Source organism: Labrys sp. HAY1-8F (assembly GCF_056754975.1).
In genome coordinates this window covers 1,412,838-1,470,301 of sequence record NZ_JBPGWZ010000002.1, presented here as the reverse complement: position 1 = coordinate 1,470,301, position 57,464 = coordinate 1,412,838, and the positions used below count along the sequence as shown (strand labels likewise).

Here is a 57,464-nt window from a genome sequence, read left to right as displayed (position 1 = left end):
CGCGATACCGATGATGCCGAGCGGCAATTGATTGATGCGATCGGCATAATAAAGCGCCGCCACCGCACCGGCCGACAGCAGCGAAGCGATGATGGTGTCGGCGAAGATGGCGATTTGCGTACCCATCGAGCCGATGGTGGCCGGCCCCAGCGCCTTGAAGAAGGCTTTCACCGGCGCGTCGAGCCGTATCGGCTCCGGCGTGGCAAGGACATGAGCCCGGTGCGCTGCCCACAGCATGAAGCCGAGCTGCAGAACACCGGAGACGGTGAGGCCCCAGGCCGCGGCGTGGGCGGTGGTCGGAAACCAGTGATGCGCGAGGAGGGTGGCGATCATCGCCACATTGAGCAGGATTGGCGCTGCCGCGGCGGCTGTGAAGCGCCCGACGGCATTGAGCACGCCACCATAGAGCGTGGCGAGGGTGATCAGGATGAGATAGGGAAAGGTGATGCGGGTGAGCGTGACGGCGAGATCGAAGCGTTCGCCCTCGAAGCCCGGCGCATTCAAGCCGACGAATTGAGGTGTGAAGATCAGCACCAATCCCAGCAGAATCACCTGCGAGATCAACAATATCGAGACGATCCGCCCCTGGAACAGCCGCGCGGCGTCGTCGCCGTCCTGCTGGTGGACCCTGGTGTAGGCCGGCACGAAGGAGGCGTTGAAGGCCCCTTCGCCGAAGATGGCGCGGAAATTATTCGGCAGGCGGAAGGCGACGATGAAGGCCTCCGCCGCGGGGCCGCTTCCCATCAGGGCGGCCATCATGGCGTCCCGGACAAAACCGGTCACGCGCGACACCATGGTCCAGGCGCCGATGGAAAGAATGTTCTTCAGCAAGGAGAGGGCCTATCGTGACAACCGCTCCGCCCTATACGCGGCTTTGAACGACGAGAACAGGCACTATCGCCTTGAAAAGGTTGCTAGCGGGTGATGGCGGGATGGATTTTCGGTGGAGAAGCCACCGTGCGTGCCGAGTATGTTCCGAGATGGACGCTGGTTCGATCTCCCGCTTGTTTCGGCCTGACTTGTGATTCTCGCCAATTGCGTCAAAGTGCAAAGGGCCCTGAAAAGAAAGAGGCCGCAGCTTGCGCTGCGGCCCAAGTCTAGGGAGGAAACGCCCAAGGAGGGCTATCAAACGGGGAACAAGTTCCGCGCCGTTTGATGAAGATTAGTTTAGTGTGCGCCGCACAATAAACAATTGCTGAGTTTGCATGGCTGCTAAGCGAGCCATGCGTGGCGATGGCAGGTGTCCCGATACCCAATTTTTGGAAAGCCAAACGATATCAGATGATTACTGGATACTCCCTAGATTTGGCATTCAGACTTTGTGCCAAAAATAGGGCAGGGCTGATCGCCTGATGAGGAAGATTGGCAGCGAAATCTCCAAAAATACGAAAGGGCGGAGAAAACTCCGCCCTCGGATTCTCGACAGATCTACCGGAAGACGCCTTGCGACCCGATGGATTGCCGGGAAGCGCAGGACGATCTCTTCCAGGGGCGGAGCGTCAATCGATCCGATTGGCGCTCCGGAACTGCTTACTTCACCGCTGCTTCATAGAGCTCGGCGACATATTCCCAGTTCACCAGGCTGTCGACGAAGGCTTTGAGATAATCGGGGCGGCGGTTGCGGTAGTCGATGTAATAGGAATGTTCCCAGACGTCGACGCCGAGGATCGGGGTGGCGCCATGTACCAGCGGGCTCTCGCCGTTTGGTGTCTTGGCGATGACGACCTTGCCGTCCTTGACAGCGAGCCAGGCCCAGCCAGAGCCGAACTGGGTGACGCCGGCCTGGATGAACTCTTCCTTGGCCTTGTCCACCGAGCCGAGGCCGTCGACGATGGCCTTTTCGAGATTGCCCGGGATCGCACCGCCGCCATTCGGCTTCAGCCACTTCCAGAAGTGCAGATGGTTGTAGTGCTGGCCGGCATTGTTGAACAGGCCGGCATTCTTGCCGAAGGACCCCTTGACGATGTCCTCGAGGCTCTTGCCTTCCCACTCCGTGCCCTTGAGCAGGTTGTTGCCATTGTTCACATAGGCAAGGTGATGCTTGTCGTGATGGAACTCCAGCGTTTCGCGCGACATATAGGGCGCGAGGGCATCATAGGAGTAGGTCAGTTCGGGAAGCGTGAAGGACATGGTGTTCCTCATGAAGTGGCATGATGGCGACGGGCATGGCTACAAAACGCAGCCCGCCCCTCTTGTGTTCCCAACGGTTGCCACGAGATCAAAGACCTCGCAGTCATCCGGGCGGGAGCCGAATGAACGGGTGGCGGTCACAAGCCCGCCGCCCGCCGGAGCGGACGGAAAGGCCGATGCACCGTCGGCGGGCAAACTTAAGCGGGATGGTCCTGGAAGGGAACAGATTTGGTAGAATGATTGGCATGATTTTATGCAAGCCTGTTCGAGCCCGCCCGGCCGGACAAAACTGTGCCTGCCAGGCGGGCGTCAAGTCATGCCGCGCCCATCGTCTGCAGGGCGAAGGCCTGGACCAGAGCCACTTCCTTCAGCCGTTCGAAACGCCCGGAAGCCCCGCCATGGCCTGAATCCATGTTCACCTTGAAGATCACCGGATTGCCGTGCGGGTTCTTCTCTCGCAGCCTTGCCACCCATTTGGCCGGTTCCCAATAGGTCACGCGCGGATCGGTCAGGCCGGCGAGCGCCAGAATCGGCGGATAGGGGCGTGCGGTCACATTGTCGACCGGGCTGTAGGAGAGAATTGTGCGGAAAGCTGCCTCGTCTTCGATCGGATTGCCCCATTCGGGCCATTCCGGCGGGGTGAGGGGCAGGCTGTCGTCGAGCATGGTGGTAAGCACATCGACGAAGGGCACTTCCGCCACGATGGCGCCGAACAGATCGGGGGCGAGATTGGCGATCGCCCCCATCAGCATGCCGCCGGCAGAACCGCCATGAGCGACGATTCTCTTGCGGGCCGTAAAACCGCGCTCGGCCAGATAACTGCCGGCCGCGACGAAATCCTGGAAGGTGTTCGCCTTCTTCGCGAGCTTGCCCTCGCGATACCAGCGCCAGCCTTTCTCCGTGCCGCCGCGGATATGGGCGATGGCATAGACGAAGCCGCGGTCGACCAGCGACAGGGCATTGGTGGAAAACTGGGCTGGCATGGACAGGCCATAGGCGCCATAACCGTAGAGCAGGAGCGGTGCCGAGCCATCCAGCGCCGTTTCCTTGCGATAGAGCAGGCTGATCGGCACGCTTTCGCCATCCGCCGTCGGGGCGAAGACCCGGCGCGTGACATAAAGCTGGGGATCGTGCCCGGACGGAACCTCCTGCCGTTTGCGCAGGATGCGTTCGCGCGAGCGCATGTCGTAGTCATAGGTCTCGGCCGGCGTGGTCATCGAGGAATAGACGAAGCGGATCTGGTCGGTCGTAAATTCCATGCCGCCGTCGAGTGACAGGGAATAGGCTTCCTCGGCAAAATCGATGGCGTGTTCCTCGCCACTCGACAAGGACCGGATCACGATGCGAGGCAGGCCGTCCTCACGTTCGAGCCGAACCAGCCAATCTGCCAGCAGCACGATATCGAGAATATAGCGGCCCGGCTTATGCGGGATGAGGTCGCGCCAGAACGTCTGGGCCGAAGTCGCTTGCGCCGAAGTCATCTGATCCGGCTTCGCCAGAGGCGCGGTCATGATGCGAAAGTCCTCGGCGTCGTCGAGATTGGTCAGGATCAGCAGCTGGTCCGTCCCGCCGGGCAGGGGGCGATGCTCGATCTCATATTGGACGCCTTCCTGGCGCGCGGCGATCAGATGCACCGTGCCGTCGGCATCGTCGAGGCGGATGATCCGAACTTCCGAGGTTTCATGGTCGTGGATGTCGATGGTCGCCAGGCGGCGCGACTGGGTCTGCGACAGGCCGACGAACATGCCGGCATCGGCCTCTTCGTAGACCAGGCGGTCGGTGCCGGTCGGGGTTCCCAGACGATGCAGCCACACGCTGGAGGCACGATGGTTTTCGTCGAGCCGCACATAGTAGAAGCCAGATCCATCGGCGAGCCAGACAGCCTCACCCTCCGTATCGGGAGTATTGTCCGCCAGCATTACGTCTTTCGAAGTATCGAGCAGGCGTATCGTATGAAACTCCGAACCGTTCTCATCGCAACTCCAGGCAATCAGTCGGTGGTCGGGCGAGGGGGCAAAGCCGCCAAAGGCGAAGAAGCTCTTGCCCTTTGCCAGAGCGTCGCCGTCCAGCAGTATCGTTTCCTCGCCGCCGTCGCGTGAACGCCGGCAGAACAGGCGATGCTGTCCGCCCTGCCGAAAACGCGAATAGTAGTCGAACGGCCCGTCCGGCGAGGGTACCGAGGAATCGTCGGCCTTGATTCTCCCCTTGAGCTCTTCGAACAGCACGCTCCGCAAATGCTCGCCGCCCGCAAGCTGGGCGTCGGCATAGCGATTTTCCTCCTCGAGATGCGCCTTGATGTCGGCGGGCAGCGTCGAGCCGTCACGCAGCACTTCTTGCCAGTTGTCGGCCCGCAGCCAAGCATAGTCGTCCTGTAATGTAATACCGTGAACGATGCGCTTGCTTGGCCGTTTTTCGGCGATAGGCGGCAGAATAGGGGAAGAAATCGTCATCTCATGCCTTCTGGTCGGGCGTGAAATTCATGGAATGGCCATTGATGCAGTAGCGCAGGCCGGTGGGAGGCGGACCATCCGGGAAGACATGGCCGAGATGGGCATCACAAGCCGCGCAACGGATCTCGACGCGGCGCATGCCGTAGGATCTGTCCTCCAACTCGACTACCGCATTCGCATGCACGGGTTCGAAGTAACTCGGCCAGCCGCAGCCTGAGTCGAATTTGGTATCGGATCGGAACAATTCCTCGCCGCAGCAGACGCAGGAATAGGTGCCCTTTTCTTTGGAGTTCCAGAACGGCCCGGTAAAAGCACGCTCCGTGCCGCGCTCGCGGGTAATGTGGTATTGTTCTGGAGAAAGAAGCGTCCGCCATTCCGTGTCTGTTTTGTTAACTTTCTTGTTTGGCACAAGTGTCTCCCAATATTTTGCCGCAAAGGGATGCTATCGAAACGATAGACATACTTTGCGGCTGATTCGACGAGCCGAGCGTTTGAAGACTATTCAGTTCGTCGTAAATAGGGAGTGGGACGACAGTTCGCAATTCAGTGTCATGTTGAATTCGGAGGCAAGCTTGCAAATTTGCGTTTGCTGTTTGCCGGGATGGCAATTGTCGCAAGGGAAGTCGGTCTAACTCCGGAGCTTTCTCATCGGCGTCTGATTGGCGGCAGTCGCGGCGATGCTGCGTAATGCGTTGGTCATGTGCGCCTTTTTACAATTGCTGTCTGTGGTGATGCCAGAGGCGACCTATCCGGTTGTCAGTGCAGATCAGATAGTCCGATCGGGTGTTCCAGTACCCATTTGTGATAGGGGCGCGTCTTACGTAGGCGGTTGCATGTTTTCATGGCAGTAATCAGAAGCGGCGTAGTGCAAAATTCATGCTTGTCTTGCAAAAGATCTTGATTGATAAGATTTGAGAGTTTACATCAGTGCGCAATTCGAAATTCGCGATTCCAAAGTTGCGAAGCGGATGTATGGCCTGCACTGCTGTTAATGAATGGCGCGGCAGTGTAGCCGGTGGTGAACATTTAGTTAAATCAGACCAAAAAAAGAAAGTCGATTTACCATGAGCGACGGATCCAACAACACCAACTTCATCGAGCTAGCGGCGGATATCGTCTCGGCCTATGTGAGCAACAATTCGGTTGCTGCATCGGACCTGCCTGGCTTGATCAATGAGGTCCATGGTGCTCTTCAGCGTATCACCAGCGGCGTGCAGGAAGTGCCGGCCGAGGCTCCCAAGCCGGCTGTTCCGATCAAGAAGTCAGTGACGGCTGACTACATCATCTGCCTCGAGGACGGTAAGAAGTTCAAGTCCCTGAAGCGTCATCTGCGCACGCAGTACAATATCTCGCCGGAAGAATACCGCGAGAAGTGGGCTCTGCCGGCCGACTATCCGATGGTCGCCCCCAACTATGCTCAGGCCCGCTCCAACCTGGCCAAGCAGATGGGCCTGGGTCAGCAGCGTCGCCGCAAGGGACGGTAATTTCGCAACGGCGATGCCGGAACGACAACAAGAGCCGGATGCCACGCATCCGGCTCTTGTTGTTTGAAGTATCTACAGCATCGTCCCGAAAGCCGGCGTCCACTTTTTGGCACGATGCTCTAGCAAGATGTCCAATGCGGAAGCGGTCAGGTCGTGACCAGCACCTGCCGGGCATCGCTGCGAATGCGTTCGACGAATGATTTCAGCCCGTTGGAACGCTGCGGCGTGAGATGTTCCTGAAGCTGCAGGTCGCGGAAGATTTCGAGCGCGTCGATGGCCAGGATCTCCGAGGCCGTGTGGCCGGCATAGACGGCGACCAGGATTGCCAACAGGCCGCGCACGATAAAGGCGTCGCTGTCGCACTGAAAGGTTGCGCGCCCATCCTTCCAATGGGTGACGAGCCAGACTTGGCTGACACAACCCTGAACCTTGTTGGCCGCGGTCCGCGCCTCGTCCGGCAGGGGTTCGAGCGTCTTGCCGAGTTCGATCAGGTAGCGATAGCGATCTTCCCAATCGTCCAGGAGCCCGAAGTTTTCGATGATGGTGTCGATATTTTGGCTGCTCATCTCCTTCATATAGGGGAGATGCTGGAGAAGAAAAAGCCTTCTCAGGGAATGGCCGGGCGCGGTGGCGGCAGGGCGGTAAAGCGCTGAGCCGCTGGGGCCGGGGCGGTGGCGACGTCGTCGCTCGGGCCGGCCAGCAAGCCACCGAGCTGCCTGGCACCGGCCAGGCCGGCGGCGCATTGCTGGGGACTGGTGGCGCAATAGGACAATGCCGCGCTGACGGCCTTGTCGGCCAAGGTACTGGTCGACAGATTTACCGAGGCTTGCCTGTCGTGCGGGGCCGGCGACGCCGGCAGCAGCAGGGCCACCACGGCAAGCCAGAACATCATGCGCAGAATGAAGAACACGTCATGGGCTCCCGATCGATGGCTAATTCTAGCATGAGCACCATCGACACGAGCGTGACGGACCGCACGGGCGGCGGCAAAGTGAAGGGATGGTTAACGTGCGGACCGCCCTTGGTGAGGAATTGTTCACCATGTTTGGCACTTGGCCCGTCTGGAGGCCTTTCTAAGCACAGGAACGGCCTGGGAGGGCCGATCTCTTAGGGTTCGTTTAAAGGACGCGCTGCCATGGTCGATGGGTCATGTAGGGAGCGCGGCCACAGTGCCGTGCCGGGGCGTTGCGTCAGTTTGATTGGTTCATATCCGCCAAGGCATCCGTCGACCGTTTGGTCCACGGATCGGCGAAACACGATCCCTTGACAGCAGCCCGGCATGGTGCCTTCGTTGCCATGTTGTTGGGAGCGGCGCTGTTCGGCCTGACACTGGTGCCACCTTTCCTGGCTTTCTCGGGGGGCCCCAGCCTCGGCGTCGGTGGCGTCATGGTGCTGGTTGCCGCCTTGCTGGCCATCGTCTGGCGTCTGTCGGTCACCGGCCGTCTCGACGTCGCGGCGCTGCTGACCGTGCTTGCCGTGTGTGGCTTTGCCGGCGTGGTGGCCCGCCACAGCGGAGGCCATAGCGCGACCGCTTACGCCCTTCTTGCCATTGTGCCTGCCATTTCGCTGCTGACGGGCGCGCGCAATATCGTCATTCGTGCCATGGTGCTTGCCGGCCTGACGGCCATGGCAATAGCGCTGGCGGGAACCACGAACGCAGCGCCGCCGGCTCTTGCGGCCCGCTTCTTCGACGGATCGGGTGTCGTGCTCGCCCTTGCGGCCGTCGGTGGCATCGTGCTGATGGAATTACGGCTGCGGCGTTACGACCGCCAGCTCGTGAAGTCCGGCGAGGCCCGCTATACCTTGCTGGCCGAGAATATCAGTGACCTCGTGACCCGGCATGGCAAGCGCGGCCAGGTCGTCTATGCCTCGCCGGCATCCCAGGCCCTGTTTGGCGCCGAACCGTCCGAACTGCTCGGCCAGGGCCTGTTCGACTATGTGCATATTGCCGACCGTCCCGCCTATCTGTCGGCGCTCTCCAGCGCCGAGATGGACGGTCTGGGCTCGACGGTCGAATTCCGCCTGCGCCGCAAGGGGGAGGGCGCTCCGGTCTTCCTGTGGGTGGAGATGCGCTGCCGGCCGCTGGGCGAGGACGACGATCGCCAGACCGTTGCCGTCATGCAGGACATCACCGATCGCAAGGCCTATGAGCACCAGCTCATCGACGCCAAGATCGAGGCCGAGAAGGCCAACGCCGCCAAGAGCCGTTTCCTGGCCACGATGAGCCACGAGTTGCGCACGCCCCTCAACGCCATCATCGGCTTTTCGGAGCTGATGCTGAACGAGGAGATGATGAAGCTGTCGGCGGAGCGGCGGTATGAATATGCCGGTCTGATCCACGACAGCGGCCATCATCTGCTGTCGATGGTCAACGGCATTCTCGACATGTCGAAGATCGAGAGCGGCAGCTTCGAACTGGTGCCGGAATCCTTCCAGATCCGCGATCTCATCGAGAATTGCCGCAATATCCTGCTGCTGAAGGCGCAGGAACTCGGCATCTCCCTGGAGACGGCGATCGCGCCCGACATGCCGCCGATCATTGCCGACAAGCGCGCCTGCCGCCAGATCTACCTCAACCTGATGTCCAACGCGCTCAAGTTCACCAAGCGTGGCGGCCACGTCACCATCGGCGCGCGGCAGGAGAAATATGGCGTGGCTCTCTTCGTCGCCGATGACGGAGTGGGCGTGGCGCGCGAGGATGTGCCGCGGCTGGGCGAAGCTTTCTTCCAGTCGACCGCCGGCAAGCCATCCAAGGATTATGAACGTACTTATGAAGGCACGGGCCTCGGCCTCTCCGTCGTGAAGGGGCTCGCCCAGTTGCATGGCGGGGGCATGGAGGTCGACAGTCTGATCGGCCATGGCACCACCGTGACCGTGTCGCTGCCCTCCGATTGTGAAAGTGAGGCCTCCCGCCGCGCCTTCGCCAGTGGCGCCACCATTGAAACGCTGCCGGTACGTCCGGCGGCCCAAGATCATTTTGTTGAAGAAGAATTGGGGAAGAAGCGTGCGTGAAGCGTTAGCCCGTTCCGATCGCGATTTTCTGCTGTCGGATAAGGTCGAAGAGACCCCCTCGCGCTATGTCGGAGTCATGCGGGTGATCCTGCAGCGTCCGGCCGAGGTTGCGGGTTTGGTCGTCATGGGCGGCCTCGGCCTGGCGATCCTGGTCAATGCGCTGGCTCTGCAGAACGGCACGCATACGTCTCCCTTCATCGCCCAGCGTGGCTCAGCCGCGTCGGCGCCCTCCGTGCCGGTGCCGCCCCAGGCACCCGATGCAGGCGAGCGCAGTTCCGCCGATGCCGCGGCCCAGGATGCTGTCGCCGTGCTGCGCGACGTCCAGCTCGCGCTGGCGGAACGAGGACTCTATGACGGCTTGGCCGATGGCGTTCTCGGCCCCAAGACCACTGCGGCGATCCGCTCCTTCCAGCAGCATAACGGCATGCCGGTCGACGGCCAGTCCAGTCCTGCCCTGCTCACCAGGATCATCGCCAGTTCCAGCCCCTTGTTGACCACGGAGCCCGGGGCCCCCGAAGCCCCGCCGGCTCCGCCAGTGGATCAGATCGCCGCGCTCATCAATGGCGAGCCTGCGGCAACCCCTGGCCCCCAGCCCGACAAGCGCGTGCTGGGTGTGGAAAAGGCCCTGGCCAAGCAGGGTTACGGTCCTTTGAAGGTCGACGGTTTCATGGCCACTGATACGCGCAATGCCATTTCTCGTTTCGAGAAGGATCGCGGACTCCCCGTGACCGGCCAGATCTCGGCACGGCTGCTGCAGGAATTGGCCCGTTCCGGTACCAAGGTAGAATGAGCGCGCGCCTCAAATCCAGCCTGTTCGTCGCCGCCTATCTTCGCCGCGCCATGGTGGAAGGCGCCTTCGCCGCGCTGCGTCAGCGCGGTTCGGAGGAGGCCGGAGCGATCTTCGTCAAGATCGACCATCTCGACGGCACCGCAGTGCTTTACGGGCCGGCACCGCAATCGCTCATCACCGAGGACGACGGCGTGCGCCGCTTCGTCCGTCTCACCCAAGCAGGTGCGACGCCGCTGGATGTCGAGACCCGATTGCAGCGCGAGTTCCGCTTCGATCCGGATCTCTGGGTGATCGAAGCGGAAGATCGCCAGGGCCGGCATTTTCTCGACCTTGCCGAGGAAAGCTGAGGCAGGCCCGCCCGGATTACCATTCTGCAATGTATCAAAACGTGATTCCGCAACCGACGGCTTTGGGTGCATAGTCCGGCCGAACTGCCGGCGATGCCTTGCCGGACATCATGCCCAAAAGGCCTACGCCTATTTTGTTGGGCGCGTTTTGCCCGAAATGGGCCATTTGGCCTTAATATCACGTGCCGATGTGCAAAATCGCACATCGGAGTCACGCCGCAGTGACGGCGGGCGGTGTTTAGTGCGTACGTACACAGACTGTTAACTTTCCTTATCTGCTAATGCCGCAAAGCGAACGGAGTCTCGATTTCTGGTGCAATCTGCTGATAGGTCCCGCCATGAGCATCGTCCTGCCATTTCCCAAACACCCCCAAGCCCCGCGCCCACCGAGCGAGCACGAGGCACGCGAGCATAGTGCCGAAATCCTGTTCTTCACCGGTGTGCGCATCGAGCGCCACGTGGAAGACGATCGTCAGTCGCCCCAGCCTCGTCGGGGCACCGGTGGCGGAAAGCGCCATCGTAAGGCGTAAGTTCGAGCGACCATCTCGACCGAGCCGAGGGGACTTTCCTCGGGCTCGCCATCGCCGATGCGCTGGGCACCACACTGGAATTTTCAACCCGTGACAGCCAAACTCCCCTGACCGACATCGTCGGCGGTGGACCGTTCGCCCTTCCGGCAGGGGCCTGAACCGACGACACCTCCATGGCATTGTGTCTGGCGGCAAGTCTTCAGCAGCATAAACAACTCGATCCGCGGGACTGCATGAACCGTTTCGTCGATTGGTGGCGATACGGCCATCTGAGCGCGACCGGCGAATGCTTCGATATTGGCGGCGTGACCAGGTCCGCACTGGCTAGATATGAGGCCAACGGCAACCCATTCGCTGGCCCGACTGCCCCCGATACCGCCGGCAATGGTTCCTTGATGAGGCTTGTTCCCGTGATCATCGCGGCTCGCGGGGATCGGCAGCGAGCCTTGCGGGATGCAGCCGACCAGTCTCGCCTGACCCACGGTGCCAAGGAGGTGGTCGATGCCTGTGTCTATTTCGCGGATCTGCTCTTCGAGGCCCTGCACGGTGCCGAGCCGGCAATCATGCTGCGGCCGAGGCGCTTGCCGGATGGGCTTCCCGAGCGGCTGCGGCGTTGCGCCGGCACGGATTGGCGGCTGGTGGGACGCGATGAGATTTCCTCCACTGGCTATGTCATGCACACGCTCGAGGCTGCCTTGTGGGCCGTCAGTCAGTCGACCTGCTTCAGAGAGGCCGTCGTGCATGCGGTCAATCTGGAAGGCGATACCGATACGATCGGCGCCGTGACGGGCCAACTGGCCGGTGCTCTTCGGGGACGCAGCAACATCCCGCCTGCCTGGCAGCACAAGGTCTTGTGGGGCGACAGCATTATCGTGACTGCCCGTTCCCTCGCGCTCGACTGACAGAATGCTGGAAGGTCAGCGACAGCTTGCCGGCTCCAGTGCCCGTTCCACATCGGCCTGCTGCGTCGGTTCGGGGACGAGCGCGCGCACCACGATCAGACCCGTCGGTTGGGGCGCCTGAAGACGCAAGGCGACCGGTAGGTCAGGGCCTTGCTTGGCCCTGATCTCGGCAAGCTGAGCCAGCGTGAACAAGGTCATGTCGAGGGCGCCGTTTGCGCCCGCCCGGTCGGTCAGCGTGTAGAAATTGAGGCCTGCCGGCGTATAGAACGACACCGAGAGGAAGCCGGCATTCAGCGGCACATGCACATGAACTGGGCCATCGGCCAGGTCATAGCGGCAGAAGGCCGTCACGATAGCCGGATCCGGCAATGGCAACGGGGTCTTGTCGGGAGGCAGTACGACGAAACGTCCGAGCGGGGCGATCGCGCCTGCGCGTTGGAAGCCGGTCTGTCCGCTGAGGCGAGGCAAAGCGACGATCGTGGTCAGATGCACCACGACGCCGATGAGCAGCCCCGCAAGCGTCCATAACAGCCAGCGGATCACGTTTTGTCTCCAGTGGCGCAGTCGAGCCGCTCGATCGCTGGAACGGCAACGGCTCTCCCCGCGCCGAATTCGGTGGCGAGGCCCGTCGAGACGGGACTGTCGTAAAGACGAAGGACCAGGCTCATCGGACCGGGAGAACTGGGCAACCAGTTGCCGGGCTGGCTATCGGGCGCCACGGCGACGGTGACCTTGCCTTCTTCGCCGCGCAGGACAGCAGCGCTGGTGAAACCAGCCCGGTTGCTGGGATTGCGCGCGAGATTGTCGGATCGGTCATAGAGAGTAATGGTCCACCAGCGCGCTTGGGGCAGCATGGCCGCAAGGCGATAGCGGCAGGCCCCGTCAAGCGCCCGCCCCTCCGAATCTTCCCGCGCGGTGAAGGCAAGGCCTTCGCCGGGGCCGAGCGGCAGGTCCCCGCTGCGAGCGATGCGGGCCCGGTTGTAGCGATCTGCTCCGAGTGGGTCGGTCAGGGGCCATGCGGTCCAGGGACCGAGACGCATGGCGCCGAGCTGGAAATCGGACCCGGTTGCCCACCAGGTGAGGCCAAGGCCCAAGACGCCACCGAGGGCAAGGGCGTAGACCAGCCCTATGATCGTGCCAAAGCCCTTCATTCGATCGCCGACACCGGCGCTGGGCGGCGCATCTGGGCCGCCTGTTTGGCAGGGACGCGGTCGGCCTGCTCGATCAGGACGGCGACATCGCGCAAGATCTGTGTGGCGTTGCGGGTGAGAACCGGTGGCGCGGCGGGGGCCTCCTGAGTTGCGCCGGTGGCATCGGGCGCTGGCTGCTCCGCCTTGCTGGGTTGCTGCCCCGGCGGGAACGGGGCAACGCCGGGTATTTGCCTGATATCCACGCCTTGATGGGCCACGGCCATCACCTGCTGCCAGGTCATTGCGGGGAGCGAGCCACCGGTCATCTCATCCATGGGTTGGAAATTGTCATTGCCGAACCAGACTCCACCAATGAAATTGCCGGTAAAGCCCATGAACCAGGCGTCGCGGTAGGAATTGGTGGTGCCGGTTTTGCCGGCCACCTTGATGCCAGGCAACTGAGCCCGCTTGGCCGTGCCGTTTTCGACCACGCTGTTGAGCATGCCGTTCATGTCGGCGATCACTTTGGGATCGATCACCACCGGGTCCTCGCGGGTGGGATCGAACTTATGGAGAAGGTCGCCCTTGGCATTGCGGATCTCCAGCGCGGCATGGGGAGGCGCCTTGTGCCCGCCGGAGGAGAAAACGCCGTAGGCGCCGGTCATCTCCAGAAGGTTGACGGCCTCGACCCCGATGGGCAAGGCCCAGGACTCCTTGAGCTCCGTCTCGATGCCCATGGTTCGCGCCGTCTCGATGATCATGCGCCGGCCATCGGCGGCGCTCTTGCTGAGGGCCAGGGAGATCTTGACCGGGATGACGTTGATCGAGCGGGTGATGGCCTGCGTCAGCGTGATCGGGCCGGAAAATTTGTGGCCGAAATTCTGGGGACACCAGTTCCGTATGCAGACAGGCGAATCCACCACGATGGATTTGGGCGTGAAGCCGTTCATCAGGGCGGTGGCATAGACGAAAGGCTTGAAGGAGGAACCGGGCTGGCGCAACGCGTCCGTGGCGCGGTTGAACTGGCTCTGGCTGTAATCGCGCCCGCCCACCATCGCGCGCACGGCCCCGTCGGGCTCCATGATCACGATGGCGCCCTGGTGCACGTTATAGTCCTTGCCATATTGGCGCAGGTTCAATTCCAGGGCGTTTTCCGCGGCGGCCTGAATGGCGGGATCCAGCGCGGTGCGCACGACGAAGACGGATTCGCTGCCCAAAGCGCCGTCATCGGCGAGATCGGCGATTTCGCCATAGGCCCAATCGAGATAATAGTCGGGGGCCTTCTCGCGCGCCCGGTCGACCGGCGTCGCCGGATTGCGGCGGGCGCCGGAAACCTGGCCCTCGGTCATGAAGCCGGCATCCACGAGATTGGAGAGCACCTGATTGGCGCGCCCGCGGGCAGCCGCCAGATTGTTGGTCGGCGCGTATTTGGTCGGCGCCTTGAACAGGCCTGCTAGCATGGCGGCTTCCGCAAGGGAGACGTCGCGCACCGACTTGCCGAAATAATATTGCGCGGCCGCCTCGATGCCGAAAGCGCCGCCGCCCATATAGGCGCGGTCGAGATAGAGCTTGAGAATCTCGTCTTTGCTCAGATGCCCCTCGAGCCAGAGCGCCAGATAGGCCTCGCGGATCTTGCGCTCCAGCGTGCGCTGGTTGGACAGGAAGAGATTTTTGGCGAGCTGCTGGGTGATCGAGGAACCGCCCTGCACCACGCCGCTTGCCTGGCTGTTGACGGTGAGTGCGCGCATGGTGCCGATGACATCGATGCCGAAATGATCGTAGAAGCGCCGATCCTCGGTGGCGAGCACGGCCTTGATGACATAATCAGGCATATCGGCCAGTGCCACGCTGTCATTGCTGCGGATGCCACGCTGGCCGACGATGGTGCCGTAGCGATCCTCGAAAGTGACGGCGATGTCGGCGCGGCGCAGCCAGTCGTCGCCGATCTGGCGGATTGCCGGCTGCATCAGCATCAGGCCAAAAATCAGGCCGGCAGTGCCGAGGGTCAGCCCCTCGCAGCCGACTTCCACCAGCAGCCGGCGCCAGCCCGAAACCTGAAATCTGTTCGAGATGTCGGAGCCGCGCTCGATCCCGGCCCGCACTTTCTGCCACGACGCGTAGACGGCGTTGTCGAGCCACGAGTCCAGACGAAGGGCGGCGCGGCTCAGGCGCTTTCGAAAGGACGGCTCTGGCTTGCGTTCAGGCACGATGGAACCAACCGGTACGCGAAAGACGTCGGGACAGCCAGTCTAACCCCCGGTCGCCGATCCTGAAAGGCCTGCAATTTCACCGCCACGATTTTCCGCTGGCATGGCAAACAACATGGCCTGCAGAATTAATTTCTCATCGCTGTCGGAACCATCCGCGCTGCATCGTCCTTGGGGCAAGTCCGCAAAACCTGGCCCATCAAAACCTGGCCCATGAGGAGGGAAGACCATGACTGAGATCGCCCCGCACGGCATGAACGTCCTGTCACCGCATCTCATCTGTGACGGCGCCGCCGATGCCATCGAGTTCTACAAGAAAGCCTTCGGTGCCGAAGAGATGATCCGCCTGCCCGGACCAGACGGTAAGCTGATGCATGCCTCGATCAAGGTCTGCGGCTGCTCCGTCATGCTGGTCGATGAGAACAAGAATTATGGCATGCTCTCGCCCAAGACCCTCAACGGCTCGCCGGTGACCCTCCATCTCTTCGTCGCCGATGTCGATGCCTTCGTCGCCCGCGCGGTCGAAGCGGGGGCCGAGGTGGCGATGCCGGTGCAGGACATGTTCTGGGGCGACCGCTACGGCGTGATCAAGGATCCCTTCGGGCATCATTGGTCGATCGCTACCCATCAGCGCGATCTCACCGCCGCGGAAATCGAGGAGGGCATGCGCAAGATGGCCTGCTGAAGCGCCTTGCGCCTCCAGCAGCTATCCTCGAAGGGTGACTCGGGCCGGCTGTTAGGCTATGGCAACGGCGATGGAACAGCCTTCGAAGCCTTTCTGGAAAACCAAGCCGCTGGAGGCGCTCTCGCCAGAGGAGTGGGAGAGCCTTTGCGATGGCTGCGGCCGCTGCTGCCTGGTCAAGCTGGAGGAAGAGGAAACCGGCGACACCTATTTCACCGATGTCGCCTGTTTCATGCTCGAATGCCATAGCTGCCAATGTTCGGATTACGAGCATCGCAAGCGCCATGTTCCCGATTGTGTCACGCTGACGCCCGAACTGGTGCGCACCATCGATTGGCTGCCGCCGACCTGTGCCTATCGGCTGGTTGCCGATGGCGAGGATCTCTATTGGTGGCATCCGCTGGTTTCGGGCGACCCCGACACCGTGCACCAGGCCAAGGTCTCGGTTCGCGGCAAGGTCAAGGCCGACGACAAGCAGGTGGGCGAGGGCGAGTGGGAAGAGCATGTAGTGCGCTGGCCAGCGCGCGTACCCAAGGCCGCCCGTAGGCGCTGAAGCCGGTCCTGCAAGCCGTTTCGACGCCATAGAGCCAGACTCGTCGGGATGGAGCTCCTGCAGCCCTATCTTCCCGCGAAGGTGGCGGACCCCGTTCAAGCGAGCCGACATGCGTGGGATCTCACGGACGAGGGACTCTGCCGGCCCGGCGTAGGCAAACATGAGTGCGCGGAGATCCTGGGAATTGCCCCACTCGCGCAGCATTCCAGCAACACAGCACGATTATCTTGGCGTCATTCAACAGGAGTTGCGGGATGGAAACGCTTGTCGACATCGGCTCTGCTGCCGTTCTTATGATCTTGGCGGGCATGATCTTGCATGTTGCCCTATCCATGCCGGTTTGAGATCGCACGAATACTAAGTTTACTCTTTGGTAAACATGTTTTGCCGGGAAGCGGAGTTTGTGCGTTTTCGCACGGAACGAATGCGCGCGCGGTGTTCGAAATAGCGCGTGATGAACATCAGATTCGGGGGAAGATTGATGACACGCGCACAACTGGTTCTGGATCGTCCTGAGCGGCTGTCGGGCTTCGGCCGGGTGACTCCTACGGCGGCTGGACGGCATCTGAGTTTTGCGATTTCGACCCTGTCCTTCGTCGTGATCGCCGCTTCCGCGTTGTTCCTCGCCTCGTTTTTCTAGGCGCAGCCCATGTCACTTCGTCTTCCAAGCCTAGGTCCTGGAATTGCGGACCCAGGGAAGGAAGCGTTTGCCTGGTGATCGCCCGTTCGCTATCGGGCTGCTGTTTCGGTGATCCCCAGAGCCGGTCTCGCGGTCATATCATATGTATTAAATGTGACATGCTGGTAGGGCATATCGCTCTCCGCATGTATTGAGCCTATGCGTCCGGAATGGCTGCAGCTGACCGCCGAGAGAGGCATCTCAATGCAGCGCCGGGGCGTGCCGGTCACGTCCTCCGAGCTTATTGCCCGATCAGCCGAAGGTCCGTGTCTTGAAATTCGTCGAAACCTTTACCCTCTATCCGTTTCTCGACACGGTGGTGAGTCTGCTCAGCGCCTTCGTTTTCGGCACGCTCATCGGGGCGGAGCGCCAATATCGCCAGCGCACGGCAGGTTTGCGGACCAATGTGCTCGTGGCATTGGGAGCAGCCGCTTTCGTCGATCTCGCCATGCGCATCGCTGGCCCGCAGGAAGCCGTCAAAGTCATCTCCTATGTCGTGTCCGGCATTGGTTTCCTGGGCGCGGGCGTGATCATGAAGGAGGGCATGAATGTCCGCGGCCTGAACACGGCGGCGACGCTGTGGTGCTCGGCTGCGGTCGGAGCCTGCACGGGGGCGGACATGGTGGCGGAGGGCGCGCTGCTGACGCTCTTCGTCATTGCCGGCAATACGTTGTTGCGCCCGCTGGTCAATGCCATCAATCGCATCCCGATCAATGCGCAGCGTTCCGAAGCAATCTATGAAGTGCGGGTGACCACCAGCCGGGCTTCGGTTCCCGCCATCCGCGAACTCTTGGTGGAGCATCTGGAGGCCGCGCAATATCCCGTCGGCGATGTCGAGCTGTTCGATCGGGGTGACGACATGGCCGAGGTGGTCGCTACCCTCGTCAGCACGGCGGTCGATCCCAAGGAGCTCGACGGTGTCGTTGCCCATCTCGATCGCGAACATGGGGTTTCCCATGCGACCTGGGAAAGCAGCACGCAGGAATGAAGGTCAGCCGGGAGGCGCAGGAACGGTGGCGGGATCTGAGATCGCTATCCGGCAAACACGCGCAATGGCCATCGCGACTATTGGAAGCGCACGGGTGAGCCAGCCCTGTCGGCCATGGTCTCGATGAAGGAGCGATAGGCCGAAACGGCGGTAACGGCGGTGATGGTGCCGCAATCGCGCCCCTTGCCGCCCATCACGGCCGAGATCACGCCGACCAGCACGTAGTTTGTGCCCTGGCGCTGGAACACCGGCCCGCCCGAATCGCCCCGGCAGATGCCGTTGTTGTTGACGGTGCGGCGGGTCGCCTTGTGATCGATTAGGAAGAGCTGATGGGATTTGCTGTCGATCTGGTCCAGCATGTCGAAGCGCCGTTCGCGCAGCTTGCCGGCGCTGCTGACCACGCGATCGCGGCTCATGCCGAAGCCGGCGACCTGCACGTCGACGAAGCTGCCATCATCGGCGATGCGCGAGGCCAGCGGCACGGGTACCAGCCAATCGGGAAATTCATGGTCGACCCGGATCAGGGCGATGTCGTTGATGGCCGCCGAGGTGCCGAGCGCCGTGACGTCGAATTGAGGATGGATCGCCACCTGTGTCGCCTCGGCGAAGCGGAAGCGGAACTGGGTGTCGAGGGCACGGATGCGATAGTCGCCATGCCCGCTCAGAAAACAATGAGCGGCCGTCAGCACCAGCTTGCGGGAGATCACCGTGCCGCTGCATTTGGTGCCGCTCGGCCCCGTGATTTGCACGACATGGCTGCGGACGCCCGTGGGATCGGTGACGTCGCGACCGCCTTTGATCGCCAGGGCTGGCATGGTGAAGGCCACAAGGGACATGACAGCGACGGCGAGGCGGGTTTTCATCATGGCTAAGCTGTAGAGCATTTCCAACCAAAACCAAATTGTTGCGCGCCCAAGCGGCTTCCTGCCAATCGAGCCTCAAGCTCGATCGCAAAGAAGCTGCAGGATCTCAAACGCGTGGTCACGGCAGGGAGGCGCCCATCCGCGCCGCACTGCTTCGTATCCAGGGCAGGGCGGTGCCGAGCAGGGCTACACCCGTCATGCCGCCGCAGCCCCGGCCGCTATTGGCGCCCACGGCGGAAGCGAGTACGCCGACAAGCTTGCCCTCGCGCAGCACCGGACCGCCCGAATCGCCCTGGCAGGCGCCACCGAGCCCGCCGCCCTCACGCAGGCGCAACTGCACCCTGGAGATGGGCGGGGCTCCCTCCAGCGCGATCTCGCGCAGGACGCCGCCGCTCTTGCCGGCATTCTGGGCGGTCAGGCCGAAACCGGCGACGCGATACACCGCACCCGCAATGCCCGCTTCGGCGGCAAGCGGAAGCGGGGCGTAGCCGGCCAGGGGCGCGTCAAGCTTCACCAGAGCGAGATCGATGGTGAAATGCCGCTTGTCATAGGCCTTGGCATCGAACTGAGGGTGAACAGCCACATTGCCGAGCGGCGAGAGCACCGGCTTGCCGGCCTGATAGGTCAGCAAGCGGTAATTGGCGCCCTTGCGCACGCAATGGCCTGCCGTCAACAGGAGATCGGGTGCGATGACGCTGGCCGAGCAGAAACTGCCGCGATCGGAGACGATCATCACGACGTGACGGGCCATGTCGGCCGCCGCTGGCGTACCGCCGACGATGGCGTAGGCCGGTGGCGCTGATGCGAGAGCCATGGCCAAGACCAAAAGGCTCGCGGCGAGCGAGCGCAGGGTCAGGATCGACTTCGGTATCAGTACGCGTGACCGACCCGACCCGCGCGTGAACCAGCCTGAGCCCGGTGGATTGACAGGGCGGTCCTGCTGGCGGAAGGCGGAATTGAGCATTACGTTCATGCCGTGTTCAGAGGCCCTGCAGAATGATGATGATGGCTCGAATCGAGGGGAATCACGGCAGAATCTAGAGCAAGGCGAGCCAAGCGGAAATGCTGCTTTGTTCTAACTCCTTGTTTCGGCGCGTTTTTGTATTTCTCCGCATGAGGCGACCATATCGCAGAGCGCTATAGCAGAAGGATGAGGATGGGGCGGATATCTTCCTTGGTGATGGTCTTGGCTCTGGGACTTGGGTGGTTTGGCGCGATGCAGCCGGCAATGGCCGCTTGCGTCAGCCTCAGCGAGGCACGCCCGCTCGTGAAGTCTGGTACGATCGTGCCTCTTCTTTCGGCGTTGGGGGCGGCTCGACGTGCTGTAAAGGGGGAAATGATAGACGGCAATTTATGTGGAGACCCTGGCAATTACCGCTATGTCGTCACATTTCTGGGGACCGATGGGCGGGTTATAAGAGCGACGATCAACGCCAAGACCGGCGAAGTCGTGGGTGTGAAGTAAAGGAATACCGATGCGGCTTCTCGTGGTCGAGGACGATCAGGATCTCAACCGCCAACTCGTCAAGGCGCTTGAGGAGGCAGGCTACGCCGTTGACCGGGCCTTCGATGGCGAGGAAGGCCATTTCCTCGGCGATACCGAACCTTATGATGCCGTGGTGCTCGATGTCGGGCTGCCCAAGCTCGATGGCATCACCGTGCTCGATCGCTGGCGCCGCGCCGGCAAGGTGATGCCCGTCCTGATCCTGACCGCTCGGGATCGCTGGTCCGACAAGGTGATGGGCTTCGATTCAGGTGCGGATGATTACGTCGCCAAGCCCTTCCACATGGAGGAGGTCCTGGCCCGTCTTCGGGCGCTCATCCGCCGTACCACCGGCCACGCCACCAACGAACTGGTCTGCGGTCCCGTCCGCCTCGATGCCCGCGCCGGCCGTGTCGTGGTCGACGGCAATCCGATCAAGCTCACCTCGCACGAATATCGCCTGCTGGCCTATCTGATGCACTATACCGGGCGCGTCGTCTCGCGCACCGAATTGGTCGAACATCTCTACGACCAGGATTTCGACCGCGATTCCAATACGATCGAAGTGTTCGTCGGTCGCCTGCGCAAGAAATTGGGTGTGGATGTGATCCAGACCGTGCGGGGCATGGGCTATATACTCACACCACCGGACGCCATGCGCGTATGACCACGCGTTCGCTGGCCTTCCGCCTCTTCGTCGCCGCCGCGGCCTGGGTGGTGGTGGTGCTGGTGGTGGCGGGCGTGGTGCTCTCGTCCGTCTACCAGCATGCGACCGAGCGTTCCTTCGACGAACGCCTGCATGTCTATCTCAAGACGCTGGTGGCTGACATCGCCGGCGCTGATGTGGGTGACCGCACGGCGCCCGGCGCCATGGGCGAGCCGCGTTTCGAATTGCCGCTGTCGGGCTGGTACTGGCAGATCAACCGCCTCGACAAGCCGGCTTCCAACGGCTCCAAATCGCTGTTCGAGGCAACTCTGCCCAGCCTGGACGATCCGAATACGCCCGAAGAGCCCAGCGGTGTCCGCGAGGGCTACATCAAGGGCCCGGACGATCGCCGGCTGCGCGCCGTCGAGCGCCTCATCGATCTCGGCGAGGATGGCCGCTACCGGGTGACCCTGGCGGGCCCTGCCGACGAGATCGACAGTGCCATTTCCGACTTTCAATATTCGCTGCTGCTGACCTTCACAGCACTTGGGGTCGGACTGCTCGCCGCCATTTTGCTACAGGTGCGCTTCGGCCTCAGGCCGCTTTCGCGCATCAGCGGTGCGCTGGCCCGCATGCGTACCGGCGAGGCGGCCAAGCTGCCACCCGACCTGCCCGACGAGATCGTGCCGCTCGCGCGTGAGCTGGATGCCCTGGTCGATGCCAACCGCGAGGTGGTCGAACGGGCGCGTACCCATGTCGGCAATCTCGCCCATGCCTTGAAGACGCCGTTGTCGGTGATCGCCAATGAGGCGGGCGCGGCGCCGGCGGGCGCGCTGGCCGAACAGGTCGGCCGGCAGGTCAGCGTGATGCGCAAGCAGATCGATCATCATCTCCAGCGCGCGCGTATCGCCGCAGCCGTCAGCGTGGTCGGAACGGTGACCGAGATCGTGCCGGTGATCGAGGGGCTGGTCCGGGCCATGGAGAAAATCCATGCCGTCAAGCGCCTGAAGATCAAGGTGCAGGTCGATCCAGCGTTGCGTTTCCGCGGCGAAAAGCAGGACATCGAGGAGATGACAGGCAATCTCATCGACAATGCCTGCAAATGGGCGATCAGCGAGGTCATGATCCAGGCAGAGGCCTTTCACCTGGATGGCGTCCTGTTCGCCCGCATCGTCATCGACGACGACGGGCCGGGCCTGTCTCCCGAGAAACGCGCCGAGGTCGGCCAGCGCGGCAAGCGGCTTGACGAAACCAAGCCGGGTACCGGCCTCGGTCTTGCCATCGTGCAGGATCTCGTCTCGCTCTATGGCGGCCGCTTCAATCTCGATGAAGCACCGATCGGCGGTCTACGGGCCATTCTCGATATTCCCGCCCTTCAGGGATCGGCGCCGCCACCCGGCGCCCGGCCTTCCTCGCGGAGCGGCGAGGGGGAGACAGTCTAGCCCCCCGCGGCCCGCACGAGCACCGAAGCGGTTCACTTTCTCGTAACGTTCGGAACAGCAGGGTCTTGCGACACCGTGAGACGGTTGGCGCGGGGCGTTTTTGCGTGTAAGGCTGCCGACAGTATCCGCTCAGGGCGTTTTGCGATTTGATGGGATCAGCTCGAATCGCAAGACGCGTCGAAAAAGGGAGTTGGAGCAGATGAGTGTTCAGTCATGAACGCCCTTTGCTCTGGGTTAGGGGTCCTATGACAAAATCGATCGTCAAGCTGTTTGGCCTGGCTCTGGTGGCGCTGCCGCTGGCAGGATGTGGGCTTACCGGTTCGACCACCCAGCCAAATGTCGCCGCTGCGCCACCCACGCCCGCCACCAGCAATTCGCCGATCCTCGACAGTCTCGATCCTGCCGACCGCGCCCGGGCCGAACAGGCTCGCCGCACGGCCCTGGATGGCAAGGCGAAGGTCAGCGTCGACTGGAAGAGCGATAGCAACGCCTCCACGCATGGCAGCGCGGTCGCCGGGCCTCTGCAGAACCAGGGCGCAGCCCAGTGCCGGCAATATTCCCAGACCATCTATAAGGAAGGCGTGCCGAGCGTCGCCCGTTCGACGGCGTGCCGGCAGCCGGATGGCGGCTGGGTCAACAGCTAAGGCGTTTTGCGATTGGACGGAAGCGCTGAGAGCCGCGAACATGCTCTTCAAGCCAATCCGTTGGATTGGCTTGAAGACAAGGAGTTGGAGCAGACAGGTGTTCAGCCATGGACGCGCTTTGCTCCGGCGATAGTCGGGTGAAGGGGCGTGTAGCCGCGCACGCCACCAAGTTGCATTGCGTGATACTGCGTGTTTGCGCGTGTGACGCGCCCAAATTAGGCCTTATGGCCAGCGCAAGAGATTTCGCATGCTCCTATGGATAGCCCTGGCCGCCATGACCGGCCTCGCAGCTCTGGCGTTGCTGTGGCCGCTGGCGCGGCGCGGTAGCGCTCTGACGCCGCAGGCATCCGACATAGCCATCTACAAGGACCAATTGGCCGAGATCGATCGCGATCTCGAGCGCGGGCTGATCGCCAAGAGCGAAGCACAGGCCGCCCGCATCGAGGTCTCGCGCCGGCTGATCGAGGCCGACGAGGGAGAGAAGCTCGAGAAAGGTCGGCAGCCCGCCGCACAGGCGGCTATCGGGCGGCGCAGGCTTGCCGCGAGCATCGTCCTTGTCGCCGTGCCGCTGCTCAGCCTCGGGCTCTATGCCTATCTCGGCTCGCCGTCGAACCCCGATCAGCCCCTTGCGGCCCGCCTGGACAGCAATATCGAGAACGCTTCGCTCGATGAACTTGTGGCGCGGGTGGAAGCCAAGTTGGCGGAGAATCCGGAGGATGGTCGCGGCTGGGAATTGATGGCACAGATCTATCTGCGCCAGGGACGCTTCGAGGATGCCAAGCAGGCCTATGCCAACGCGTTGCGGCTGCTGGGCTCGACGGCCGAGCGCGAGACCAATTTCGGTGTCGCCGTCGTCGCCGCTGCCGACCGCATGGTGACGGCCGATGCCAAGGCGGCTTTCCAGCGAGCCCTCAAGCTCAATCCCACGGAATTCCGCGCGGCCTATTTCCTCGGCCTCGCCAAGGAGCAGGATGGCGACAAGAAGGGTGCAATCGAAGCCTGGCAGGCCCTGATTGCCGGCAATCCCGATGCTGCCGACTTCCTGCGGCAGGAAATCACCAGGGTCGGCGGGCAGCCCAAATCCGCTCCCGATGGCACCGCTCCCGATGCAGCTGGTCCGGGTCCCTCGAAGGACGATGTCGCCGCCGCGCAGACGATGACGCCCGAGGAGCGCGGCAAAATGATCCAGGGCATGGTCTCCGGGCTGGCTGAGCGGTTAAAATCCCAAGGGGGCAGCCCGGAGGAATGGATGAAGCTGATCAAGGCCTATAGCGTGCTCGGGCAGGCGGACAATGCCCGCAATGCACTTGCCGATGCCCGCAAGGCCCTAGCCAGCACGCCCGATGCCGTCAGGCAGATGGACGAGCTTTCGAAGGCATTGGGTCTATGACGCGTAAGGGCAGACGTCTGGCGATGATCGGAGCGGCCGGGGTGGTCCTCGCGGCTGCGGTGGCCCTGGTGTTGTTCAGCCTGGGCGGCACCATGTCCTACTTCGCCGGTCCGAGCGACATCGTCGGCAAGCAGACCACGCCGGGTCAGCGCTGGCGGTTGGGCGGCCTGGTGGAGCAGGGCTCCCTGCAGCGCGGTAGCGCGTCTGAGATCGCCTTCATGGTGACCGATACCAACAAGTCGATCAAAGTCATCTATTCGGGTATCGTGCCCGACCTGTTCCGCGAGGGCCAGGGCGTGGTGGCGGAGGGCGTGGTCGACAGTGCCGGCGTCTTCCAGGCCGATACGCTGCTGGCCAAGCATGACGAGAAATACATGCCCAAGGAAGTGGCGGATGCGCTGAAGGCGCAAGGCCATTGGGAAGAGGGCGGCGCCTACGGGAAGAAGCCATGATCGTCGAAGCCGGCCATTACGCACTCGTTCTCGCGCTCACGCTTGCCGCGATTCAATCGGTACTGCCGCTATGGGGCGCCCGCACCGGCGATCTCGGCCTGATGCGCATCGGCACCAGCTCGGCCCTGTTCCAGCTTCTCTTCATCGCCATGGCGTTTGGCGTGCTGACCTATGCCTATGTCAGCTCGGACTTCTCGCTCACCAACGTGTTCGAGAACTCCCATTCGGCCAAGCCGCTCATCTACAAGATCTCCGGCGTGTGGGGAAACCATGAGGGCTCGATGCTGCTCTGGGTCCTCATCCTGGCCTTTTTCGGCGGACTGGTGGCGGCTTTCGGCCGTAACCTGCCGCCGACCATGAAGGCGACCGTGCTGGCGGTGCAGGCCTGGATCAGTGCCGCCTTCCTGCTGTTCATCCTGCTCACCTCCAATCCCTTCACCCGCCTCACGCCGGCGCCGATGCAGGGACAGGATCTCAATCCGATCCTGCAGGATGTCGGTCTCGCCATCCATCCGCCCCTGCTTTACCTGGGCTATGTCGGCTTCTCCATCGCCTTTGCCTTCGCGGCTGCCGCGCTGATCGAAGGGCGCATCGATGCCGCCTGGGCGCGCTGGGTGCGGCCCTGGATCCTGCTGGCCTGGATCTTCCTGACGCTGGGCATCGCCATGGGGTCCTACTGGGCCTATTACGAGCTCGGCTGGGGCGGCTGGTGGTTCTGGGATCCGGTCGAGAATGCCTCGCTGATGCCCTGGCTGGCCGGCACCGCGCTTCTTCACTCCGCGCTGGTGATGGAAAAGCGCAACGCCCTGAAGGTGTGGACGATCCTGCTCGCCATCCTCACCTTCTCTCTCTCATTGCTCGGTACCTTCCTGGTGCGCTCGGGCGTGCTCACCTCCGTGCACGCCTTTGCCACCGATCCCAAGCGCGGCGTGTTCATGCTGGCGATCCTGGTGCTGTTCATCGGCGGCGGCCTCAGCCTGTTCGCCTGGCGTGCGTCTGCCCTGAAGCAGGGTGGCATCTTCGCGCCGATCTCCCGCGAGGGCGCGCTGATCCTCAACAATCTCCTGCTGACGGTAAGCTGCTTTGCCGTGTTCATCGGCACGCTCTATCCCCTGGCGCTGGAAGCCCTGACCGGCGGCAAGGTGTCGGTCGGCCCGCCCTTTTTCGACCTGACCTTCGGGCCGCTGATGCTGGCGGTGCTGATGGTGATGCCGTTCGGACCGCTTCTTGCCTGGAAGCGCGGTGATCTGGCGGGCGCCATGCAGCGCCTGGGCGCCGCGATCGGGCTCGCCATCCTGGCTGCGTTGGTGACGCTGTGGCTCAAGCAGGGCGGGCCGGTGCTGGCACCGCTCGGCGCAGGCCTCGCCTTCTTCATCATGGCAGGGGCGGTGGTCGAGATCGCCGGGCGTATCAAGCTGTTCCGTGAACCATTGGGATCGAGCCTGCGCCGGGGGGGCGGCCTGCCACGCTCGGCCTTCGGCACGGCCTTTGCCCATTTCGGCGTCGGCGTCACGCTGATGGGCATCGTCGCCGCCTCGGCCTGGCAGTCGGAGACCATCGTGGCGATGAAGCCGGGCGATACCGCCAGTTTCGGCCGCTTCCAGGCCACCTATGTCGGCTCGGTGCCCAAGCGCGGCTCGAACTACACAGCCACCGAGGCGAGATTCGTGATCCGTCGCGATGGCGTCGAGGTTGGCCAGATCGCCTCTTCCAAGCGCTTCTACCCGGCACGCCAGATGCCGGTGACGGAAACGGGCATCAGTACCCATGGTTTCGACCAGATCTATATCGGACTCGGGGATACCATGCCGGACGGAGCCATTGCGGCGCGGCTCTATGACAAACCGCTGATCACCCTGATCTGGCTGGGCTGCCTGATCATGGCGTTTGGCGGCCTGCTGTCGCTATCCGACCGCCGCCTGCGCGTCGGCGCTCCCAAGCCGGCGCGTCGTGTCGCCCAGACCATGCAGCCGGCCGAGTAGACGATGTTGAAGCGCGTCCTCCTTGCCTGCTTTCTCGGCCTCATGGTGCTGCCGGCCCTGGCCGTGCAACCGGATGAGGTTCTGCCTGATCCGGCCCTCGAGGCGCGCGCGCGTGCGCTGTCGGCGCAGTTGCGCTGCATGGTTTGCCAGAATGAATCGATCGACGATTCGAATGCCTCGCTCGCCAAGGATCTGCGCATCCTTGTGCGCGAGCGCTTGAAGGCCGGCGACAGCGACACGGCGGTCAAGGACTTCCTGGTTGCCCGCTATGGCGATTTCATCCTGCTGAAGCCGCCGCTGGAATGGCGCACCTTGGCGCTGTGGTCGGGACCGCCCATATTATTGCTGCTGGGCGGCATCGCCATCTTCCTATCGACACGGCGGCTGCCGGCTGCCGCTCCTGCGCCGCTCAGTCCGGACGAGCAGGCCAGGATCGACGATATCCTGAAGCGGGAAGGGTAGGCCGGGGACCATCGCGGGTCCGTCGGCCTGAGCGATTCTCTATCGGCCGGTCTCGAACAGGAACCACGTCCGGCGCTCGGTCTCGCTGATCCAGTTTTCGATCAGGCTGGCGGTCGCGACATCGCGGTGTTCGTCGCATAGATCGTGGGTCTCGCGCAGGAAGCCGATCAGGCGTTTGTTGTCGTCGAGCAACTCGGCAAGCATGTCGCCGGGCGTGACGAAATCGGCATCATTGTCCGACAGGCGCTGCAGCCGTCCGATATGGCCGGCCGAACGCAGCGTGGTATCGCCGATCTTGCGGACCCTTTCCGCGATCTCGTCGGTCATGGCGAAGATCTGCTCGGCCTGTTCGTCCAGCAGCAGGTGGTAGTCGCGAAAATGTGGACCCGAGACATGCCAATGGAAGTTCTTGGTCTTCAGATAGAGGGTGAACACGTTGGCGAGCAGCGTCGTGAGCGCGCCTGACAAGTCCTTGGTCGCATTGGAGCCTAGATCGGTTGGGACCCCCAGATCCGCCGTCTTCAATGCTTTCGCCTTGTCCTTGGCCATTACGCAATTTCCTTTGCTATGAAGTGGCTACGCCTCCGGCCGATCCGTAATGGATCCTGCGACGGGAAGCGGCGGCCGTCATAGAACATCGCTTGGCCGACAAGGTTCATCGCGGACCGGACTTGGTCGGCTATCGTGCCGCCCGGCATCTTTTCTGCTCCGCTTGGTTATTCGTGCGCGATCTCATCTTGAATCAAACAAAACCGGCGCTGTAATCGTCCGGTTCATGCCGGCTGGGGGAGGCGGAACAGGCGAGGCGCGGCGGACCAGGGACACCACCTCCTGATCGAGTTCCGCAAAACCCGAGGAACGGTAGAGCGAGGCGGCGAGGACGTTGCCGGCATCATCGATCCGGAAGCGTACATAGGCGATGCCTCGTTCTCCGCGCGAACGGGCGTCGGCGGGATAGCGCTTGCGCCGTTCCAGATGCGCGATCAACTGTGAGCGCCACTGCGCCGGCGCCGGGCCGGACACCTGGCTGGAGCTGGTTTGCCGGGCGGCATTGCGGCTGGACTGGCTGGCCTGGACCTGTGCCTCGACGGCTGCTTTCGAGGCCCCCTGAGCCTGTTGGCGACGAGGCTTGGCCGGCTTTTGCTTGAGAGGCTTCTTTGGCTCTTCCCGGCGCGCGGTCTCCTGCTTCGCCTGCTTTTGCACGGGCCGCTCCTGGGGAAGCGCAACCTCGGCCTGCTCGACAGGCGTCTGGGTCGTTTCCATCTTCGGCTCGGGCTTGGCCACCTCCGTCACCGGTTCGGGAGTCGGGACTTCCTTGACGGGCTCGGGCGGCACGGCTTCCTTGGGTGTCGTGACCGCCTCGCTTGCTGCCTGGGGTTCCGCCGGGCGCAGATCGGGAGAAATCTCGTTCGCCTGGGTCTCCCTTGCCTCAGGCATCGGCGCGAACTCGATCATGATCGCTGGTGGGGGCGCATCGGCTGCCGGCGCTGCTGGCCATGGCTGCAGGTACCAGACCGCCGCTCCCAGATGGATTCCCAGCGTGAGGAGGCCGGCACCAACCCACAACGCCAGATCGGCGGCGCGGTTGCCATGATCCGTAATGGCCCAATCGGTCACGGCCGCGCGTCCTCCGGCACGCTCTCCAGCCCGACCAGGGCAATCTTGAGATAGCCGGCCTCGCGCAGCTGGTTCATCAGCGTCATCAACTGCTCGTAGCTCACCGATTTGTCGGCCCGCAGGAAGATGCGGGCCTGCCTGTCATTGGCGGTGAAATTGTCGAGAGAGGCCGCGAGGGTCTCGCGCTGGATCGGCTCATTGCCGAGTGCGAGCGACAGGTCGGATTTCAGCGTCAGATAGAGCGGTTTGTCGGGGCGCTCCACCGGCATGGCCGTGGATACCGGAAGGTCGACGGCGATATCCACGGTCGATAGGGGTGCCGCCACCATGAAGATGATCAATAGCACCAGCATGACGTCGATAAAGGGTGTGACGTTGATCTCGTGGTTCTCGGTAAGCTCAATTCCGCTGTCTTCGCGCAATCCTCCCGCCATGGCGATCACTCTGCCGCCATGGCGGCTCTTGCGGCCGTGGTGTCGGGGATTGGTATGCGGCGCAGGTCCAGTTCGAGGCTGACCAGGCGCTCCACCGCGGCCGTGGCATCGGCCAGACGTTGCCGATAGCCGGCGACGGCGCGAGCGAAGAGATTGTAGATGACGACGGCGGGTATGGCGGCAACCAGGCCGATCGCGGTCGCCAGCAGGGCCTCGGCAATGCCGGGCGCCACCACCGCGAGATTGGTGGTCTGGGTGCGGGAGATGCCGATGAAGGCATTCATGATGCCCCAGACCGTGCCGAACAGGCCGACAAAGGGTGCGGTGGAGCCAATGGTGGCCAGGATGCCGGTGCCCCGGGTCAGCCGGCGCCCCGCCTGCGCCTCGATGCGCGAGAGGCGGGAGGCGACGCGCTCCTTCACCCCGTCGCTGCCGGCATGGTCGAGGGCCGGCAGCGACCGACGCAATTCATCCTCCGCCGAGCGCACCATGGCCGCTCCCGGCCCGCCACGACCGGTGAGGGCGTGCATGGCTTGCGACAAGTCCGTCGATCCGGCGATTGCCGCAAGGGCTCGCTTGGCGCGAGCGGCGGCGCAGGCGATCTCGACTGTCTTGGCCAGCCACACCGTCCAGGTCACCAGCGAGGCGAATGCAAGCCCGAGCATCACTGTCTTCACCACCCAATCGGCGGCCAGAAACATGCCCCAGGGCGAGAGGTCGTGGCCTGGCCCCGATGCGGGCATCGCTTCGAACAGGTGACCTACGGCTCCGATCGGATCTTCGAGGAAGGCGGGCGCCGGTGACGGCGCCGCGTCCGGTGCGGATGCCGGAAGGGGTGGCACGGGCGGTGTCACTTGTCCGGGCTCGACCGGAGACCCGGGAGCTGACGCCGGCGCCTGAGCCAGCGCAACGCCTGGCGGGAGCAGCAGCACCGACGCCACCACGATGTTATGACGGATGGTAAGGGATGGGCGGCAGCGGTTCTGGAGGTAGGGATACATCTTCGTCCTGTTGCTCTCCCATCCCGGCCGGGATGTCGGGGCCCGCTCCGAGGCTGGGAGGTGTGGTCATCTCATTGGAAAAAAGGCCCGAACTCGGTCGATCGAACCGAGTTCGGGCCGATGCCGTCAGAATTTAGCGGTCAGCGAGGCATAGAAGGTGCGCCCGGGCCCCGGTTGCTGCACCAGGCTCAAGGGGTCGACGTAATATTGGTCGGTCAGGTTCTCGACGCGGACGCTGCCCGTGAGGTTCTTGCTGAACTTGTATTCGGCGAACACGTCCACCAGCGTGTGCCGTTTCCAGTCGACCAGGGCGATGAACTGGGAAGCGCCCTGCGCCGTCACGTCGCCATGGCCGATGGCGCGGGCGCCGACATGGGAAATCCGGCCGCCGACGGTGAGCGTGTCGTCCATCAGCTTCTGGGACAACGTCAGTGCCAGCGAATAGCGGGGCGGAATATGATTGGTCGCATAGTCGGCATAGAGCGACTTGTTCTCGCAGGTTCCGGCGGTGCGGCAGAACTCGACATTGGTGTAGTAGTTGGCCGCAAGGTCCGCCGTGAAGCCGCCGAGCTCATAGCGTCCGGACAGTTCCAGGCCGGAAAAATGGGCGCGGTCGATGTTGAAGATGCGCATGCCCGAAGAGCCGTTGGGGAATGCGTACCATTGGCGGGCGATGTAGTCGTCGACGGTCCAGTCGAAATAACCCAGCTTCAGCATGCCTTTGTCATGCGCCGACAGAAGACCTTCCCGGCGCAGATTGGTGCCGACCTCCCAATTGCTGGAACGCTCGGGCTTCAGCTGGGAATTGACGTTCATGGTGAAGGCCGAGACCGACTCCATGATGCTGGGCAGCCGCATTGCGTTGGAATAGTTGACGTAGAACTGGGCGCCATCAATGGGCTCCAGCGTTACCCCGATCGAGGGGCTGAAGCCGCCTTTGGCCAGCCTGGTATTGTAGGTATAGTCGGGGCGCACCTGCTCGGGGGCGTTGCGGTCCTCGGACCAGAAATGCTGGTAGCGCAGGCCCCCATTGAGGGTGAGCCAGTCGACAGGCTTCCAGGCGACCTTGGCGAAACCGGCTGCTTCATGGCGGATGCCGTCGCGCAGGTCCAGCCAGGTTTCCGCCTCCTTGGTGCCGCGGCTAGGGCGGGTGTCCTCACCCCGATAGGAGACGCCATAGGTCAGGTCGGCCGAGCCATAGGCGAACAGGAACTTGGAGGTGTTGGTGATCTCGGCGCCCCACATGTCCGTGTCGGACCCGGAGCGGAAGTCCCCCGGCTTGGGCGGCCTGTAGCCGGCGCGCAGGGGATTGCGCATCTCCAGCTTGCTCCACCACAGATTGGTCTTCAGATTGATGAGATCATTGTCCTCGGGCTTCCAGCGGTAGCGCAACGTGACGGTATCGACCGAAGTTCCGGTGGTCTGGGCCTGCTGGACCGCCTGTCCCCGGTTATTGGTAAGCCGCGATGCCAAGAGGTCGCCAGCTTCGCTGCGAAAGCCGTTATAGCCGAGCTGCATGCTCTGGCCGTCGCCGAAACGCATCGTTCCCTTGACGATCCATGATTGCGTTTCCAGCTGGGTGTTCAGCACCTCCTCGCCGGCGCGATAATTGGCGATGCCGCCATTCGCGATATAGTCCTTGTAGTTCTCGCAGAAGGAGGGATTGGAACAGACGCGGCGTGGCCCCAGATGGATGGGATAGGCCGAGGGGCCGTTCGATCCCGCATGGTAATTGCCCTGCTTGCGATAGGCATAGCCTGCGAGCAGGTCGAAATTCTCTTGCTTGACTGCCGCCACGACGCTGCCCGATCCGCTTGTCGGTGACAGGAGGGCGGGGCTGTTCATGCCGGTCGGGGAAGGCGTGGCGACGGGCGGAGCCCAGGAGGCGTAAGGCCACTGGTAGCCGGCGACCGCGCCAGCCTTCGGTGAAGAGGTGTTAGTGCCGAACCCGCCGCGGAATCGCACGCCGTAATTCTTGCCGTCCTCCACGATGTCGGCCGCGTCCAGCGTGCGCATGGCGACGGTGCCGGCAATGCCGTTGGAGGTGACGTCCGATCCCTTGGTGATGTCGATGACACCGAGAAGATCGGGATCCACGAAGGTGCGGTTGGAGGTGCCCTGATAGCCCTGATAGACGGTCACCGCGTTTTCGGCGCCGTCGACCGTCACCGCGACGCGGCCCATGCCCTGCATGCCGCGGATATTCACATCGATGGCGCCGGCGCCGTTGCGCGCTTCGCCCGATGTCACGCCCGGCGTGCCCCGGAATATGTCGGCCGGACTCGACCCCCGGAAGCGCTCAATGGCCTTTTCCGAGATGTAGGCGGTGGGTGCCGGCGTCTCATAGGGAGCTTCCTGCGGATTGCCGCCCTTGCTGGCCGTCACGGTGATGACGTCGAGCACCAGCGAACCGTCGTCGGCAACGGGCCCCACCGTGCTGGTGGCGCGCCCGCTGATGGTCACGGTGTTGACGCTGGTGAAACTGTAGGAGAGACCCGTGCCGGCGAGCAGGCGCGAAAGGGCCTGTTCGCGGGTGTAGCTGCCGGAAAGGGCAGGACTGGTCCGGTCGGCAACCAGGGACGAGGCGAACAGCAGCCGCAGTCCGGCTTGATCGGCGAAACGGGTGAGGGCCGACCCGAGACCCTGTTGGGGGATGTCGAGGCGAATGCTTCCCTGCTGCGACGGTTGGGCGTAGGCGTGGCCGCCTGTACCAAACGTCGAACCCAGCACCAGACAGATCGATACCGATCCCAAAAGTGCAATTGTGGTGAAGCCGCCAAAGCCGCACCCCTTGTCATATCCTGATCTTCTGCCGCCCATCAATCCCGTCCCGCTGACCAAAAGGGAGGAGGGCGTGCATTGTCTGCAACGCCTGCCAGACCCCATATCTTGAGGACGAAACGAGCGAGGCGATCTTGCACCGCATCGGGAAGAAAATTTCGAAATGATGCGGCAGGGCGGGCGAAGCGGCGTTCCGGGCGCTCGTCGTCGGACAGCCTCAATGCAGGATGGTGACGAAGGGCAGCCGCGTGACCTTGACGGGAAGCGTCGCCTCGATGGTGGAGAGAATGGACTCCGGATCGGCGAGATCGAACACTCCCGTCACCTCCAGAGACTGCAAGCGGGCGCTGGCGATCATGATCCTGCCGCGGCGCTGGCGCTCAATCTCGACCACGACATCCCCCAAGGGCCTCCGATTGAAGATGAGCTTGCCCCTGCGCCAGGCCGTTTCGGATTCGGCGTCGACGGGCTCGGCCGGCGATGGCTGCCGGTCGGCGCCATAACGCACCCGCTGATCGGCTGCCGCCAGTACGCCTGAGCCAGGTCGGGTGCCGGCCATCACGTCCACCCGTCCCTCCACCACGGTGACGACCACCTCGTGCGAGCGGATGTCGACATCGAAGACTGTACCGACAGCCCGGGCCTGGCCGCCATTGGCGGTCACGATGAAAGGCCGTCCGGCATCGGGCATGACCTGAAACAGTGCCTGGCCATTGAGGAGTTGTAGGCGCCGCTGGCCGGCATCGAAGGCGACGTCCAGTGCGCTGTCGCCGTTGAGAAGGGCGGTGGAACCGTCCGGCAGCGTTATGGTTGAGCGCTCGCCGGCGCCGGTGCTGTGTTCGGCGAACAGATGCGGGCGTAGAAGGCTGGAGCCGGCAACGGCCAATCCGCCGATCGCCACCCCGCCGAGCACAGCCCGCCTTGTCAGTTTGGCGCGGGCACTGCGCTGAACCTTCTTCCCGGCAATGCCGATGCTATGCCAGATCGTCTCGGCTTCGCGGGCGGCCAATTCGTGCTCGGAGCTCTGCTTGCGCCAGGACGCGAAAGCCTCATGGTCGGCTTTGCCGGCCCGGCCGGAATGCAGCTTCACCAGCCAATCTATCGCGGCATCGCTGAGCGCGAGATCCGCCTGCCTTCTTGTGGTGCCTGGGTCCATCTGTCTGTCGCGATTCTAGGGATTTTCCGCGGCGGCGCATTCTACACGCCATCGTACGAGGAAGCTCAGATGGCGGCACGGAAATGGTCGCGGCAATGACGCAAGGCCTGGACCAGATAACGCGCCACCATGCTTTCGGAAACACCGAGACGGCTTGCAATGTCGCGATGGCAGAGCCCTTCGCAACGGCTCAACAGCAACGCCGCCCGCGGTTTGGGAGCCAGCTTCGATAGCCCGATCGCCAGGAAACGCAACTGATCGCAATCGATCGTGATCGTCTCGGGGCTGGGGGCGCTGTCGGCAACCGCCGCCAATATCATCTCGTCGCTGATGCAGTGGGCGGCGTGCCGCCGCTCCTTGCGGACGAGATCGATGGCAATGTTGCCGGCGACACGCAGCAGGAAGGCCTGGGGATCCTGAATGGGTGCACGCGGATTTTTCATGTCCGCCAGCCGCAGCCAGGTCTCCTGCACGGCCTCCTCGGCCAGATCGTGGGAACCGCTCCGCTTCCGCAACAGGCCCCGCAACGCCTTCCATTGGCGCAGATAGAGCGACATCAGGTCGTCACGGGTGTCGGGCGAGGTGATCGTCGTCATCGGCGCTGCATCGGGAAGGGAAGCGAAAGCCGCGCTTCATCCAAGCGATGCGCGTCAAGTGATGTCGCGATCTGATACTATATCAATAATTTCCCTGCAACATCAATAATTTAGATGGGTTCTAAGCGGCGCTGAAATCGCGCGACATATGATCCATGTTCATTTGGAGGCGATGCAGACGGGTGCTCCCGTGGCACCATGGGCGCCTCAAGAAAAAAGCGGCGACTTACTAAAGAGTAATCCCACGGAAAAAGAGTCGTAATGTTGGTCAGGGCATTGTCACCGGCAACGGCGCTGAATGGGGGCGCTGAAGCAAAGGCGACCGGCCTCTCCGAACGGAAGGCCGAGTCATTATGGAGCCTATCACGATGAATTCATCTGATCATGACATGAAGCCCAGGGACGTGCAGGCGAAATCCGGCATTCTCGCCCGGCGCCGCACGCGCCTGATGGCTGCCGTGTTCGGCCTCGGCGTCGCCGGCGCGGTTGCCGGCAACTTCGTGGTCATGCCGCCTGTCACACCCGCTTTCGCGCAGACCCAGAGCCAGGTCGCCCAGCCCGGCTTTGCCGACATCGTGCAGAAGGTGCGTCCCGCCGTCGTTTCCATCAAGGTGAAGACCGAGACCAACGCCAATGTCTCGGACGATGAGAATGACGGTGCGCCGCCCAATCCGTTCGAGTTCTTCTTCAACGGCCCGGGTGGCGGCGGCAATATGCAGCCCGGCCGGCCTCGCAAGCAGTTCGGCATGGCGCTGGGGTCCGGTTTCTTCATTTCGGCTGACGGCTATGTCGTGACCAACAACCATGTCGTCGACCATGCCAAGGAAGTCGATGTCGTTACCGATGCCGGCAAGACCTATACCGCCAAGGTGATCGGCGTCGATCCGAAGACCGATCTGGCTTTGCTCAAGGTCAAGGATGATGCTGTCAAATTCCCCTATGTCGAGCTCGAAATGCAGAACGAGCCGCGCGTGGGCGACTGGGTCCTGGCCGTCGGCAATCCCTATGGCCTTGGCGGCACCGTGACGGCGGGCATCGTCTCGGCCCGCGGCCGCGACCTCAACAACTCGACCTATAACGACTTCCTGCAGATCGATGCTCCCGTCAATCGCGGCAATTCGGGCGGGCCGACCTTCGACCTCTCCGGCCGCGTGATCGGTGTGAACACCGCGATCTACTCGCCGTCCGGCGGTTCGATCGGTATCGGCTTCGCCATTCCCGCCGAGACGGTTTCTCGCGTGGTCTCGCAGCTCAAATCCGACGGCCAGGTGACGCGCGGCTATATCGGTGTGCAGATCCAGCCGGTGAACCAGGATATCGCCGACTCGATCGGCCTGAAGAAGGCTTCGGGTGCCCTGATCGCCGACGTGACCAAGAATGGCCCCGCCGCCAAGGCCGGCCTGCAGTCGGGTGACGCCATCACGGCCGTCAACGGCAAGGAAATCGCCGATTCCCGTGAGCTGGCCCGTGCGATTGCCGATGTGAAGCCCGGCGAGACCGCCGACCTGACGGTCTGGCGTGATGGCAAGGAGCAGAGCATCAAGGTCGAGACCAGCAAGCTGCCGGGCGACAAGCAGTTGGCGGATGCGCGGTCTCTGCAGGATGACGACACAGGCGGTAAGAGCTCGCTCGCCGGTCTGGGTGTCGAACTCGCTCCTGCTGCGGCCGTGGCGGGTGCCGGCAAGGCCGGCGTGGTGGTGACCGACGTCGATCCGGGCAGCCCTGCCTCCGAATCGCTGCGCCCGGGTGATGTCATCCTCGACATTGCCGGCAAGCAGGTGAGCAATGTGCGTGAGGTTCGCGAGATCCTCTCGAGCGCCAAGGCCGACTCCAAGCGCACCGTGCTGCTGCGCGTGAAGAACAATGACGGTCTGCACTTCGTCGCCCTGCCGATCGGCAAGGTCTGATCCGACCGCTGAAGACTGATCCGGTTGCCCGGTATGGGCAACCGGATCAATTTGCGGTTCAGATCCTATGCGGACCCCATCCCGTCTCCTTCGGTCGGAGGAGAGTTGGGGGGGGCTGCATTTTTGAATATGAATGTGAATGCTGCAGGGCGCAGGTCATTGCGCCCCTATGAGGTGACCTGGAAATGTGGCAAAGCTCGTCTCAGACGCCTTCAACTCAAAACGTGACTGAGTCTGAAACCAAAATGCGTATTCTGATCGTCGAGGACGACCGCGACGCAGCTGCTTACCTGGTCAAGGCCTTCTCGGAAGCGGGACATATTGCCGACCATGCCGCGGATGGTCTGAGCGGCTATGCGATGGCCAAGGATGGCCCCTATGACGTGCTGATCGTCGATCGCATGCTGCCCAAGCTCGACGGTCTTTCCATGATCTCGCGTCTGCGCCTCGAGGATACGCAGACGCCGGCCCTAATCCTGTCGGCGCTCGGTGAGGTCGATGACAGGGTCAAGGGGCTGCGGGCCGGTGGGGACGACTACCTGCCCAAGCCCTATGCCTTCTCGGAACTTCTGGCCCGGGTCGAGGTGCTGTCGCGCCGGCGGGCCGGCAAGGGTGAGGAAACGGTCTATCGGGTCGGCGATCTTGAGCTCGACCGTCTGTCCCATGTGGTCAAGCGGGCAGGCGAAGAGATCGACCTCCAGCCGCGCGAATTCCGGCTCCTGGAATACCTCATGAAGAATGCTGGCCAGGTGGTGACGCGCACCATGCTGCTCGAGCATGTCTGGGACTATCACTTCGATCCCGGTACCAACGTCATCGACGTCCATGTCTCGCGCCTGCGCTCCAAGCTCGACAAGGGTTTCGAGAAGCCTCTGCTGCACACCATCCGCGGGGCGGGCTACATGATCCGCGACAGTGCCAAGTAAGCTGTCCCGGCAGAGTTTTCAGGCGTGAGCACCAGGAACACCGCATCGGAGGCGGACTCGGAAAGACTGGCTGTGACCGGACTGCGAAAACTGATCCGAACCACGGCCTTCAAGCTGATGGCCGCCTATCTCCTGGTGTTCACGCTGTTTGCGGCCTCGCTGCTGGGCTATTTCTTCTGGAATGCGCAGCGCCTGCTCGGCTCGCAGATCAGCAATTCGATCAACAGCGAAATCAACGGTCTCAGCGACGAATATGCCCAGGGCGGCGTGATGCTGCTGGCCTCCACCATCGAGGCCCGCACCCGCAGGCCGGGGTCGCTGCTCTATCTGCTTACCACGCCGCAGGGAGAAGCGCTTGCGGGCAATGTCACCGAACTACCGGACGGCGTGCTCGACAAGCCGGGTCTCAGCAATATTCCCTATCGTCGCGACGATGGCGGCAAGGCCGGGCCCCGCACGGCCTTGGTGCGGGTTTTCGCCCTGCAGGATGGCTACAAGCTGCTGGTCGGCGTCGATCTCGACGAGCAGAGCCGCGTGCGCGCGATCATGTTCAACGCGGCGCTGTGGTCGGTCGGGCTGATCATGCTGCTTGGCGTGGCGGGCGGCTGGTTCGTGGCGCGGCGCGTTCTGCATCGTCTCGACGATATCAATGCCACCAGCCGCTCCATCATCGATGGCGATCTTGCCCGGCGCCTCAAGGTTGCGGGAACGGATGACGAATTCGACAGGCTGGCTTCGACGACCAACGCCATGCTGGACCGCATCCAGGAGTTGATGGCCGGCCTCAAGGAAGTTTCCGACAACATCGCCCATGATCTCAAGACGCCGTTGACGCGTCTGCGCAACCACGCCGAAGAGGCCTTGCGCACGGCCAGGGACGAGGACGCCTACCGTACCGCGCTCGATCGTACCATCGAGGAATCGGACAAGCTGATCGGTACCTTCAACGCGCTCTTGATGATCGCGCGGGCCGAAGGAGGCCGCATCGACGGGGCGCTCAGCGAGTTCGACGTCGCCGAGGCCGTACATGCGGTGGCGGAACTTTATGAACCCGTTGCCGAGGAGAGCGGTGCCAGGATCGTGGTAGCGGCGCAGTCGCCCCTACCGCTGCGCGGCAATCGCGAACTGGTCAGCCAGGCGCTGGCCAATCTCATCGACAACGCCCTCAAATACAGCCCCAAGGAGGAGGGCGGACCAGCCGGTGACGTGACGATTGCGGTCGAGAAGCGGGAGGGCCGCATCATTCTCAGTGTGGCAGATCATGGCGCCGGCATTCCACAGGCCGACCGGCAGAGGGTGCTCGAACGCTTTGTCCGGCTGGAGTCGAGCCGGACGCGTCCCGGTTCCGGCCTTGGCCTGGCGCTCGTCTCCGCCATGGTGAAGCTGCATGGCGGCAGTATCCGGCTGGAGGATAATCAGCCGGGCCTACGCGTGGTGCTGGAATTGCCCGACAAGCCCGCCGAAGAATCGGCCCAGTCCAGGCTAGCCCTGCGCCGCCCCGGCCTGCGCCTGCGGCCCTGACTCATCTGCAAACAGGGTAGGGGCACGCAGCCAGCCCAGGGTGGGCAACGCGTGCTCGACCAGGAAGCCGCCGATGTTCTTGCTGCGCGATAGTACCAGGCGCTGGCGGGCCGGGCTGGCATTCTGCTGCACGATCTCGACGAAATCGTCGCCGGTTGCGGCAACGATGGCGACATGGCCATAGCCGCCGGCGCCGGCAAACACGATTAGATCACCCTTGCGCGGCGGCTCTGTCTCGCCTTGGCGAAACTGCAGCATGCCGCGCCTGAGGTTGAGCGCCCCATGCGGGGTCTCCTCGTCGAAGAAACTGATCGCGTGGCCCATGCCATCGGGCATGACATGGCCGCGAGCCTGATAGAGATAGCGCTTGATGAATTCGACACACTGCCATTTCTGGCCAAAATAGGTGCCGTCGCCGGCATAATGGCGGCCATGGGAGACGGTGAAGATCGGGCCGTTGTCATAGACGGCAACACCGTCCAGGCTCTCGATCGCCGTGCCGTTCGCCCAAGGGCTGCCTTTCCATTCGAAGCCGCGCAGAAAGACATAGGCGCCCGTGCCGCACAGAACCACGACAAGAGCACTCAACATCAGCCATTTGCGCATGCGATTTTTCCGGGTCAATGCTATCGCGAAGGAACAACGAGAAAGACCGAAAGATTGTGGCGAGGCGGCGGCATGATTCCCATTGAAGACAAACTTCGTGTCAAATCCCGTTTCGCCGATCTGGCGGAGGCCCTGGATCCGGTCGGTCAGCCCGCCGTGGCCGCGGCGCTGGAAGGCGGACCGGGCCATGCCGTGCTGGCCGGCCTTGCCACGGCCTCGCCCTTCCTGTGGGGGCTGGCTCTGGCTGATCCGGTGCGGCTGGAGCGTATCCTGGCCGGAGCACCCGAGACCGTGCTCGAAGAGGCGATTGCGCGGGCCAGGGCCCAATGCAGCGCCGCGGCCGATATCGCCGAAGCCATGCGGGCGTTGCGCCTGCTCAAGCAGGAGGCTGCCCTGTTGATCGGCATCGCCGATCTCGGTTGCGCCTGGTGTCTCGCCGAGGTCACGACGGCCTTGACCCGTGTTGCCGACGAAAGCGCGACGCTGGCCTTGCGTTTCCTGCTGCGCGAGGCGGCTGCCGCAGGCCGCTTCCTGCCCGTCGACCCTGAAAATCCGGACAGGGATTGCGGTCTGGTGGCATTGGCTATGGGCAAGCAGGGGGCGTTCGAACTCAATTATTCATCCGATGTCGACCTGATCGTCCTCTACGATCCCGAAACGGCGCCCCTGCGCGAAGGGCTGGAGCCGGCGCCCTTCTTCGTGCGTCTGACCCAGGGGCTGGTCAAGCTGTTGTCCGAACGCACGGCGGACGGCTATGTCTTCCGGGTGGACTTGCGCCTGCGCCCCGATCCGGGTGCCACCGCGATCGCCATCTCGCTTCCCGCTGCCTATGGCTATTATGAAAGCGTCGGGCAGAACTGGGAACGGGCGGCCATGATCAAGGCGCGCCCCTGCGCCGGTGACATCGCGCTGGGTGAGCGCTTCCTCGCCGGGCTGGTGCCCTTCATCTGGCGGCGTCATCTCGACTATGCCGCCATTGCCGACGTCCATGCCATGAAACGGCAGATCCATGCCCATAAGGGTCATGAGGCGATCGCCGTGGCCGGGCATAATCTCAAGCTCGGTCGCGGTGGCATCCGCGAGATCGAGTTCTTCGTGCAGACCCAGCAGTTGATCGCCGGTGGCCGCAATCCCGATCTACGGGGACGCGGCACCATTGCCATGCTTGCGGCCTTGCAGGAGGCCAGCTGGATCACGCCGCAGGCGCGCGACCAGTTGACCGAAGCCTATGATTTTCTGCGCGGGCTCGAACATCGCCTTCAGATGATGGCGGACGAGCAGACCCACAGCCTGCCCACGGAGAAGACGGCTCTGCTGGAGTTTGCCCGCTTTGCCGGCTATGCAGATGTGGGCGCCTTTTCCAAGGCGCTGGTTGCCCGCCTGGAAACCGTGCAGCAGCATTATGCCCGCTTGTTCGAGGCATCGGCGCCGCTCGCCAGCGACGTCGGCAGCCTGGTTTTCACCGGCAAGGAGAACGACCCGGAGACCCTGAAGACATTGGAGCGCCTGGGCTATGCCTCGCCCTCGCAGGTGGCGGAGATGATCCGCGGCTGGCATCACGGGCGCTACCCTGCCATGCGCTCGGCCAAGGCCCGCGAGGATCTTACCGAGCTCACGCCCGCCTTGCTGCAGGCACTGGCCAAGGAGGGCAGGCCCGACAAGGCCCTGTTCGTGTTCGACGGGCTGCTCGCCCGCATGCCCTCCGGCTACCAGCTCTTCTCGATCCTGCGCAACAACGCCAAGCTGTTCTCCGTGCTCGCCCGCATCGTTGGCGTAGCGCCGCGCCTGGCCGAGGTGCTGGTGCGGCGCCCTCATGCGCTCGACGGCCTGCTCGATCATGGCACGGAGGGAAGCGATGCTCAGGGGTTCAACGCACAGGCCTGGATCGACGGTCGCCTCGCCGGCGCGCTCGCGACGGGCGAGAGCTACGAGGACAAGCTCGACCTCGTGCGCATTTTCGTGCGCGAACGCATTTTCGTGCTTGGCGCCCGCCTGCTTTCCGGGGAACTCGATCCCCTGCTGGTCGGCGAGCAGATCACCGTTTTGGCACAGGCCGTGGTCAGGGCCTTGCTCGATCTCGTCATCACCGAGTTGAAGCAGGCCCATGGCAGCCCCCCCGGCGCCCGTGTCGGCATCATCGCCATGGGCAAGTTCGGCGGGTGGGAACTGACCTCCTCCTCCGACCTCGACCTGATCGTGCTCTATGACCATGATCCCGATGCCGTCGAAACCGACGGGCCACGTTCGATCGCGCCTTCGGTCTGGTTCGCCCGGCTGACGCAGCGGCTGATCGCCGCCCTCTCGGCTCCGACGGGGGAGGGGACGGCCTTCTCCGTCGACATGCGGCTGCGCCCTTCCGGTCAGAAGGGGCCGGTCGCCATCCATATCGATGGGTTCAGGGACTATCAGCTCAAGGAAGCCTGGACCTGGGAGCATATGGCGATGACGCGCGCGCGCGTCGTCGCCGGAGATGCCGAGTTCGGGCGGCTGGTCGCGGAAACGATCGCAGGGATCCTCACCGTGAAGCGCGAGCCCCGCAGGATCCTCAAGGATGTCGCGGAAATGCGGGCCCTGCTCGAAAGCGAGAAGGGTGGGCGTGGGTCCTGGGACCTCAAGAATGCCCGGGGCGGCCTGGTCGACATCGAATTCATCGCCCAGACGCTTCAGCTCCTGCATGCGGCCGAGCATCCGGCGATACTCGACGTCAATACCGGCCGGGCTCTCGACAAGGCAATGGAGGCCGGCGTGCTGGCCAAGACGGCGCATCGGCGCCTCACCGAGTCCTGGCGGCTCTACACCGCTCTTTCCCAGGTGATCCGCTTTTGCGTCGGCGGCAATCTCGATCCAGACAAGACCTCTGAGACCGGCAAGATCCTGCTCAGCCATGTGGCCGAATGCAGCGATTTCGACGAGCTCAACGCCGTCATCGGGGTGACGCAGACCCAGGTGCGGGATATCTTCAAGCAGATCGTCGGCGGAAAGTAAGGCCTCACGCAGGGACGGGCTCGCTCGTTCGCCGACACCCTTCGAGCGGGCTCGATTTTGCCGTCGGGACGTGGAAGAATGGGATTGATCCTCGCTTCCAGACGGGAGCCTTCATTGGGAGATTTCTGCCAATGAGCGACACTGACTTTCGCCCTCGTACCAAGACCGAACTCAAGACCCAGCGGCCGCGGCTGCACAAGGTCATTCTGGTCAATGACGACTATACGCCCCGGGAATTCGTGGTGATGGTGCTCAAGGCCGAATTCCGTATGAACGAGTCACAGGCCTATCGCGTTATGCTTACCGCCCATCAAAGAGGCGTCTGTGTGGTGGCTGTCTTTGCGCGCGACATCGCCGAGACAAAGGCCACGCGGGCGACGGAGATGGCGCGCAGCCAGGGCTATCCCCTGTTGTTCACCACGGAGCCGGAAGAATGAACACGCCCCGCACGATACAATCCTACGATGCTGAGATCGCGATCATTCGCGAGAACATCCGTCAATTGATGGAGCAGGCGGCGGCATCCTCCGGGGCCGCGAACGAGGACCTCCTGGCCGACCGCATCGCCGCTCAGGAGGCGCGGCTGGCGGCGCTGCAACAGCAGATGGATGGTGCTGAAAACACCGGTAAAGGGGGCACGAGCCGAACCTGACCACGCAAAAGCTGGCCGAGGCGATTGCGCCGGCGTCAGTGCAGCAAGGTTGCCGATGCCGGCCGTCTCGGCACGGGGCGCATCAGGACGGGGATGGCCGGTTCGATCATCGGACGCGTGGCTTCGACCGGCAGCACCACCATGACGACGGTGCCGACGCCCACGGCGGAGCGGATACGGATCGAGCCGCCATGCAATTCCGCCAGGGATTTGGCGATGGAAAGGCCGAGGCCCGACCCTTTATGCGTCTTGGTGAACTGGGTCTGAACCTGCTCGAAGGGGCGGCCGAGCTTGCCGATCGCTTCCGCCGGAATGCCGATGCCGGAATCCTCGACATAGAGGGCAACCCGGTTGCCGTGCTGGCGGATGCGCACGCCGATCCTGCCGCCTTCCGGCGTGAACTTGATGGCATTGGAGAGAAGATTGTTCATGATGAGGCGCAGGGCTCGGCGATCGGCCTGAACGTTCACGCCATTGCTCCAGGAGGGGTGGAGGCTGAGCTTCTTTGCTTCCGTCTCGGGCCGGATCGACCGCAGGAGGTCGCCGAGCAGCCTGTCGACCGCCACGAGTTCGCGTTGCAGCGTGACTTCGCCAGCTTCGATCTTCGACATTTCGAGAATGTCGTCGACGAAATTCAGGAGATAGCGCCCGCTGTCGTTGATGTCCTTGCAATAGCCGACATAGCGCGGCTGGCCGAGCGAGCCGAAGGTGCCGTTCTCCATCAATTCGGAAAAGCCGATGATGGCGTTGAGCGGCGTGCGTAGCTCATGGCTCATATTGGCGAGGAATTCCGACTTGGCCCGGTTGGCGGACTCGGCCTTGATCGTCTCCTCGGCATATTTTTCAGCCAATTCGGCCAATTCCTGGGTCTGGCGTTCGAGCACCTGCCGGGAACGCTTGAGGTCGGCGATCATGCCGATCAGGCTGCGCTCGCTGTCCATCAGCCGGGTCTGCTGCTCCTTCAGCGAGGTGATGTCGGTGCCGACGGAGACATAGCCGCCATCCTTGGTGCGCCGCTCGTTGATGGTGAGCCAGCGGCCGTCCTGGAGCTGCGCCTCGAAGGTGCGGGCGCCACGCTCGATCGGTGCGTTGGCGGACATGTTGGTGCGCACCACCGGCTGGGAGCCGGCCTCGACGATGGCACTGTAATGGGTGCCGGGGCGGACGAGACCATCCGGCAGATTGTGTAAGGCCTGGAACTTGGAATTGCAGATCACCAGGCGGTTGCCGGCGTCCCACAATACGAAGGCCTCCGAGATGGTCTCGATGGCGTCGCGCAGGCGCAAATCGGCCCGCTTGGTGTGCTCGGCGAAGCGCCGCTCCTCGGTTTCGTCGACGACGATGCCGATCAGCCGCTTGTTGCCTTGCGGGCCATAGACCAGTTCGCCGCGCACGCGCACGAAGATCCATTCGCCATTGGCGCAACGCATGCGGAAACGCCGGTCGATTGCGAGTGGCGGATCCTTGGCCAGCAGTTCGGCGGAAAGGGTGCGCAAGCCACCGTCGTCGATATGGATCAGCCGATCGATGTCGCTATGGACCAGAAGATCATCCTGCGGCTCGTAGCCGAGCAGATGGAACATCGAATCCGACCAGAACACCCGTCCGGCCTCGAGATCCCAGTCCCACAGGCCGGAGCGCCCACGGCTGAGCGCGGTTTCCAGCCGGTTGCGCACATTGTTGTAGATATCGTCGGCCCGGCGCGCCCGCGAAGCTTGCCAGTAATAGGCAAAGCCCAGGATCAGCAGCACGCCGCCGGTGGTGGTGGTGAAGACGAGCAGACGGCCGCTGAGGGCATACCAGCCCTCCAGGATATCGTCGACGGGCTTGGCGGCGACGATGCGCAGGCTCTCACTGGTGCCGATCGAGGCGAGCATGGCGGTGCCACCGACCGTGACGGTCAACTGGCCGCTGACGCGGTCGCCGATCGCGCCGATCAGGCCGGCGACGTCGCCGTTGTCGTTGAGCAGGCGGCCATGCGGCGTGATCACGGCAAGCAGGACGTGGTCGGGAGCCGTGATCGCGGCACGGGTCGGCACGCGGCCGCTCTGGGCGACGATCGCGCTCAGTTGCGCGGCGGCGGCCGAGACGATCAGATCGAGGTTGCGGCCGGCATCCTGCATGGCTTGCTGGCGGCTGTCGCGGGCCTGGATGAAGGCAGCGAGTGCAATGACGGCAAGGAAGGCGATGATCAGCAAGGGCACGGCCTTGCGCAGGATCGGCTCAAGCCCGATCAGTCGCCTATAGGTTGGGCAGACCAGTGTCTTGGCAAGGCCCCGGATGCCCGGCGCGCGCAAAGACGCATGTGTCGCGTTTGCACGCGCCATTGCTAAGCCCTTCCAGCCTTATCTGAGAATTTGCGATAGAGCAGGTGTTCATCACCGCCCCCGAATCGATAAGGCTATAAGAATCAACCTTCACGTGATTTGTCTAGAGTCGGCGTGAACACTTTTTTAATTATTTGTGTCCATTTGCGGCTGAAAAGCGAAGAATTCGCGCCCGATTCAAGACGAAATCTTGATGCTTTGGCTACATGTATGGGGCTGAAAACTCTATACCACAAGATGTGGTGGGGCGGGGCTGCTTTCCATCGGGTGCAGCCTATGAATGCTTCCCTAGAGGCACCAGTACTCTCGATTGCAATGGCCAGCCTCGCCAGAAATGACCGCATAGTTGCAACAACCGGTTCATGCAAGCGATCTTTGCGCGATGTCAGCAACGTCGCGGGATAACCCCGGCCGCCTTGCGATATCGCGCAACGTCGCCGCCGCCAAGGTGCGCCTGCCTGGCTCGAGCGAGCGCCAGGTCTTGAACGCAACCAGGAGCCGGGCCGCCAATTGCGGATTCTTCGGGTCGATCGCCAGGATGATGTCGGCGACGAAGCGGTAGCCTTCGCCATCGGGGCGATTGAACTGGGTCTGGTTGGCGGAACAGAAGGTGCCGATCAAGGCCCTGACGCGGTTGGGATTATGCAGGGAGAAAGCGGGATCGCGCATGAGTTCCTTGACGCGGTCCAGCGTGGCCTCAAGCGGCAGCATCGCCTGCACGCCCATCCATTTGTCGATGACCAGTGGATCGCTGTCGTAGCGTTCCCGGAAGCTGCGCAAGGCTCGTTCGCCGGCCGGCGTGCCCGACAGGGCTAGCGTGGCGAGCGCCGCCATCTCGTCGGTCATGTTGTCGGCCTTGTCGAACTGCGTCGCGGCGACATCGAGTGCTCGTGCGGTTCCTCCGGCACAGGCCAGATCGAGTGCGCCGTTGCGCAGGGAACGCCGTCCGGCATCGGCGGCCTGGGGCGAATAGGGGCCCGCCACCGTCATGGTCTCGATCGTGCGCAGCAGGTCGACCTGCAACTCCCGAGCCAAGGTCTGCCGCAGAATCGAGCGGGCCTGATAAATCGCCTGCGGATCGACGTCATTGCCGATTTCACGGGCGATATCCGTTTCGCTGGGCAAGGCCAGGGAGAGCGCGGTGAAGGCCGGATCGGCGGCCCCCTCGACAAGGAGGCCACGGACAGCCGCGACGAAGCGCGGATCGACCGGGGTCGCCGGATCCTTGACCAGCCGCAACAGCAGCTTGAGGGCGTAGCTCTGGGACGCCTGCCAGCGGTTGAAGGGGTCGCTGTCAGCCTTGAGCAGGGTCAGCAGAGCTTCCTCGTCGAGCGCGACCGTGAGCTTGACCGGGGCCGAGAAGCCGCGCAGCAGCGAGGGGACGGGCGCTTGGCGCACATTGCCAAACACAAAATTGCGCTCGGATTCGGCCAGGGCCACCAGGCCATCGAAAGGCTGGCCGTCGAGCGTGACGGCAAGATCGCCCTCCTCGCCGACCAGACCGAGGCGGATCGGGAACAGCATCGGCTGCTTGTTGGGCTGACCCGGCGTCGCCGGCAGGATCTGCTTCAGGTTGAGGTGATAGGTGCCGGCCTGCTCGTCCCAGCGTCCTTCGGCGCGGATCTCCGGTGTACCCGATTGCCTGTACCAGAGCATGAACTGGCCGAGATCGCGCCGACTTGCCTCGGCGAAACAGGTCAGGAAATCCTCGATGGTGACAGCCTCTCCGTCATGGCGCTGGAAATAGAGATCCATGCCGGCGGCGAAGGCCTCCCCGCCGATCAGGGTCTTGAGCATGCGCACAACCTCGGCACCCTTCTCATAGACCGTGGCCGTGTAGAAATTATTGATCTCGTTATAGATTTCAGGCCGGACAGGATGGGCGAGCGGCCCGCCGTCCTCGGAGAATTGTTGGCTGCGAAGGAGCTTGACGTCATTGATGCGCTTGACGGGCCGCGAGCGTTGGTCGGAGGAGAATTCCTGGTCGCGGAAGACCGTCAAGCCTTCCTTCAGGCAGAGCTGGAACCAGTCGCGGCAGGTGATGCGATTGCCCGTCCAATTGTGGAAATATTCATGCGCGATGATGGCCTCGACAGCCGCGAAGTCGCCGTCCGTGGCCGTCTGGGGCAGGGCTAGCACATATTTGTCGTTGAAGATATTGAGGCCCTTGTTCTCCATGGCGCCCATGTTGAAGTCGGACACGGCGACGACCATGAAGATGTCGAGGTCGTATTCACGGCCAAAGGCCTCTTCGTCCCAGCGCATCGAGCGCTTGAGGGCATCCATGGCATAGGCGCAACGATCCTCCTTGCCATGCTCGACATAGATCTCCAGCCTGACCTGCCGTCCGGAACGGGTGGTGAAGCTGTCGGCCACCATGGCAAGGTCGCCCGCCACCATGGCGAAGAGATAGGAGGGCTTGGGGAAGGGGTCGTGCCAGACGGCAAAGTGACGGCCGTCGGCCAAGGAGCCTTGCTCGGTCCGATTGCCGTTGGCGAGCAGTACCGGCGCTTCCTGGAACGAGGCCTCGATCCTTGTGGTGTAGACCGACAACACGTCCGGCCTGTCGAGGAAATAGGTGATGCGCCGGAAGCCCTCGGCCTCGCATTGGGTGCAATAGGCCGAATTGGATCGGTAGAGCCCCATCAATTGGGTATTGGCGGACGGATCCAGGCGCGTCTCGATGGCCAGCGTGAAGGGTTCGGCGGGCGGATGGTGGAGGCTGAAGCCATTGGGCGAAACCGAATAGGCTTCCGATGGCAGCGACACGCCGTCGAGCCAGGCCTCCACGAAGACGAGGCTGTCGCCGTCGAGCTTCAAGGCATCCTGCCCCGAGCTGCGCGCATTGCACTGCAGAGTGAGGGTGGAAACGATACGAGTCTGCGTCCGCTCGAGCCGGATATCGAGATGCACCGTATCGATCAGGAAGGCGGGGACCCGATAGTCGGCGAGGCGAACGGGTTCCAGGGCAGCTTCGGTCATAGGGGCTTCATTCCGGCAGGGACAATCTGAATCGTCGGGCTATCCCTCATCATGACGGATGAGGGGCGTGCACCGCAACCCGGACACGCCGGTTCGAGAGGATGGTATCGATCGTCTTCGCCAGAGTGCCGTAATGTTGGTGCTGTTCGTGACGCGTGCTTTCCACGCCAACACGAAGGTTTCGATGCTCAATTCCGATAGATCGCGGTTCTTCCGCGCCTGGCTGAGGCGGCCCTTGCGTATTGCGTCGGTGACGCCCTCCAGTGCCGTTCTGGCGGCGCTGATCACCCGGGAAATCACCGCCGTGTCGGCACCGGTGCTCGAACTTGGCCCCGGTACCGGCATCTTCACCCAGGCGCTCATGGCGCGGGGCATCGCAGAGGACGACATCACCCTGATCGAGCGCGAAGAATCCTTCGTCACCGGCCTACAAGACCGCTTCCCGCATGCGCGATTGCTCCCGATCGATGTCAGGGAGATCGCACGCGAGGAGGCTTTGCGAAATCGCAGCTTCGGCGCCATCGTCAGCGGGTTGCCTTTGCCGAATCTCAGCCGCAACGATCTCTATGCCTTGATTGGGGACTGTTTCGAACGCCTGATCCAGGGGGGCGCTTTCTATCAGTTCACCTATGGACTGAAATGCCCCATCCCTGCGAGGATCTTGCGAGCCCTGGGGCTGCGCTCCGACAGGATCGGCTGGACATTGCGCAATTTTCCTCCGGCCGCCGTCTATCGTATCAGCCGCCGATGACGCCGCGATTCCATGACGATAGGGCTGATCATGAAGGCTGAGGGGCGATATGCGTGTCTTGCTCGTCGAGGATGAACCACGCATGGCGGCGGCGTTACGCTCAGCGCTCACCGTCAAGCACGACATGGTCATGGATCATGTCGCCACGCTGGCCGATGCCGAACTTGTCGCGGGGGATATCGATTATGACGCCATCCTGCTCGATCGTCAGCTTCCGGATGGGGATGGCCTCGATCTGGTGGCGAGGCTGCGAAGCCGGGGCGTCATGCTTCCCATCATCGTGATCACCGCCAAGGGGGCGGTGCCGGAGAGGGTGACCGGCCTCGAACTGGGGGCGGACGATTATCTGGCCAAACCCTTTGCCTTGGACGAGTTGTTGGCACGCCTGCGCGCGGTTATGCGCCGGCCCAGCGATTTGCGCCCGAGTCGGATCAGCATCGGCAGGCTGTCTTTCGACATGACGTTTCAGGAGATATCGGTCGATGGCAGGCCCTTCGACCTGCCAAGGCGCGAGATTCTCGTGCTGGAATGCCTGATGCGGAGGGTCGGGCGCATGGTGCCGCGCTCGGTTCTCATGGAAGCGGTGTTCAGCCTGGACGATGAAATTCAGTCCAACGCCCTGGATTCCCATATCTCGCGGCTCAGGCGCAAACTGGCTGGGGCCCAGGCCGGCGTCGTCGTCAATGTGGTGCGCGGGCTCGGCTACATGTTGCGCGAGGAAACGTGAGCTCCGGTAGGCCATACTCTCTGCGCCAGCGCCTGTTCTGGCGGCTGCTGGGGGTGCAATCGGTGGTTCTGCTGATGGTGGTGGCGGTGCTTTTCGGCTCCGGGCAGCTTGCCAGCCTGCGATCGACCGATGCGACCATCGAAATGCTGCGTGATGCCGTCATCCGGCAACCGTCCGGTGCACTGGCCCTCGAGGGGACCCCTGCGCTGGAAGCCTTGCGCAAGCAGGAGCCGGATCTGTGGTTCCTCATTCGCGACACCAGAGGACAAAGGCTCAGCGAAGGACGCATCCCCGAGGAATACGCCCGTATCGGCACGGCGCTCGATCAGATCGGGCAGGCGCGGCTTGGTTGGAACATCGGCGATCCCGACCGGCCGACCGCGCGCATGCGCTGGGCCGAGACATCTGCAGGCCGGTTGCAATTCATCACCGGCACCGAAGCCTTCGCCTCGCCATTGCTGGTGATGATGGGGGCATCGCTCGTCCTGGCCAAGTTGGTCGCGCCCATCGTTCTGGTCATGGCCGTCGGCGCCCTGATCGCGACGCCGCTCGTGGTGCGAAAGTCCCTGGCAGGTGTCGATCGGGCAGCGAAACAGGCCGATGCCATCGACGCCATCGAAAGGGGCGGCCGGCTTTCGACGGACGATATTCCCGGTGAGGTCACCCCGCTGGTGAAGGCCGTGAACCGGGCACTCGATCGCCTGGACGAAGGCTTCGAACGCCAGGAGCGCTTCCTGGCCGATGCCGCCCATGAACTGCGCACGCCGATCGCCATCCTGAGCACGAGGATCGGCGCGCTGCCGGACGGAGCCGAACGCTCGCAATTGCTGGAGGATTCCGAACGGCTGACCATCCTGACAGAGCAGATGCTGGACCTCCAGCGTCTCAGGCAGGGCAAGGCGGAGTTCGAGACGATCAATATAGAAGGTCTCGTCAGCGAGGTCGCTCTGGAAATGGCGCCGATCGTTTTTGCCGCTGGATACACCATGCGGTTTGACAGTGCGGGTTCCGGCACCATTCGGGGAGATCGACCCAGCTTGCGCCGGGCCGTGATGAATCTCGTGCAGAACGCTGTCGACCATGGCGGGCGAAGAGGGGAGATCATTTTGCTGTGCAACTGCGGACGCATCGAGGTCTGCGATGAGGGCCCCGGGATTCCGGCTGATCTACGCGAGCGCATCTTCGAGCCTTTCGTCAAGCATCACCAGAACGGCCGGGGCGCCGGCCTTGGTCTTCATCTCGTTCGCGACATCATGCACATGCATGGCGGCAGTATCGGCGTCATCGGCCGCCAGCCCGGCGTGGTCTTCCGGCTGGAGTTCGGCGGCCGCGCTGGAAACGGACGAAAGCCGGTTTATTGATAGGCGGCAGCCTGAAGCTGGAAGAGTTCGGCATAGCGGCCGCCCCTGGCGATCAATGCCGCGTGGCTGCCTTCCTCGATGATCCCGCCTTGTTCGAGTACGAGGATATGATCGGCTATACGCACGGTGGAAAAGCGATGCGAGATCAACAGTGCCGTGCGGCCAGTGCTGAGATTCCGAAAGCGCTCGAACACGTCGGCTTCCGCCCGGGCGTCGAGTGCCGCGGTGGGTTCGTCCAGGATTAGAATTTCGGCGTCGCGAAAATAAGCCCGCGCGATGGCGATGCGTTGCCATTCGCCGCCCGAAAGATCATGGCCACGCATATAGCCATTGCCAAGTCGCTGCTCGTAGCCGGCGGGGAGGGCGGTGATCAATCGGTCGGCCAGGCTTTTCTGCGCGGCCTCCTCGATACGGGCACGCTCGGCCAGCGCCGTGATACGGCCAGCAGCAATGTTGGTGGCCGCTGTGAGATTATAGCGGGCGAAATCCTGGAAAACCGTACCGATACGGTCTCGGTAGGCTGCCAGATCGAATGTACGAATATCGACGCCGTCGAGCAGGATGCGACCCTCATCGGGATCATGCAGACGGGTGAGCAGCTTGACGATCGTCGTCTTGCCGGCGCCATTCTCTCCGACCAGAGCCAGGGTCCGCCCTGCCGTCAGGCGGAAGCTGAGACGGCGGATCGCCCAGGCTTCGCGGCCTGGATAGCGAAAACCCACATTCTCGAACACGATGCCATCGCGCATGGCTGACGGCATGGGATGCGGATTGCTCGCTCGCCTGATCGAGGGTTGCGTATCGAGGAAGGAATAGAAGTCATCAAGGTAATAGCTGCGGTCGGCGAGCTCGACAAAGCCCAGCATGGTTCTTTCGAACAGGCCACTGAGGCGCAGCAACGATCCGGTAAGGAAGACGAGATCGCCGAGGCTGATCTGCCCGATGACGGCCCGCCAAGCCACCAGGGCATAGGCGGCATAATAGGCGATCGACGCCACCCCGCCGAGCAGGCTACTCCAGGTGGTGTGGCGCAGGGCGATGGCCCGGTTGGCGCGATGGATTTCGCCGGCGAGTTCGCCAAAGCGCCGCGCAAAGAAGCCCCCGAGATCGAAAAGCTTGATTTCCTTAGCGATGCGCGGATCGGCCCCGGTGAAGCGCATATATTCGGCTTCGCGCCGCAACGGCGTGAAATCGCGGCTGATGCCATAGCGTTGCGCATTGAAATGGGCCTCGCCGACAAGGGCAGGGATCAGCGCGACCAGCAGCAACACCATCAATCCCGGGATGAAGGCAATCAATCCGGCGGCCAAGGCAATGACGGTGATGATATTCTGGGCCTGGCCCAGCAATTGGGCGAGGAGAGGCGTTCCCATGGCTGTCTGCGCAACCGCTCGCTGCATGCGATTCTGAAAGTCGCTGCTTTCGATCTGAGCAAGATCCATGCTTACGCCATGTTCGATGACAAGCACGGCCATGGCATTACCGTGGCGCTCCCCAAGGAGAGTTTCGGCCAGTGCGGTCGCCCGCATGAGCACCGTGTTTCCCAGAGTGAGCAGGAACTCCAGGCCGATAAAGGCCAGCAGGGGCGTGAGCCGCCCGCTGCTAAGCCATTCGCTCAAGCCGGCGCCGGGAAGAGATAGGCGATTGAGCTCGACGATCTCGTCGACGATGAGCTTGCCGACATAGATCACCAGTGGCGGTTGCAGTGCGCAGAGGAGGCGAACCGCAAGGATGATGCCGCCGAGCGCGGGACTGACCTGCCAGAGCGAGATGAACAGTCTCGGAAGGTGCCGCCAGCGCCGATCGAACAATTTGCCGAACATGACGCCTCCTTTGGACCAGGGCGCATGCCTATGGCCGAAGGTGCAGCGGAGGTCAACCTCCGCAAGACTACTGGCGGATATAAAAAATCAAGCTAGATCAATTACAAAATGGGTATTGCTGCCGGAAGATATGAGGTTTTCCGGCAGGGTCGGGCTGTCACCAGCCTGGCAGTTCTTGTCTTGCGGCAGCACTGTTTCTTGCGAAGGAGCATTCCCGCGAACGCCTCTTTCAACCCATCAGTGCGAGAATGGCCTTCGCCATGTCCGGAGCGCGATTGCGCAGCGGGCCTTGGAGACGACCATAGATGGTGAAGATGGCGGGCTGGGCGACGATGCCCAGCGCCATCGCGGTCAAGAGGTCGGCGTCCCGCTGGGGAATGTCCTTGCGTTGCATGGCTCCGGCAAAAATCGAGCGCACGGCCTCGACGACGTTCTTGTCGGTTTCATCGGGCACTTCGGCCAGATGGGTGTGCTGGGAGAGCAGCAGGAAGGTGAACAGGGCCCGATCCTCGTCGAAAAGTTCGCAGAAGACCTCGACGATCCGCATGATCTTGGCATCGAACCGAGGATGGGCCTGGTCGGCGGCGAGGATATCGGCCGCAAGCCTGGCATAGCCATCGAGGAACAGGGAGCGTGACAGGGCGTCCTTGGAGGCGAAATGGCGGTAGAGAGCTGCCTCCGCCACGCCGACGGCGCCGGCGATATCGCGGATGGAGGTCCCTGACACCCCTTTATCGGCGAACAGGCGCAGGGCCTCCGTCACGATCTTGGCGCGGGTCTTCGATCCGTCACGCATGGTTCTCGCCCGTTCCATCCTGGATGGCCTTGGCCGGAACCGGTGCTTCCGATTCGACTGCCTTGTCCGCGAGGGTCTTGGAATCGGCGGCAGGACGAGCCGGGGCGGCGAGCGGAGCGGGCTGTGGGCGGTGAGAGTCAGGCTCGGTGCCATTGCCCTGCGCAGATGAAGGCGCGGCGGGCAGAATCTCGGCAGGTTTGGACGAATCGGGCAAGCCCGGCAGCGGAGCAGGGGGGGTGACCTTGGCCTCGCCGGTGCCCGCACTGGCATTGGCCTGGCGCTCCTTCAGCATCTTGTTAAGGCCGACATAGTCGGTCTTGCCGGTGCCCATCACCGGCATGGCATCGATGATCATGATCTCCGAGGGGATCATCAATTCGGCGGCGTGCTTGTAGCGCAGATGCGCGATCACATCGGCGCGGTTGGCCTGCTTGTGCGGCGTGATCAGCACCAGCCGCTCGCCCTTGCGCGGATCGGGGGTCGCCAGCACGGCGACCGGGCTCTCCGGCCACAGATCGGCGAGCATCGACTCGACCGCGGCGAGCGAAACCATCTCGCCGCCGATCTTGGCGAAGCGCTTGGCGCGGCCCTTGATGGCGATGAAGCCCTGCGGGTCGATGGTGACGATGTCGCCGGTGTCGTACCAGCCTTCCTCGGGCGCGGTGATCTCGCCTGGCTGATCGGCCTTGAGATAGCCCAGCATCACATTGGGGCCGCGCACATGCAGGCGCCCGCCTTCCTCGATGCCCGGGATTTCCTCCAGCCGCGTCTCCATGTCGGGTAGTGCCCGGCCGACGGTGCCGTTCTTGTTGAACATCGGCGTGTTCAGCGCCAGCACCGGCGAGGTCTCGGTGACGCCATAGCCCTCCAGGATGCGCAGACCGAACTTCTCGTTATAGGCCCGCCGCGTCTCCACTTTCACCGGCTCAGCGCCGGCCACGACATAGCGCAGCGAGCGGAAGTCGTAGGGGTTGGCCATCTTGGCATAGCCGGCGAGGAAGGTGTCGGTGCCGAACAGGGCGGTGGCGTTGGTGCCGTAGATCAACTCGGGAATGATGCGATAGTGCAGCGGTGTTGGGTAGAGATAGAGCCTGACGCCGTTGACGAGCGGCAGGATCATGCCGCCGGTCAGGCCGAAGGAATGGAACACCGGCAGTACGTTGAAGACGATGTCGCCGGGGCCGAAATCGATGCGGGCGCCGACCTGCGCGATGTTGGAGAGAATGTTGCGGTGCGACAGCACCACGCCCTTTGGTGCCCCCTCCGAACCCGAGGTGAACAGGACGGCGGCAGGGGCGTCCGGCGCGGGCTTGGCATGGGCCCGTCCGGCGCCGAGGAGGCCCCTCAGCTTGTCGGCGGTGCCGACTTCGGCGCGCACATCCTCCAGCCAGACGAAGCGGACATGCGCCTCCATCGCGGCCACGACGTCACCGAGCCGGCCCTTCTCCACGAAGGCGCGGGACGATAGCACCGTCTTCACCTGCGCGGTCTTGCAGGCCGAGATCAGGTTGGCCTGGCCGGCCGAGAAGTTCAGCATGGCCGGAAGGCGACCGATCGACTGCAGGGCGAAGAAGGTGACGGCGACGGCATTGGCGTTGGGCAGGAGCACGCCGACATGTTCGCCAGGCGCTGTGAAGGCTTCGAACTTGCGTCCGAGGACGTTGATGCCGATGAGCAGGCGCTTATAGGTGAGGCTGCCGCTGACCGGATCCTCCAGCACCACCCGCTTGCGGCCATATTTGTCGGCAGCCGCCACCAAAGCGCGGAAGAGATCGGTGTCGACGGAACTCGTCTTGTAGATGAGGTCCGACATCACGTCGTAGAGGGCGGCGCCGGCGGCCTGGCGGCGTTTCTTGCCGCGCAGGGTCTCGTCGATCGTGAGGCGTGTCGGCTCGGTGAAGGTCACCGTCACCTTCGGGAACCAGCGGCGCGAGACCTTGTTGGCGTCGAGCCTGGTAAAGGGCGTGCGCTCCAGGCCGTCGATACGCATGGGCACGATGTCGGCATGCGACTTGTCGGCGATCAGGCCGGCACCGTCATAGACCTTCATCAAGGCGCCGGTGACGGTGAGCCGCCCCTCGGGGAAGATCACCAGGGTTTCGCCGGCCTTTACAGCATTGATCAGCCCGCGCGTCGCCATCGGCTTGGTGGGGTCGAGCGGATAGGCCCGGCAGATCTTCAGGAAGGGCTTGACCCACCAGGCCTTGGCGATTGTGTGATCGATGGCGAACACCGGGTCCTTGTCAAGCAGGGCCAGGACCAGGCCGGCATCGAGAAAGCTGACATGATTGATCGCGATGATGCGATGGGGTGTCGGCGTCTCCAGGTTCTCGATGCCCTTGACCTCGAGGCGATAGATCAGCCGGTAGAGCAGCAGGATGAGGTCACGGAAGCGGCTCATCGGCAGGACGTAGAGCAGGACGATGCCGGCGATGATGTTGAGGATGGCGATGCCCAGAAACGCGACCGGCGTGGTCAGGCCGAATTGGGATTGCAGCAGGGAGAGGCCACCGGCGCCTGCGACCATGAATATGGCGGTGATCACGTTGCCGCCGGCGATGACGCGGGCCCGTTCATCCTTGGGAGCCCAGTGCTGTACGGCGGCGTAGGCGGGAACGATGAACAGACCTGCTGCGACGGCAGTCAGGATCAGCACGAGCGTGGTCTGAATGCCGTTGGCGCTGGCAAGGTAGCTCATGACGCCCAATGGCACTTCGGAGCGCGTGGTCGCGAAGGCGATCACCGCTACGACAAGGCAGAACACGCCCATCAGGATGCAACCGATCGGCGAGAGCAGCAGGATGATGCGGCCGGCGGCGAGGCGGGCCGCCAGGATCGAACCGAGGGCGATGCCAATCGAGAAAGCGGTGAAGAACAGCGAGTTCACCGTATTGTCGCCGCCGATGACATCATGGGCGAGCGATGTCGTCAGGGATAGGATGACAATGCCGATCAGCCAGAACCAGGCTACGGCGAGCGATCCGATCAGGAGCTTACGGTCGGCTGCGACCAGGCGGACCAACTGGTAGCTGGAACGCACGACATTCCAATCGACCTTGAGGTCCGGCGCCGCTTGTCCCGTCGGTGGAATTGCGCGAGCGAACCACCAGCACGCCACGGCGATCACGATCATGACGCCGGCTACCAGCGGGCTGGGCAGATCGGGTGCGACGATATTGGCACCGAGTGTGCCGATCAGGATCGAAAGAAAGGTACCGGCTTCGATCAGGCCATTGCCGGCCGGCAGTTCTTCAGGCGCGAGATGGT

The 57,464-nt window shown here is 63.1% G+C and carries 49 protein-coding genes and 1 pseudogene (2 of these 50 cut by a window edge); 26 read left to right on the top strand and 24 right to left on the bottom strand.

All coding sequences use genetic code 11. The annotated features are described in order from the left end of the window. The 4 genes from murJ to msrB form a co-directional block, all read right to left on the bottom strand. Positions 1–831, bottom strand: the 5' portion of a protein-coding gene (murJ, locus tag ACR9ZN_RS15805) for a murein biosynthesis integral membrane protein MurJ (protein ID WP_481272638.1). The gene continues 699 nt to the left of window position 1, outside the view; the window shows 831 of its 1,530 coding nt (coding positions 1–831); its start codon is at positions 829–831; the stop codon falls past the left edge of the window. 699 nt (positions 832–1,530) lie between these two features. Further along, positions 1,531–2,130: a superoxide dismutase gene (locus tag ACR9ZN_RS15800; protein WP_434957344.1), complete on the bottom strand. Its 600-nt coding sequence runs from the start codon at positions 2,128–2,130 to the stop codon at positions 1,531–1,533. Between the two features lie 314 nt (positions 2,131–2,444). Then, positions 2,445–4,580 (bottom strand): S9 family peptidase, encoded by a 2,136-nt coding sequence (locus ACR9ZN_RS15795; protein ID WP_454814934.1) that lies wholly within the window; start codon positions 4,578–4,580, stop codon positions 2,445–2,447. Between the two features lies 1 nt (position 4,581). After that, complete coding sequence (msrB, locus tag ACR9ZN_RS15790; RefSeq protein WP_434957342.1) at positions 4,582–4,989, bottom strand: peptide-methionine (R)-S-oxide reductase MsrB; 408 nt, start codon at positions 4,987–4,989, stop codon at positions 4,582–4,584. Between the two features lie 655 nt (positions 4,990–5,644). On the opposite strand from msrB, the gene ACR9ZN_RS15785 reads away from it, so the two are divergent. Further along, on the top strand, positions 5,645–6,064 hold the full coding sequence (locus ACR9ZN_RS15785; protein ID WP_068288823.1) for a Ros/MucR family transcriptional regulator: 420 nt from the start codon (positions 5,645–5,647) through the stop codon (positions 6,062–6,064). A gap of 146 nt (positions 6,065–6,210) precedes the next feature. Here ACR9ZN_RS15785 and ACR9ZN_RS15780 read toward each other — a convergent pair whose 3' ends face one another. Together ACR9ZN_RS15780 and ACR9ZN_RS15775 are read right to left on the bottom strand one after the other, a co-directional pair. Then, entirely contained in the window at positions 6,211–6,630 is a 420-nt protein-coding gene (locus ACR9ZN_RS15780) for a SufE family protein (RefSeq protein WP_434957341.1), read from the bottom strand. Between the two features lie 41 nt (positions 6,631–6,671). Then, positions 6,672–6,974 carry a hypothetical protein gene (locus ACR9ZN_RS15775; RefSeq protein WP_481272637.1) on the bottom strand — a complete coding sequence of 101 codons (303 nt, stop codon included), beginning with the start codon at positions 6,972–6,974 and terminating at the stop codon, positions 6,672–6,674. A gap of 353 nt (positions 6,975–7,327) precedes the next feature. Between ACR9ZN_RS15775 and ACR9ZN_RS15770 the strand changes: the two genes are divergently transcribed. The 5 genes and pseudogenes from ACR9ZN_RS15770 to ACR9ZN_RS15750 all read left to right on the top strand — a co-directional run. Continuing rightward, positions 7,328–9,076 (top strand): PAS domain-containing sensor histidine kinase, encoded by a 1,749-nt coding sequence (locus tag ACR9ZN_RS15770; protein ID WP_481272636.1) that lies wholly within the window; start codon positions 7,328–7,330, stop codon positions 9,074–9,076. Further along, the gene (locus ACR9ZN_RS15765; protein ID WP_481272635.1) at positions 9,069–9,866 is read left to right on the top strand and encodes a peptidoglycan-binding domain-containing protein; all 798 of its coding nucleotides are present in this window, start codon (positions 9,069–9,071) and stop codon (positions 9,864–9,866) included. The genes ACR9ZN_RS15770 and ACR9ZN_RS15765 overlap by 8 nt, the downstream gene beginning before the upstream one ends. After that, a complete protein-coding gene (locus tag ACR9ZN_RS15760) occupies positions 9,863–10,213 on the top strand; it encodes a DUF1491 family protein (protein WP_434957337.1) in 351 nt (116 codons plus the stop codon). Before ACR9ZN_RS15765 ends, ACR9ZN_RS15760 begins: the two co-directional genes overlap by 4 nt. Positions 10,214–10,551: 338 nt before the next feature. Next, a complete protein-coding gene (locus ACR9ZN_RS15755; RefSeq protein ID WP_149254351.1) occupies positions 10,552–10,743 on the top strand; it encodes a hypothetical protein in 192 nt (63 codons plus the stop codon). A 170-nt stretch (positions 10,744–10,913) separates the two neighbouring features. Then, positions 10,914–11,645: pseudogene (locus tag ACR9ZN_RS15750) on the top strand (ADP-ribosylglycohydrolase family protein); the annotation flags it as partial. Positions 11,646–11,660: 15 nt separating this feature from the next. Here the strand turns inward: ACR9ZN_RS15750 and ACR9ZN_RS15745 are convergent. From ACR9ZN_RS15745 to ACR9ZN_RS15735, 3 genes are read right to left on the bottom strand one after another with little or no spacing between them, the layout of a single operon-like run. Next, on the bottom strand, positions 11,661–12,188 hold the full coding sequence (locus ACR9ZN_RS15745; protein ID WP_454814927.1) for a DUF1254 domain-containing protein: 528 nt from the start codon (positions 12,186–12,188) through the stop codon (positions 11,661–11,663). After that, entirely contained in the window at positions 12,185–12,796 is a 612-nt protein-coding gene (locus tag ACR9ZN_RS15740; protein ID WP_481272634.1) for a DUF1214 domain-containing protein, read from the bottom strand. The genes ACR9ZN_RS15745 and ACR9ZN_RS15740 overlap by 4 nt, the downstream gene beginning before the upstream one ends. Beyond that, positions 12,793–14,982 carry a transglycosylase domain-containing protein gene (locus ACR9ZN_RS15735; protein ID WP_481272633.1) on the bottom strand — a complete coding sequence of 730 codons (2,190 nt, stop codon included), beginning with the start codon at positions 14,980–14,982 and terminating at the stop codon, positions 12,793–12,795. Before ACR9ZN_RS15735 ends, ACR9ZN_RS15740 begins: the two co-directional genes overlap by 4 nt. A 229-nt stretch (positions 14,983–15,211) precedes the next feature. Between ACR9ZN_RS15735 and ACR9ZN_RS15730 the strand changes: the two genes are divergently transcribed. The 4 genes from ACR9ZN_RS15730 to ACR9ZN_RS15715 all read left to right on the top strand — a co-directional run bounded on the left by ACR9ZN_RS15730 (position 15,212) and on the right by ACR9ZN_RS15715 (position 17,884). Then, positions 15,212–15,667 carry a VOC family protein gene (locus ACR9ZN_RS15730; protein ID WP_434957329.1) on the top strand — a complete coding sequence of 152 codons (456 nt, stop codon included), beginning with the start codon at positions 15,212–15,214 and terminating at the stop codon, positions 15,665–15,667. A 58-nt stretch (positions 15,668–15,725) separates the two neighbouring features. After that, entirely contained in the window at positions 15,726–16,217 is a 492-nt protein-coding gene (locus ACR9ZN_RS15725; protein ID WP_441772042.1) for a YcgN family cysteine cluster protein, read from the top strand. Positions 16,218–16,698: 481 nt separating this feature from the next. Continuing rightward, on the top strand, positions 16,699–16,857 hold the full coding sequence (locus ACR9ZN_RS15720) for a hypothetical protein (RefSeq protein ID WP_434957327.1): 159 nt from the start codon (positions 16,699–16,701) through the stop codon (positions 16,855–16,857). 310 nt (positions 16,858–17,167) lie between these two features. After that, on the top strand, positions 17,168–17,884 hold the full coding sequence (locus ACR9ZN_RS15715; RefSeq protein WP_481272632.1) for an MgtC/SapB family protein: 717 nt from the start codon (positions 17,168–17,170) through the stop codon (positions 17,882–17,884). Positions 17,885–17,961: 77 nt separating this feature from the next. Here ACR9ZN_RS15715 and ACR9ZN_RS15710 read toward each other — a convergent pair whose 3' ends face one another. After that, complete coding sequence (locus ACR9ZN_RS15710) at positions 17,962–18,750, bottom strand: S1 family peptidase (protein ID WP_434957325.1); 789 nt, start codon at positions 18,748–18,750, stop codon at positions 17,962–17,964. Between the two features lie 115 nt (positions 18,751–18,865). After that, positions 18,866–19,720, bottom strand: coding sequence for a S1 family peptidase (locus tag ACR9ZN_RS15705; protein ID WP_481272631.1), 855 nt, complete (start codon positions 19,718–19,720; stop codon positions 18,866–18,868). A gap of 502 nt (positions 19,721–20,222) precedes the next feature. Here ACR9ZN_RS15705 and ACR9ZN_RS15700 point away from each other — a divergent pair. The 7 genes from ACR9ZN_RS15700 (at position 20,223) to ACR9ZN_RS15670 (ending at position 27,248) form a co-directional block, all read left to right on the top strand. Continuing rightward, positions 20,223–20,897 carry a response regulator transcription factor gene (locus ACR9ZN_RS15700; RefSeq protein ID WP_068296769.1) on the top strand — a complete coding sequence of 225 codons (675 nt, stop codon included), beginning with the start codon at positions 20,223–20,225 and terminating at the stop codon, positions 20,895–20,897. Then, on the top strand, positions 20,894–22,318 hold the full coding sequence (locus tag ACR9ZN_RS15695) for a sensor histidine kinase (protein ID WP_481272630.1): 1,425 nt from the start codon (positions 20,894–20,896) through the stop codon (positions 22,316–22,318). The genes ACR9ZN_RS15700 and ACR9ZN_RS15695 overlap by 4 nt, the downstream gene beginning before the upstream one ends. 245 nt (positions 22,319–22,563) lie before the next feature. Continuing rightward, entirely contained in the window at positions 22,564–22,962 is a 399-nt protein-coding gene (locus ACR9ZN_RS15690) for a hypothetical protein (protein ID WP_434957322.1), read from the top strand. A gap of 247 nt (positions 22,963–23,209) precedes the next feature. After that, on the top strand, positions 23,210–24,352 hold the full coding sequence (ccmI, locus tag ACR9ZN_RS15685) for a c-type cytochrome biogenesis protein CcmI (protein WP_454814911.1): 1,143 nt from the start codon (positions 23,210–23,212) through the stop codon (positions 24,350–24,352). After that, complete coding sequence (gene ccmE, locus ACR9ZN_RS15680; RefSeq protein ID WP_454814909.1) at positions 24,349–24,804, top strand: cytochrome c maturation protein CcmE; 456 nt, start codon at positions 24,349–24,351, stop codon at positions 24,802–24,804. Before ccmI ends, ccmE begins: the two co-directional genes overlap by 4 nt. After that, the gene (locus tag ACR9ZN_RS15675) at positions 24,801–26,786 is read left to right on the top strand and encodes a heme lyase CcmF/NrfE family subunit (protein WP_481272629.1); all 1,986 of its coding nucleotides are present in this window, start codon (positions 24,801–24,803) and stop codon (positions 26,784–26,786) included. Before ccmE ends, ACR9ZN_RS15675 begins: the two co-directional genes overlap by 4 nt. 3 nt (positions 26,787–26,789) lie before the next feature. After that, on the top strand, positions 26,790–27,248 hold the full coding sequence (locus tag ACR9ZN_RS15670; protein ID WP_481272628.1) for a cytochrome c-type biogenesis protein: 459 nt from the start codon (positions 26,790–26,792) through the stop codon (positions 27,246–27,248). Positions 27,249–27,287: 39 nt separating this feature from the next. Here the strand turns inward: ACR9ZN_RS15670 and ACR9ZN_RS15665 are convergent, their stop codons facing one another. The 7 genes from ACR9ZN_RS15665 to ACR9ZN_RS15635 all read right to left on the bottom strand — a co-directional run bounded on the left by ACR9ZN_RS15665 (position 27,288) and on the right by ACR9ZN_RS15635 (position 34,833). Further along, entirely contained in the window at positions 27,288–27,797 is a 510-nt protein-coding gene (locus tag ACR9ZN_RS15665) for a Dps family protein (protein ID WP_441772035.1), read from the bottom strand. A gap of 183 nt (positions 27,798–27,980) precedes the next feature. Next, the gene (locus ACR9ZN_RS15660) at positions 27,981–28,865 is read right to left on the bottom strand and encodes a TonB family protein (RefSeq protein WP_454814903.1); all 885 of its coding nucleotides are present in this window, start codon (positions 28,863–28,865) and stop codon (positions 27,981–27,983) included. Continuing rightward, a complete protein-coding gene (exbD, locus tag ACR9ZN_RS15655; protein WP_454814901.1) occupies positions 28,862–29,299 on the bottom strand; it encodes a TonB system transport protein ExbD in 438 nt (145 codons plus the stop codon). Before exbD ends, ACR9ZN_RS15660 begins: the two co-directional genes overlap by 4 nt. Before the next feature lie 5 nt (positions 29,300–29,304). Further along, complete coding sequence (gene exbB / locus ACR9ZN_RS15650) at positions 29,305–30,300, bottom strand: tonB-system energizer ExbB (RefSeq protein ID WP_481272627.1); 996 nt, start codon at positions 30,298–30,300, stop codon at positions 29,305–29,307. A gap of 126 nt (positions 30,301–30,426) precedes the next feature. After that, complete coding sequence (locus ACR9ZN_RS15645) at positions 30,427–33,030, bottom strand: TonB-dependent receptor (RefSeq protein WP_481272626.1); 2,604 nt, start codon at positions 33,028–33,030, stop codon at positions 30,427–30,429. Positions 33,031–33,298: 268 nt separating this feature from the next. Continuing rightward, positions 33,299–34,237: a FecR family protein gene (locus ACR9ZN_RS15640; protein ID WP_481272625.1), complete on the bottom strand. Its 939-nt coding sequence runs from the start codon at positions 34,235–34,237 to the stop codon at positions 33,299–33,301. 65 nt (positions 34,238–34,302) lie between these two features. Beyond that, positions 34,303–34,833 (bottom strand): RNA polymerase sigma factor, encoded by a 531-nt coding sequence (locus ACR9ZN_RS15635; protein ID WP_481272624.1) that lies wholly within the window; start codon positions 34,831–34,833, stop codon positions 34,303–34,305. A gap of 368 nt (positions 34,834–35,201) precedes the next feature. Between ACR9ZN_RS15635 and ACR9ZN_RS15630 the strand changes: the two genes are divergently transcribed. The 3 genes from ACR9ZN_RS15630 to ACR9ZN_RS15620 all read left to right on the top strand — a co-directional run bounded on the left by ACR9ZN_RS15630 (position 35,202) and on the right by ACR9ZN_RS15620 (position 39,187). After that, positions 35,202–36,740 carry a Do family serine endopeptidase gene (locus ACR9ZN_RS15630; protein ID WP_454814893.1) on the top strand — a complete coding sequence of 513 codons (1,539 nt, stop codon included), beginning with the start codon at positions 35,202–35,204 and terminating at the stop codon, positions 36,738–36,740. Positions 36,741–36,985: 245 nt separating this feature from the next. Then, positions 36,986–37,666 (top strand): response regulator transcription factor, encoded by a 681-nt coding sequence (locus ACR9ZN_RS15625; RefSeq protein ID WP_434957309.1) that lies wholly within the window; start codon positions 36,986–36,988, stop codon positions 37,664–37,666. 72 nt (positions 37,667–37,738) lie between these two features. Next, complete coding sequence (locus ACR9ZN_RS15620) at positions 37,739–39,187, top strand: sensor histidine kinase (RefSeq protein ID WP_454814891.1); 1,449 nt, start codon at positions 37,739–37,741, stop codon at positions 39,185–39,187. Here the strand turns inward: ACR9ZN_RS15620 and ACR9ZN_RS15615 are convergent. Continuing rightward, positions 39,149–39,793: a CHAP domain-containing protein gene (locus tag ACR9ZN_RS15615; RefSeq protein ID WP_481272623.1), complete on the bottom strand. Its 645-nt coding sequence runs from the start codon at positions 39,791–39,793 to the stop codon at positions 39,149–39,151. The two genes, ACR9ZN_RS15620 and ACR9ZN_RS15615, sit on opposite strands and share 39 nt — an antisense overlap. 72 nt (positions 39,794–39,865) lie before the next feature. Here ACR9ZN_RS15615 and ACR9ZN_RS15610 point away from each other — a divergent pair, with 72 nt between their 5' ends. The 3 genes from ACR9ZN_RS15610 to ACR9ZN_RS15600 all read left to right on the top strand — a co-directional run bounded on the left by ACR9ZN_RS15610 (position 39,866) and on the right by ACR9ZN_RS15600 (position 43,430). Next, positions 39,866–42,778, top strand: coding sequence for a bifunctional [glutamine synthetase] adenylyltransferase/[glutamine synthetase]-adenylyl-L-tyrosine phosphorylase (locus ACR9ZN_RS15610; RefSeq protein ID WP_481272622.1), 2,913 nt, complete (start codon positions 39,866–39,868; stop codon positions 42,776–42,778). A 131-nt stretch (positions 42,779–42,909) separates the two neighbouring features. Further along, positions 42,910–43,215, top strand: a complete 306-nt coding sequence (clpS, locus tag ACR9ZN_RS15605) for an ATP-dependent Clp protease adapter ClpS (RefSeq protein ID WP_481272621.1) — start codon at positions 42,910–42,912, stop codon at positions 43,213–43,215. After that, the gene (locus ACR9ZN_RS15600; protein ID WP_434957304.1) at positions 43,212–43,430 is read left to right on the top strand and encodes a DUF3450 domain-containing protein; all 219 of its coding nucleotides are present in this window, start codon (positions 43,212–43,214) and stop codon (positions 43,428–43,430) included. Before clpS ends, ACR9ZN_RS15600 begins: the two co-directional genes overlap by 4 nt. 35 nt (positions 43,431–43,465) lie before the next feature. Here ACR9ZN_RS15600 and ACR9ZN_RS15595 read toward each other — a convergent pair whose 3' ends face one another. Both ACR9ZN_RS15595 and pepN read right to left on the bottom strand, forming a co-directional pair. Next, on the bottom strand, positions 43,466–45,757 hold the full coding sequence (locus ACR9ZN_RS15595; protein WP_481272620.1) for a sensor histidine kinase: 2,292 nt from the start codon (positions 45,755–45,757) through the stop codon (positions 43,466–43,468). Positions 45,758–46,117: 360 nt separating this feature from the next. Next, positions 46,118–48,739, bottom strand: a complete 2,622-nt coding sequence (gene pepN / locus ACR9ZN_RS15590) for an aminopeptidase N (RefSeq protein WP_481272619.1) — start codon at positions 48,737–48,739, stop codon at positions 46,118–46,120. Positions 48,740–48,872: 133 nt separating this feature from the next. On the opposite strand from pepN, the gene ACR9ZN_RS15585 reads away from it, so the two are divergent. From ACR9ZN_RS15585 to ACR9ZN_RS15575, 3 genes are read left to right on the top strand one after another with little or no spacing between them, the layout of a single operon-like run. After that, positions 48,873–49,490, top strand: coding sequence for a class I SAM-dependent methyltransferase (locus ACR9ZN_RS15585; RefSeq protein ID WP_481272618.1), 618 nt, complete (start codon positions 48,873–48,875; stop codon positions 49,488–49,490). Between the two features lie 49 nt (positions 49,491–49,539). Next, positions 49,540–50,217, top strand: coding sequence for a response regulator transcription factor (locus ACR9ZN_RS15580; protein ID WP_434957300.1), 678 nt, complete (start codon positions 49,540–49,542; stop codon positions 50,215–50,217). Beyond that, positions 50,214–51,578: a sensor histidine kinase gene (locus ACR9ZN_RS15575; RefSeq protein ID WP_481272617.1), complete on the top strand. Its 1,365-nt coding sequence runs from the start codon at positions 50,214–50,216 to the stop codon at positions 51,576–51,578. Before ACR9ZN_RS15580 ends, ACR9ZN_RS15575 begins: the two co-directional genes overlap by 4 nt. On the opposite strand, the gene ACR9ZN_RS15570 is transcribed toward ACR9ZN_RS15575, so the two are convergent. The 3 genes from ACR9ZN_RS15570 to ACR9ZN_RS15560 all read right to left on the bottom strand — a co-directional run. Continuing rightward, a complete protein-coding gene (locus ACR9ZN_RS15570; protein WP_454814875.1) occupies positions 51,572–53,401 on the bottom strand; it encodes an ABC transporter ATP-binding protein in 1,830 nt (609 codons plus the stop codon). The two genes, ACR9ZN_RS15575 and ACR9ZN_RS15570, sit on opposite strands and share 7 nt — an antisense overlap. Positions 53,402–53,630: 229 nt before the next feature. Next, positions 53,631–54,197, bottom strand: a complete 567-nt coding sequence (locus tag ACR9ZN_RS15565; RefSeq protein WP_481272616.1) for a TetR/AcrR family transcriptional regulator — start codon at positions 54,195–54,197, stop codon at positions 53,631–53,633. Beyond that, positions 54,190–57,464 carry the 3' portion of an acyl-[ACP]--phospholipid O-acyltransferase gene (locus tag ACR9ZN_RS15560; protein ID WP_481272615.1) on the bottom strand. 400 nt of this gene lie beyond the right edge of the window, so the window shows 3,275 of its 3,675 coding nt (coding positions 401–3,675); its start codon lies off the right edge, out of view — the gene reads right to left on this strand; the stop codon is at positions 54,190–54,192. Before ACR9ZN_RS15560 ends, ACR9ZN_RS15565 begins: the two co-directional genes overlap by 8 nt.

Excerpts from the sequence above, each read along its gene's own strand:
- ACR9ZN_RS15800 (WP_434957344.1), bottom strand. The coding sequence starts at position 2,130 with ATGTCCTTCACGCTTCCCGAACTGACCTACTCCTATGATGCCCTCGCG.
- ACR9ZN_RS15795 (WP_454814934.1), bottom strand. The coding sequence starts at position 4,580 with ATGACGATTTCTTCCCCTATTCTGCCGCCTATCGCCGAAAAACGGCCA.
- ACR9ZN_RS15785 (WP_068288823.1), top strand. The coding sequence starts at position 5,645 with ATGAGCGACGGATCCAACAACACCAACTTCATCGAGCTAGCGGCGGAT.
- ACR9ZN_RS15780 (WP_434957341.1), bottom strand. The coding sequence starts at position 6,630 with ATGAGCAGCCAAAATATCGACACCATCATCGAAAACTTCGGGCTCCTG.
- ACR9ZN_RS15760 (WP_434957337.1), top strand. The coding sequence starts at position 9,863 with ATGAGCGCGCGCCTCAAATCCAGCCTGTTCGTCGCCGCCTATCTTCGC.
- ACR9ZN_RS15755 (WP_149254351.1), top strand. The coding sequence starts at position 10,552 with ATGAGCATCGTCCTGCCATTTCCCAAACACCCCCAAGCCCCGCGCCCA.
- ACR9ZN_RS15740 (WP_481272634.1), bottom strand. The coding sequence starts at position 12,796 with ATGAAGGGCTTTGGCACGATCATAGGGCTGGTCTACGCCCTTGCCCTC.
- ACR9ZN_RS15730 (WP_434957329.1), top strand. The coding sequence starts at position 15,212 with ATGACTGAGATCGCCCCGCACGGCATGAACGTCCTGTCACCGCATCTC.
- ACR9ZN_RS15725 (WP_441772042.1), top strand. The coding sequence starts at position 15,726 with ATGGCAACGGCGATGGAACAGCCTTCGAAGCCTTTCTGGAAAACCAAG.
- ACR9ZN_RS15720 (WP_434957327.1), top strand. The coding sequence starts at position 16,699 with ATGACACGCGCACAACTGGTTCTGGATCGTCCTGAGCGGCTGTCGGGC.
- ACR9ZN_RS15710 (WP_434957325.1), bottom strand. The coding sequence starts at position 18,750 with ATGATGAAAACCCGCCTCGCCGTCGCTGTCATGTCCCTTGTGGCCTTC.
- ACR9ZN_RS15705 (WP_481272631.1), bottom strand. The coding sequence starts at position 19,720 with ATGAACGTAATGCTCAATTCCGCCTTCCGCCAGCAGGACCGCCCTGTC.
- ACR9ZN_RS15700 (WP_068296769.1), top strand. The coding sequence starts at position 20,223 with ATGCGGCTTCTCGTGGTCGAGGACGATCAGGATCTCAACCGCCAACTC.
- ACR9ZN_RS15695 (WP_481272630.1), top strand. The coding sequence starts at position 20,894 with ATGACCACGCGTTCGCTGGCCTTCCGCCTCTTCGTCGCCGCCGCGGCC.
- ACR9ZN_RS15690 (WP_434957322.1), top strand. The coding sequence starts at position 22,564 with ATGACAAAATCGATCGTCAAGCTGTTTGGCCTGGCTCTGGTGGCGCTG.
- ccmI (WP_454814911.1), top strand. The coding sequence starts at position 23,210 with ATGCTCCTATGGATAGCCCTGGCCGCCATGACCGGCCTCGCAGCTCTG.
- ccmE (WP_454814909.1), top strand. The coding sequence starts at position 24,349 with ATGACGCGTAAGGGCAGACGTCTGGCGATGATCGGAGCGGCCGGGGTG.
- ACR9ZN_RS15675 (WP_481272629.1), top strand. The coding sequence starts at position 24,801 with ATGATCGTCGAAGCCGGCCATTACGCACTCGTTCTCGCGCTCACGCTT.
- ACR9ZN_RS15670 (WP_481272628.1), top strand. The coding sequence starts at position 26,790 with ATGTTGAAGCGCGTCCTCCTTGCCTGCTTTCTCGGCCTCATGGTGCTG.
- ACR9ZN_RS15665 (WP_441772035.1), bottom strand. The coding sequence starts at position 27,797 with ATGGCCAAGGACAAGGCGAAAGCATTGAAGACGGCGGATCTGGGGGTC.
- exbD (WP_454814901.1), bottom strand. The coding sequence starts at position 29,299 with ATGGCGGGAGGATTGCGCGAAGACAGCGGAATTGAGCTTACCGAGAAC.
- exbB (WP_481272627.1), bottom strand. The coding sequence starts at position 30,300 with ATGTATCCCTACCTCCAGAACCGCTGCCGCCCATCCCTTACCATCCGT.
- ACR9ZN_RS15640 (WP_481272625.1), bottom strand. The coding sequence starts at position 34,237 with ATGGACCCAGGCACCACAAGAAGGCAGGCGGATCTCGCGCTCAGCGAT.
- ACR9ZN_RS15635 (WP_481272624.1), bottom strand. The coding sequence starts at position 34,833 with ATGACGACGATCACCTCGCCCGACACCCGTGACGACCTGATGTCGCTC.
- ACR9ZN_RS15630 (WP_454814893.1), top strand. The coding sequence starts at position 35,202 with ATGAATTCATCTGATCATGACATGAAGCCCAGGGACGTGCAGGCGAAA.
- ACR9ZN_RS15625 (WP_434957309.1), top strand. The coding sequence starts at position 36,986 with ATGCGTATTCTGATCGTCGAGGACGACCGCGACGCAGCTGCTTACCTG.
- ACR9ZN_RS15615 (WP_481272623.1), bottom strand. The coding sequence starts at position 39,793 with ATGCGCAAATGGCTGATGTTGAGTGCTCTTGTCGTGGTTCTGTGCGGC.
- ACR9ZN_RS15610 (WP_481272622.1), top strand. The coding sequence starts at position 39,866 with ATGATTCCCATTGAAGACAAACTTCGTGTCAAATCCCGTTTCGCCGAT.
- clpS (WP_481272621.1), top strand. The coding sequence starts at position 42,910 with ATGAGCGACACTGACTTTCGCCCTCGTACCAAGACCGAACTCAAGACC.
- ACR9ZN_RS15600 (WP_434957304.1), top strand. The coding sequence starts at position 43,212 with ATGAACACGCCCCGCACGATACAATCCTACGATGCTGAGATCGCGATC.
- ACR9ZN_RS15595 (WP_481272620.1), bottom strand. The coding sequence starts at position 45,757 with ATGGCGCGTGCAAACGCGACACATGCGTCTTTGCGCGCGCCGGGCATC.
- pepN (WP_481272619.1), bottom strand. The coding sequence starts at position 48,739 with ATGACCGAAGCTGCCCTGGAACCCGTTCGCCTCGCCGACTATCGGGTC.
- ACR9ZN_RS15585 (WP_481272618.1), top strand. The coding sequence starts at position 48,873 with ATGTTGGTGCTGTTCGTGACGCGTGCTTTCCACGCCAACACGAAGGTT.
- ACR9ZN_RS15580 (WP_434957300.1), top strand. The coding sequence starts at position 49,540 with ATGCGTGTCTTGCTCGTCGAGGATGAACCACGCATGGCGGCGGCGTTA.
- ACR9ZN_RS15570 (WP_454814875.1), bottom strand. The coding sequence starts at position 53,401 with ATGTTCGGCAAATTGTTCGATCGGCGCTGGCGGCACCTTCCGAGACTG.
- ACR9ZN_RS15565 (WP_481272616.1), bottom strand. The coding sequence starts at position 54,197 with ATGCGTGACGGATCGAAGACCCGCGCCAAGATCGTGACGGAGGCCCTG.